This window comes from uncultured Oscillibacter sp. (assembly GCF_900544955.1).
In the GTDB taxonomy this organism is placed as follows: Bacteria; Bacillota; Clostridia; order Oscillospirales; family Oscillospiraceae; genus Oscillibacter.
Map to the genome: position 1 here is coordinate 1 of NZ_UQXD01000002.1, position 55,283 is coordinate 55,283.

Annotated in this window: 55 protein-coding genes and 1 tRNA gene (1 of these 56 running past the window's edge); 17 read left to right on the plus strand and 39 right to left on the minus strand. The window is 65.8% G+C overall.

All coding sequences use genetic code 11. The features are described 5' to 3' along the window. Positions 1-791 precede the first annotated feature (791 nt). From QZS21_RS00790 to QZS21_RS00810, 5 genes are all read right to left on the minus strand, one after another. Entirely contained in the window at positions 792-1,541 is a 750-nt protein-coding gene (locus tag QZS21_RS00790; protein WP_295579063.1) for a hypothetical protein, read from the minus strand. Between the two features lie 24 nt (positions 1,542-1,565). After that, positions 1,566-2,711: a non-hydrolyzing UDP-N-acetylglucosamine 2-epimerase gene (gene wecB, locus QZS21_RS00795; protein WP_295579065.1), complete on the minus strand. Its 1,146-nt coding sequence runs from the start codon at positions 2,709-2,711 to the stop codon at positions 1,566-1,568. Between the two features lies 1 nt (position 2,712). Continuing rightward, positions 2,713-3,849, minus strand: coding sequence for an MraY family glycosyltransferase (locus tag QZS21_RS00800; protein WP_295579068.1), 1,137 nt, complete (start codon positions 3,847-3,849; stop codon positions 2,713-2,715). A gap of 12 nt (positions 3,850-3,861) precedes the next feature. Then, entirely contained in the window at positions 3,862-4,869 is a 1,008-nt protein-coding gene (trpS, locus tag QZS21_RS00805; protein WP_295579070.1) for a tryptophan--tRNA ligase, read from the minus strand. Between the two features lie 190 nt (positions 4,870-5,059). Continuing rightward, positions 5,060-5,371 (minus strand): hypothetical protein, encoded by a 312-nt coding sequence (locus QZS21_RS00810; RefSeq protein WP_295579071.1) that lies wholly within the window; start codon positions 5,369-5,371, stop codon positions 5,060-5,062. A 144-nt stretch (positions 5,372-5,515) separates the two neighbouring features. Here QZS21_RS00810 and gltX point away from each other — a divergent pair, with 144 nt between their 5' ends. The 3 genes from gltX to asnA are packed head-to-tail and all read left to right on the plus strand — an operon-like array spanning position 5,516 to position 8,669. Next, entirely contained in the window at positions 5,516-7,000 is a 1,485-nt protein-coding gene (gene gltX, locus QZS21_RS00815) for a glutamate--tRNA ligase (RefSeq protein ID WP_295579073.1), read from the plus strand. Next, positions 6,997-7,623 carry a stage II sporulation protein M gene (locus tag QZS21_RS00820; protein WP_295579075.1) on the plus strand — a complete coding sequence of 209 codons (627 nt, stop codon included), beginning with the start codon at positions 6,997-6,999 and terminating at the stop codon, positions 7,621-7,623. The genes gltX and QZS21_RS00820 overlap by 4 nt, the downstream gene beginning before the upstream one ends. Before the next feature lie 38 nt (positions 7,624-7,661). Beyond that, positions 7,662-8,669, plus strand: coding sequence for an aspartate--ammonia ligase (gene asnA / locus QZS21_RS00825; RefSeq protein ID WP_295579078.1), 1,008 nt, complete (start codon positions 7,662-7,664; stop codon positions 8,667-8,669). A gap of 67 nt (positions 8,670-8,736) precedes the next feature. Here the strand turns inward: asnA and QZS21_RS00830 are convergent, their stop codons facing one another. Both QZS21_RS00830 and QZS21_RS00835 read right to left on the minus strand, forming a co-directional pair. After that, positions 8,737-9,942, minus strand: a complete 1,206-nt coding sequence (locus QZS21_RS00830) for an FprA family A-type flavoprotein (protein WP_295579080.1) — start codon at positions 9,940-9,942, stop codon at positions 8,737-8,739. A 120-nt stretch (positions 9,943-10,062) separates the two neighbouring features. Next, positions 10,063-10,554: a heme-degrading domain-containing protein gene (locus QZS21_RS00835; protein WP_295579082.1), complete on the minus strand. Its 492-nt coding sequence runs from the start codon at positions 10,552-10,554 to the stop codon at positions 10,063-10,065. A 235-nt stretch (positions 10,555-10,789) separates the two neighbouring features. Between QZS21_RS00835 and QZS21_RS00840 the strand changes: the two genes are divergently transcribed. Next, on the plus strand, positions 10,790-11,851 hold the full coding sequence (locus tag QZS21_RS00840) for an iron-containing alcohol dehydrogenase (RefSeq protein ID WP_295579084.1): 1,062 nt from the start codon (positions 10,790-10,792) through the stop codon (positions 11,849-11,851). Positions 11,852-12,286: 435 nt separating this feature from the next. Here QZS21_RS00840 and QZS21_RS00845 read toward each other — a convergent pair whose 3' ends face one another. The 10 genes from QZS21_RS00845 to QZS21_RS00890 form a co-directional block, all read right to left on the minus strand. Further along, positions 12,287-13,000, minus strand: coding sequence for a V-type ATP synthase subunit D (locus QZS21_RS00845; protein ID WP_295579086.1), 714 nt, complete (start codon positions 12,998-13,000; stop codon positions 12,287-12,289). 13 nt (positions 13,001-13,013) lie between these two features. Continuing rightward, positions 13,014-14,399: a V-type ATP synthase subunit B gene (locus QZS21_RS00850; RefSeq protein WP_295579088.1), complete on the minus strand. Its 1,386-nt coding sequence runs from the start codon at positions 14,397-14,399 to the stop codon at positions 13,014-13,016. After that, complete coding sequence (locus QZS21_RS00855; RefSeq protein ID WP_295579090.1) at positions 14,396-16,168, minus strand: V-type ATP synthase subunit A; 1,773 nt, start codon at positions 16,166-16,168, stop codon at positions 14,396-14,398. Before QZS21_RS00855 ends, QZS21_RS00850 begins: the two co-directional genes overlap by 4 nt. 68 nt (positions 16,169-16,236) lie before the next feature. After that, positions 16,237-16,557 carry a V-type ATP synthase subunit F gene (locus QZS21_RS00860; protein WP_295579092.1) on the minus strand — a complete coding sequence of 107 codons (321 nt, stop codon included), beginning with the start codon at positions 16,555-16,557 and terminating at the stop codon, positions 16,237-16,239. Between the two features lie 15 nt (positions 16,558-16,572). Next, positions 16,573-17,577, minus strand: a complete 1,005-nt coding sequence (locus QZS21_RS00865; protein ID WP_295579094.1) for a V-type ATPase subunit — start codon at positions 17,575-17,577, stop codon at positions 16,573-16,575. 15 nt (positions 17,578-17,592) lie between these two features. Beyond that, a complete protein-coding gene (locus tag QZS21_RS00870) occupies positions 17,593-18,186 on the minus strand; it encodes a V-type ATP synthase subunit E (RefSeq protein WP_295579096.1) in 594 nt (197 codons plus the stop codon). Positions 18,187-18,209: 23 nt separating this feature from the next. Then, complete coding sequence (locus QZS21_RS00875) at positions 18,210-18,692, minus strand: V-type ATP synthase subunit K (protein WP_295579098.1); 483 nt, start codon at positions 18,690-18,692, stop codon at positions 18,210-18,212. Between the two features lie 16 nt (positions 18,693-18,708). Beyond that, positions 18,709-20,619, minus strand: a complete 1,911-nt coding sequence (locus QZS21_RS00880) for a V-type ATP synthase subunit I (protein ID WP_295579099.1) — start codon at positions 20,617-20,619, stop codon at positions 18,709-18,711. A 16-nt stretch (positions 20,620-20,635) separates the two neighbouring features. Beyond that, a complete protein-coding gene (locus QZS21_RS00885; protein WP_295579101.1) occupies positions 20,636-20,935 on the minus strand; it encodes a hypothetical protein in 300 nt (99 codons plus the stop codon). A gap of 407 nt (positions 20,936-21,342) precedes the next feature. Then, on the minus strand, positions 21,343-21,963 hold the full coding sequence (locus tag QZS21_RS00890) for a hypothetical protein (RefSeq protein ID WP_295579103.1): 621 nt from the start codon (positions 21,961-21,963) through the stop codon (positions 21,343-21,345). Between the two features lie 149 nt (positions 21,964-22,112). Between QZS21_RS00890 and QZS21_RS00895 the strand changes: the two genes are divergently transcribed. The 4 genes from QZS21_RS00895 (at position 22,113) to QZS21_RS00910 (ending at position 26,200) form a co-directional block, all read left to right on the plus strand. Beyond that, positions 22,113-22,189 (plus strand) — tRNA-Arg (locus QZS21_RS00895). 210 nt (positions 22,190-22,399) lie between these two features. Next, complete coding sequence (locus QZS21_RS00900; protein WP_295579106.1) at positions 22,400-23,509, plus strand: 2-oxoacid:acceptor oxidoreductase family protein; 1,110 nt, start codon at positions 22,400-22,402, stop codon at positions 23,507-23,509. Next, complete coding sequence (locus tag QZS21_RS00905; RefSeq protein ID WP_295579109.1) at positions 23,509-25,743, plus strand: thiamine pyrophosphate-dependent enzyme; 2,235 nt, start codon at positions 23,509-23,511, stop codon at positions 25,741-25,743. Before QZS21_RS00900 ends, QZS21_RS00905 begins: the two co-directional genes overlap by 1 nt. Before the next feature lie 13 nt (positions 25,744-25,756). After that, complete coding sequence (locus tag QZS21_RS00910) at positions 25,757-26,200, plus strand: DUF2892 domain-containing protein (RefSeq protein WP_295579111.1); 444 nt, start codon at positions 25,757-25,759, stop codon at positions 26,198-26,200. Between the two features lie 317 nt (positions 26,201-26,517). Here the strand turns inward: QZS21_RS00910 and QZS21_RS00915 are convergent, their stop codons facing one another. Continuing rightward, positions 26,518-26,874 (minus strand): MmcQ/YjbR family DNA-binding protein, encoded by a 357-nt coding sequence (locus QZS21_RS00915; RefSeq protein WP_295579114.1) that lies wholly within the window; start codon positions 26,872-26,874, stop codon positions 26,518-26,520. A 736-nt stretch (positions 26,875-27,610) separates the two neighbouring features. Beyond that, positions 27,611-28,228, minus strand: a complete 618-nt coding sequence (locus QZS21_RS00920) for a superoxide dismutase (RefSeq protein WP_295579117.1) — start codon at positions 28,226-28,228, stop codon at positions 27,611-27,613. A 230-nt stretch (positions 28,229-28,458) separates the two neighbouring features. Here QZS21_RS00920 and QZS21_RS00925 point away from each other — a divergent pair, with 230 nt between their 5' ends. From QZS21_RS00925 to QZS21_RS00940, 4 genes are all read left to right on the plus strand, one after another. Next, positions 28,459-29,334 carry an AraC family transcriptional regulator gene (locus QZS21_RS00925; RefSeq protein WP_295579120.1) on the plus strand — a complete coding sequence of 292 codons (876 nt, stop codon included), beginning with the start codon at positions 28,459-28,461 and terminating at the stop codon, positions 29,332-29,334. 156 nt (positions 29,335-29,490) lie between these two features. Continuing rightward, positions 29,491-30,279, plus strand: a complete 789-nt coding sequence (locus tag QZS21_RS00930) for an SDR family NAD(P)-dependent oxidoreductase (protein WP_295579123.1) — start codon at positions 29,491-29,493, stop codon at positions 30,277-30,279. 130 nt (positions 30,280-30,409) lie between these two features. After that, positions 30,410-31,423 carry a DUF4397 domain-containing protein gene (locus tag QZS21_RS00935; protein WP_295579124.1) on the plus strand — a complete coding sequence of 338 codons (1,014 nt, stop codon included), beginning with the start codon at positions 30,410-30,412 and terminating at the stop codon, positions 31,421-31,423. Between the two features lie 52 nt (positions 31,424-31,475). Beyond that, complete coding sequence (locus QZS21_RS00940; protein WP_295579126.1) at positions 31,476-31,694, plus strand: heavy-metal-associated domain-containing protein; 219 nt, start codon at positions 31,476-31,478, stop codon at positions 31,692-31,694. A gap of 40 nt (positions 31,695-31,734) precedes the next feature. Here the strand turns inward: QZS21_RS00940 and QZS21_RS00945 are convergent, their stop codons facing one another. The 8 genes from QZS21_RS00945 to QZS21_RS00980 all read right to left on the minus strand — a co-directional run bounded on the left by QZS21_RS00945 (position 31,735) and on the right by QZS21_RS00980 (position 42,413). Continuing rightward, entirely contained in the window at positions 31,735-32,370 is a 636-nt protein-coding gene (locus QZS21_RS00945) for a YigZ family protein (RefSeq protein WP_295579128.1), read from the minus strand. Continuing rightward, positions 32,345-32,896 carry a GNAT family N-acetyltransferase gene (locus QZS21_RS00950; protein WP_295579130.1) on the minus strand — a complete coding sequence of 184 codons (552 nt, stop codon included), beginning with the start codon at positions 32,894-32,896 and terminating at the stop codon, positions 32,345-32,347. The genes QZS21_RS00945 and QZS21_RS00950 overlap by 26 nt, the downstream gene beginning before the upstream one ends. Before the next feature lie 49 nt (positions 32,897-32,945). Further along, the gene (gene hflX, locus QZS21_RS00955) at positions 32,946-34,214 is read right to left on the minus strand and encodes a GTPase HflX (protein WP_295579133.1); all 1,269 of its coding nucleotides are present in this window, start codon (positions 34,212-34,214) and stop codon (positions 32,946-32,948) included. A gap of 9 nt (positions 34,215-34,223) precedes the next feature. After that, complete coding sequence (locus QZS21_RS00960; RefSeq protein WP_295579135.1) at positions 34,224-34,730, minus strand: flavin reductase family protein; 507 nt, start codon at positions 34,728-34,730, stop codon at positions 34,224-34,226. 116 nt (positions 34,731-34,846) lie between these two features. Then, positions 34,847-35,050, minus strand: a complete 204-nt coding sequence (rpmE, locus tag QZS21_RS00965) for a 50S ribosomal protein L31 (RefSeq protein ID WP_295579137.1) — start codon at positions 35,048-35,050, stop codon at positions 34,847-34,849. Positions 35,051-35,161: 111 nt separating this feature from the next. After that, positions 35,162-35,572 (minus strand): SRPBCC family protein, encoded by a 411-nt coding sequence (locus QZS21_RS00970; RefSeq protein WP_295579139.1) that lies wholly within the window; start codon positions 35,570-35,572, stop codon positions 35,162-35,164. A 3-nt stretch (positions 35,573-35,575) separates the two neighbouring features. Further along, complete coding sequence (locus tag QZS21_RS00975; protein WP_295579141.1) at positions 35,576-39,100, minus strand: UvrD-helicase domain-containing protein; 3,525 nt, start codon at positions 39,098-39,100, stop codon at positions 35,576-35,578. A gap of 1 nt (position 39,101) precedes the next feature. Beyond that, a complete protein-coding gene (locus tag QZS21_RS00980; RefSeq protein ID WP_295579143.1) occupies positions 39,102-42,413 on the minus strand; it encodes a PD-(D/E)XK nuclease family protein in 3,312 nt (1,103 codons plus the stop codon). A gap of 142 nt (positions 42,414-42,555) precedes the next feature. On the opposite strand from QZS21_RS00980, the gene QZS21_RS00985 reads away from it, so the two are divergent. After that, on the plus strand, positions 42,556-43,023 hold the full coding sequence (locus tag QZS21_RS00985) for a GNAT family N-acetyltransferase (protein ID WP_295579146.1): 468 nt from the start codon (positions 42,556-42,558) through the stop codon (positions 43,021-43,023). 65 nt (positions 43,024-43,088) lie between these two features. On the opposite strand, the gene QZS21_RS00990 is transcribed toward QZS21_RS00985, so the two are convergent. Both QZS21_RS00990 and QZS21_RS00995 read right to left on the minus strand, forming a co-directional pair. Beyond that, a complete protein-coding gene (locus QZS21_RS00990; protein WP_295579148.1) occupies positions 43,089-43,832 on the minus strand; it encodes a GNAT family N-acetyltransferase in 744 nt (247 codons plus the stop codon). 40 nt (positions 43,833-43,872) lie between these two features. Beyond that, positions 43,873-44,061, minus strand: a complete 189-nt coding sequence (locus QZS21_RS00995; RefSeq protein ID WP_295579150.1) for a hypothetical protein — start codon at positions 44,059-44,061, stop codon at positions 43,873-43,875. A gap of 330 nt (positions 44,062-44,391) precedes the next feature. Between QZS21_RS00995 and QZS21_RS01000 the strand changes: the two genes are divergently transcribed. The 3 genes from QZS21_RS01000 to QZS21_RS01010 all read left to right on the plus strand — a co-directional run bounded on the left by QZS21_RS01000 (position 44,392) and on the right by QZS21_RS01010 (position 46,328). Beyond that, the gene (locus QZS21_RS01000; protein ID WP_295579152.1) at positions 44,392-44,805 is read left to right on the plus strand and encodes a DUF3788 domain-containing protein; all 414 of its coding nucleotides are present in this window, start codon (positions 44,392-44,394) and stop codon (positions 44,803-44,805) included. Positions 44,806-44,956: 151 nt separating this feature from the next. Next, positions 44,957-45,508, plus strand: a complete 552-nt coding sequence (locus tag QZS21_RS01005; protein WP_366557564.1) for a YdeI/OmpD-associated family protein — start codon at positions 44,957-44,959, stop codon at positions 45,506-45,508. Positions 45,509-45,713: 205 nt separating this feature from the next. Continuing rightward, positions 45,714-46,328: a DUF1643 domain-containing protein gene (locus QZS21_RS01010; RefSeq protein ID WP_295579154.1), complete on the plus strand. Its 615-nt coding sequence runs from the start codon at positions 45,714-45,716 to the stop codon at positions 46,326-46,328. A 251-nt stretch (positions 46,329-46,579) separates the two neighbouring features. On the opposite strand, the gene QZS21_RS01015 is transcribed toward QZS21_RS01010, so the two are convergent. The 6 genes from QZS21_RS01015 to thrH form a co-directional block, all read right to left on the minus strand. Beyond that, positions 46,580-47,047 carry a VOC family protein gene (locus QZS21_RS01015; protein ID WP_295579155.1) on the minus strand — a complete coding sequence of 156 codons (468 nt, stop codon included), beginning with the start codon at positions 47,045-47,047 and terminating at the stop codon, positions 46,580-46,582. A 15-nt stretch (positions 47,048-47,062) separates the two neighbouring features. Beyond that, positions 47,063-47,701: a stage II sporulation protein R gene (gene spoIIR / locus QZS21_RS01020; RefSeq protein ID WP_295579159.1), complete on the minus strand. Its 639-nt coding sequence runs from the start codon at positions 47,699-47,701 to the stop codon at positions 47,063-47,065. A gap of 83 nt (positions 47,702-47,784) precedes the next feature. Beyond that, positions 47,785-48,660 carry a 4-(cytidine 5'-diphospho)-2-C-methyl-D-erythritol kinase gene (gene ispE / locus QZS21_RS01025; protein ID WP_295579161.1) on the minus strand — a complete coding sequence of 292 codons (876 nt, stop codon included), beginning with the start codon at positions 48,658-48,660 and terminating at the stop codon, positions 47,785-47,787. A gap of 102 nt (positions 48,661-48,762) precedes the next feature. Continuing rightward, positions 48,763-48,918 carry a hypothetical protein gene (locus QZS21_RS01030; RefSeq protein ID WP_295579163.1) on the minus strand — a complete coding sequence of 52 codons (156 nt, stop codon included), beginning with the start codon at positions 48,916-48,918 and terminating at the stop codon, positions 48,763-48,765. Between the two features lie 140 nt (positions 48,919-49,058). Beyond that, on the minus strand, positions 49,059-50,336 hold the full coding sequence (locus QZS21_RS01035) for a DUF1015 domain-containing protein (RefSeq protein ID WP_295579166.1): 1,278 nt from the start codon (positions 50,334-50,336) through the stop codon (positions 49,059-49,061). 19 nt (positions 50,337-50,355) lie between these two features. Then, on the minus strand, positions 50,356-50,955 hold the full coding sequence (thrH, locus tag QZS21_RS01040; RefSeq protein WP_295579169.1) for a bifunctional phosphoserine phosphatase/homoserine phosphotransferase ThrH: 600 nt from the start codon (positions 50,953-50,955) through the stop codon (positions 50,356-50,358). A 162-nt stretch (positions 50,956-51,117) separates the two neighbouring features. Between thrH and QZS21_RS01045 the strand changes: the two genes are divergently transcribed. Then, entirely contained in the window at positions 51,118-51,339 is a 222-nt protein-coding gene (locus QZS21_RS01045; protein WP_295579171.1) for a DUF378 domain-containing protein, read from the plus strand. Positions 51,340-51,386: 47 nt separating this feature from the next. On the opposite strand, the gene QZS21_RS01050 is transcribed toward QZS21_RS01045, so the two are convergent. The 4 genes from QZS21_RS01050 to QZS21_RS01065 all read right to left on the minus strand — a co-directional run. Then, positions 51,387-52,682, minus strand: coding sequence for a cation:proton antiporter (locus QZS21_RS01050; RefSeq protein ID WP_295579174.1), 1,296 nt, complete (start codon positions 52,680-52,682; stop codon positions 51,387-51,389). Between the two features lie 167 nt (positions 52,683-52,849). Further along, positions 52,850-54,601, minus strand: coding sequence for an NFACT family protein (locus QZS21_RS01055; protein WP_295579177.1), 1,752 nt, complete (start codon positions 54,599-54,601; stop codon positions 52,850-52,852). A gap of 3 nt (positions 54,602-54,604) precedes the next feature. Beyond that, entirely contained in the window at positions 54,605-55,006 is a 402-nt protein-coding gene (locus QZS21_RS01060; RefSeq protein WP_295579179.1) for a Mini-ribonuclease 3, read from the minus strand. Between the two features lie 190 nt (positions 55,007-55,196). Further along, positions 55,197-55,283 carry the 3' end of a hypothetical protein gene (locus QZS21_RS01065; RefSeq protein WP_295579182.1) on the minus strand. Its footprint extends 87 nt past the window's final position, so 87 of the gene's 174 nt are visible here — the last part of the coding sequence; the start codon falls outside the window, past its right edge — the gene reads right to left on this strand; the stop codon is at positions 55,197-55,199.

Below are 55,283 nucleotides of genomic sequence, written 5' to 3' on the forward strand. Positions count from 1 at the left end.
TGCGGCCCTACCTGAAAAGCGAGCGGCAGGAGAAGATCGAACGGGCCCTTCAACTGGCCCGGCTCTTCCATCTGGGCCGGAAATTCCTGGCGGGATGGGAGGGGTGAGGGATGTATAACCGCTATATCCGCAACGACAACGGCTCCTACACCCGCATCCCCGAGGAGGAGCGGCCCCCCGGCGGAACCAGAGGACCGGGCAGTTCTGGCGGGCCGGGCGGCTCGGGCGGTTTCGGAGGCCCTGGCACTCCCCACAGCCCCGGCGGCCCCGGCGGTTCGAGCGCCCCCGGCAGCGCGGGAGGCTCGGGCGGTTTCGGAGGCCAAGGCGGCGCCCAGGGTCCCGGAGGTTCGGGAGGCCAGGGCAGCACCCATGGCTTCGGAGGCTCAGGCGGGCCGGGCAATCCGGGAGGCCCCGGAAATTTCGGCGGCGCCGGAGGGCCGCCGCCCTTCGGCGGTGGGGAAAGGCCACCGGGGCCGGAACCACCCCCCAAGTCCGGCGGCCCCTTTGCCGACGGCCTCACCGGCTTCCTCCGGCATTTCCTGGACCAGCTGCATTTGGACCACGTGGACACCGGGGACCTGCTGCTTTTGGGGCTGCTGTTCTTCCTCTTCCGGGAGGAGGCCGACGAGGAGCTGCTGGTGGCCCTGGGACTGCTGCTGATTCTGTAGGCCCCTGGGGCCTGTCCCCGCCGCAGGGGGCTTGTCCCGGCAGACGCCCCGGGTCCCTCCTCCCCGCTGCGCACATACAAAAAACGACCGCCTTCCGGCGGCCGTTTTCTTATTCTCCGGCGGTCACGCCACCGCCAGCACCCGACCGTCCGGCAGGGTGAAATCCGCCTCGGTGGGGGCCGTCTGCTCCAGGGTCAGCGCCGCCATGCGGTACACCGCCTCCCCGTCCACCAGCTTCTCCGCCGCCGTCAGCAGCCCCGTGTCCACGCTGACCCAATACCGCAGGGCGTAGCCCGCCTCGTCTGGCGCGGTCTCCACATAGATGCAGTTCACGCCGGAGATGGTCCGGTAGTCCGCGGCGGCAATGGCATCCGCCGGCAGCTCCAAAATCTCCTCGTAGGTGGGGATCGCCTGCTCATCGTCGGCGGAGATGTCCCCCGCCGGGACCTCATACACGGCGGTCTCGCTGTTGTACCAGATATAGGTGGTCTCCCCGTCGGTCACGGCGTGGCGGACCTGGCCGGAGACCTGGGTCCGGTCCGTCCGAGTCCAGCCGTTCAGCACCGCCACCGCCGTCTCCGTGGTACCGCTGCCGCCGCTCCAAATCTGCTCCACCGTCACCGTGCGGCGGTAGGCCGCCGGCCGCGCCAAGGTCTCAATGGCGGCCTGCACCGTCTCCGGCGCCACCGCCACCACCGTCAGCGCCCCGCCCTGCGGCAGGGTGTCCCCCGGGGTCTCCCCCTGGGCACCGCCGGCGGCGGGCAGCTGGATGCGGGCAGTGCGGTGCAGGGTGTTGCCCAGCATCAGCGCCACCACCACAACCGTGACGGCCACAAAGGCCATGGTAATCCAGTTCCGCTTTCGCTCGTCCAAGGCCGTCCTCCTCCCTTGTCCGCCTCAGGCCCGGTAATCCTCCGGCCGCGGCCCCCGGCCAAAGTGCCAGAGAATGGCGTCCGCAATGCGGCGGCAGGCCCGGCCGTCGCCGTAGGGGTTCACCGCGTGGGCCATGCTCTGGTAGGCCCCGGCGTCGCAGATCAGCCGGGAGGCCATGGTGAAGATGTCGTCCTGCACCACGCCCGCCAGACGCACCGTCCCGGCCTCCACGGCCTCGGGCCGCTCCGTCTCCCGCCGCAGCACCAGCACGGGCTTGCCCAGGGCGGGGGCCTCCTCCTGGAGTCCGCCGGAGTCCGTCATCACCATGTAGCACCGGGCCATGAGGTTATGCATCTCATCGGCGGGCAGCGGGTCGATGAGGTGGACCCGGGGCGCCCCCCGGAGATAGGTGTCCACCGCCTCCCGCACCACGGGGGAGAGGTGAACGGGATACACCAACTCCACCTGGGGATAGGTCTCGGCGATCTGCCGCAGGGCCAGCAGGATGTGCCGCATGGGCTCGCCGTAGTTCTCCCGCCGGTGGCAGGTCACCAGGATGATCTTCTTCTCCCCGTAGGGCAGGCGGTTCAGTTCCCCGTCCGCAAAGCGGTAGTCCGGGCGGACGGTGGTTTGCAGCGCGTCGATCACCGTGTTGCCGGTGACGAACAGCCCCTCCGTGATCCCCTCCCTCTGGAGGTTGCTCCGGTTGTTCTCTGTGGGGCAGAAATACAGATCTGCAATGGCGCTGACCAGCTTGCGGTTCATCTCCTCCGGAAAGGGGGAGTACTTGTCATAGGTCCGCAGCCCTGCCTCCACATGGCCCACCGGCACCTGGTGGTAAAAGGCGGACAGGGCCCCGGCAAAGGTGGTGGAGGTGTCCCCGTGGACCAGAATCATATCCGGTTTCAGGGCGTCGATGGCCCCGTCCATGCCGGTGAGGCACTTGCTGGTGATGGTGGAGAGGGTCTGCCGGGGGGTCATGATGTCCAAATCGTAGTCCGGCCGCACGCCGAAGACCTCCAGCACGCTGTCCAGCATCTGCCGGTGCTGGGCCGTGACGCAGCAGAGGCTCTCCACCTCCGGCCGGGCGGCCAGCTCCCGCACCAGCGGGCACATCTTGATGGCCTCCGGCCGGGTGCCGAAGACGCTCATGATCCGAAGCTTGTCCATGTTACGGTTCCTCGTCTTTCTTCTCGTCCGGATGGCGGTGGTCCTTCAACTCCTCCAGCTCCTCGTGGAGCTCTTCCCGCAGCTCCTCCTTGACCTCCTTGGGAAACACCACCCGGGCGGCCACCACCGCCACGATGCACAGCGCGGCGAACAGCAGCATGGCCTTCTGCTCCCCGCCGGTGGTGAGCACCACGGCGGAGAGGCCCAGGATGGCGGAGATGACATACAGCGTGGCCACCGCCTGCTTCTGGTTCAATCCCATGTCGATCAGCCGGTGGTGGATATGGCTCCGGTCGGCGTGCATGGGGCTCTGGCCGTGGGCGATGCGGCGGATGAAGGCGAAGGCCGTGTCGAAAATCGGCAGGCCCAGAATCAAGAAGGGCACCACGAAGGAGATCACCGCGTAGTACTTGAACAGGCCCTGGATGGACATGGTGGCCAGGATATAGCCCAGGAAGGTGGCGCCGGTGTCCCCCATGAACATCTTGGCGGGATTGGTGTTGTAGGGCATGAAGCCCACGCTGGCCCCCACCAGGGCCGCCAGCACCACCGCCACCGGCCACTGGTCGCTGGCCAGGGCGATAACCAGCATGGTGGTGGCGGAGATGGCGGAGACGCCGTTGGCCAGGCCGTCCAGCCCGTCGATGAGGTTCACGGCGTTGGTGATGGCCACGATCCAAAGCACGGTGACGGGGACGGAGAGCCCGCCCAGCACCCAGTAGAGGTTGTCCGAGAAGATGTTGGGGTTGGAAAAGGCCAGGATCGTCACACCGTTCAGGGCGGGGAACAGGGCCGCCCCGATCTGCACCACGAATTTGAGCATGGCGGGCAGGGCCATGATGTCGTCCACCACGCCCAGCACCACGATGATGACGGCGCCCAGCAGTATGCTCTGCATCTGGGCGTTGCCCCGGATATCGACGAACAGCAGGATGCTGACCATGAAGCCGATGAAGATGGCCAGGCCCCCCAGCCGGGGGATGGGCACCTTGTGCATCCGGCGGGCGTCCTTGGGCACGTCGATGGCGCCCACCTTGTAGGCAAAGGTCTTCACCACCGGCGTCATCAGAAAGCTGACCACCAGTGCCACCAGCAGCGCCAGCACCACATAGGCGATCAGTCGGTTTTGAAATGGCATGTCATTCCTCCGTCAGCGCGCCAAAAAGCCCACTTTTTTATAGACCTTCCCCACGGTGCGGTTGGCCACATACGCCGCCTTCTCCGCACCGGCGCGGTACACGCTCTCCAAATAGGCCTTGTCCGCCAGCAGCCGCTCCGACTCCTCCCGGATGGGGCGCAGCAGCTCCACCACGGCCTCGCCCACGTCCTTCTTGAAGTCGCCGTAGCCCCGGCCCGCAAACTCCCCCTCGATCTCCGAAAAGGTGCGGCCGGTGGCCACGGAGTAAATCTGCATCAGGTTGGACACGCCGGGCTTGTTCGCCGGGTCGAAGCGGACGCAGGCCTCGGAGTCCGTCACCGCCTTTTTGAACTTGCGCAGGATGTCCTCCGGCTTCTCCAGCATGTAGACGCAGCCGTTCTGGTCCTTGTCGGACTTGGACATCTTGCTCTCCGGGGTGGTCAGGCTCATCACCCGGGCCCCCACCTGGGGGATGTAGGGCTCCGGAATTTTGAAGACGTCGCCGTACAGTCCGTTGAAGCGGCTGGCGATGTCCCTGCAGATCTCCACGTGCTGCTTCTGGTCGCCGCCCACCGGCACCAGGTCCGCCTGGTAGAGCAGGATGTCGGCGGCCATCAGGGCGGGATAGGTGAACAGCCCCGCGTTGATGTTGTCCGCGTTCTTGGCGGACTTGTCCTTGAACTGGGTCATGCGGGACAGCTCGCCGAACATGGTGTAGCAGTTCAGCACCCAGGCCAGCTGGGCGTGGGCGGGGACGTGGGACTGGACAAACAGCACGTTTTTCTCCGGGTCCAGGCCGCTGGCGATATAGGCCGCCAACTGGGTCAGGGTATGGCGGCGCAGGTCCGCGGGCACCTGGCGCACGGTGATGGTGTGCATGTCCGCCAGCATATAGTAGCAGTCGTATTCATCGGCCAGAGCCGCCCAGTTCTTGATGGCGCCCAGGTAGGAGCCCAGGGTCAGGTCGCCGGAGGGCTGGATGCCGCTTAAAATCCGCTTTTTCTGTACTTCATTTTCCATGATTCGCACCTCAAACTTCCATGCCGTCCGGAGCGCGCGGCGCAAGACGGCAATTTAACTTTTTTATTGTAGCATGCCCCGCCGGAAAGTGCAATCCCGGCGGCGGAAAAGCGCCGTCTGCCCGGCGAAGGGGCCGCATCCCCATGTCTCCGCGCCGCCCCGGGGCCGGACCCCGGCCCCGGGATACGCCTCACCGGTCCTTCAAGAGCTCCATCACCAGGGAGATCAGGCAGGCCACGCTGGCGGCCCAGAACAGGCCGAACAGCCCCATCCCCGCGGAGGCGGAGACGGAGGGAATCACCGACTCCACCTCCATCCGGGTGGGAAACGCGCTGCGGAACAGGAAGAAAAACGCCACCAGCATGGTGGCGGCGTGGGCCATCAGCCGGGAAAAGGCCCGGGGCCGCTGGGCCAGCATCCGCTTGCCACACAGCACCTCCGCCACCGTTACCGCCACAACCCCCAGCAGCATCAGGGGGAACACCTCTGCCTCCATCGACATCCAATCGGCCTCCTCATAAGTGGTTTGGTCTCCAGCATACCACATCCCCGGGAGAAACCGCAAGTCCGGCCTTGACAATCCCCGGCGGAAAAGCGATAATGTAACCTGTTATATTGTGTAAAATTCCGGCATGGAGGTATCTGCATGGCACTCGATCAAACACTCTTCGCGGAAATGGAAGCCCGCATTCCCAAGGGGAAGGTCCGCACCCGGTTCGCCCCCTCCCCCACCGGCTACATGCACGTGGGGAACCTGCGCACCGCGCTGTACACCTGGCTCATTGCCCGCCACGCGGGGGGCACGTTCATCCTGCGCATCGAGGACACGGACCAGGGCCGCCTGGTGGAGGGCGCCACCGACGTCATCTACCGCACCCTGGCGGAGTGCGGACTGCACCACGACGAGGGCCCCGACGTGGGCGGTCCCGTGGGCCCCTATATCCAGTCCCAGCGCCGGGACCTCTACGGTAAATACGCCCAGCTTCTGGTGGAGAAGGGCGCCGCCTACTACTGCTTCTGCGAGAAAACGGAGGCGGAGGAGACCGGCTTTGACCGGGCCGCCGACCCCTGCCGCGACCTCTCGCCGGGGGAGGTCCAGGCCGCCCTGGCCGCTGGCAAGCCCTACGTCATCCGCCAGCGGATTCCCCAGGAGGGCACCACCACCTTCCACGACGCCACCTTCGGGGACATCACCGTGGAAAACAAAACCCTGGACGACCAGGTGCTGCTCAAGCGGGACGGCCTGCCCACCTACAACTTCGCCAACGTGGTGGACGACCACCTCATGGGCATCACCCACGTGGTCCGGGGCAGCGAGTACCTCTCCTCCGCCCCCAAGTACGACCTGCTGTACCGGGCCTTCGGCTGGGACATTCCCACCTACGTCCACTGCTCCCCCGTCATGCGGGACCAGCACAACAAGATGAGCAAGCGCCACGGCGACCCCTCCTACGAGGACCTGACCGCCCAGGGCTACCTGACCGACGCCGTGCTGAACTACGTGGCCCTGCTGGGCTGGGCCCCCAAGGGGGAGCGGAGCGAGCAGGAGATCTTCTCCCTGGCGGAGCTGGTGGAGGCCTTCGACATCGCGGGCATCTCCAAGTCCCCCGCCATCTTCGACCTGGCCAAGCTGGACTACTTCAACGCCACCTACCTGCGGGCGCTGCCGGCGGCGGAGTTCGCCCGGGTGGCGGAGCCCTATATCCGCCAGAGCGTGAAGAACCCCGCCATCGACACCGCCGCCGTGGCCGCCCTGCTCCAGGCCCGGTGCGAAAAGCTGGCGGAGATTCCGGAGAAGGTGGACTTTTTTGACCAGCTGCCGGAATATGATACAGCGTTCTTCACCAACAAAAAGTCCAAGACCGACGCCGCCATCTCCCTGCGGATGCTGGAGGCCGCCGTTCCCGCCCTGGAGGCCCTGCCGGAGTGGACGCTGGACGCCGTGCACGACGCCCTCATCGGCCTGGCCGCCGCCCTGGAGGTGAAGAACGCCACGCTGATGTGGCCCGTGCGCATCGCGGCGGCGGGCAAGCTGGTGACCCCCGGCGGCGCCGTGGAGCTGTGCCACATTCTGGGCCGGGAGGAAACCCTCCGCCGCCTGCGCCTGGGGCTGGAGAAGCTGCGGGCATGAGAGAGCTCCTCCGGCAGCGGTACGGCGGCCTCCTCTCCGCCTGGCGGGCGGGCCTGTCCGCGGAGACGGGGCGGGCCGCCGCTGCCTTTTCGCTGCTGGTGCTGGGATTCTTCGCCGCCTGCCTCCTCCTGCCGGACCTGCGGGAGACGCTGGTGGCGCTGATTCTGGGCACCCTGAGCGGCCTTCCCGCCGCCGGGGAGGACGGCACCCTCTCCGCCCTGGCCCTCTTCCTCAACAACCTCCAGGCCTGCGCCTTCATCCTGCTCTACGGCCTGGTGCCCTTCCTGCGCCTGCCCGCCATGACCCTGGGGCTCAACGCCATGATGCTGGGGGGCCTGGCGGCCTGGTACGCCGCCCAGGGCGTCTCCCCCCTGGTGTACCTGGCCCTGATCCTGCCCCACGGCGTCTTTGAGCTGCCGGCCCTGGTCATCGCCCTGGGCACGGGGCTGTACATCTGCCGCCAGACCACGGGCCTGTGCCGGGGGCGGGAGGGGGCCCTGCCCCTCCCCCTCTGCCTGCTGCTGATGAGCCGGGTGCTGCTGCTGGTGCTGGTGCCGCTGCTGACGGCCGCCGCCCTCATCGAGGCCTACGTGACGCCCATGGTGGCCTCCCTGTTTTTCTGACGCCCCAAATTCACTGATAAAGGACTGGATTCTTTCATATGAGCAAACTGACCATTCCCGCCGGATACCGGATGCCCCTGACCAACAACGAGCTCCAGCGGGCCATTGAGCTGATTCACGCGGACTTCCAGCACAACCTGACGGTGCGGCTGAACCTGCACCGGGTCTCCGCCCCGCTGTTCGTGGACGGGTCCACCGGCCTGAACGACGACCTCAACGGCGTGGAGCGCCCCGTCTCCTTCGACATTCCCGACGTGGGCACCAGCGGCCAGGTGGTCCACTCCCTGGCCAAGTGGAAGCGGCTGGCCCTGAAGCGGTACGAGTTCAAGCTGGGCACCGGCCTCTACACCGACATGAACGCCATCCGCCGGGACGAGGAGGTGGACAATCTCCACTCCATCTACGTGGACCAGTGGGATTGGGAGAAGCACATCGACGCCCAGAACCGGAACGTGGAATACCTCAAGGAGACCGTCCGGGACATCGTGGGCTGCATCTGCGACACCTCCACCGCCCTGCGCAACGCCTTCCCCGCCCTGACCTTCAAACCCGTGCGGAAAGTTCACTTCCTCACCACCCAGGAGCTGGAGGACCGCTACCCGGACCTGACCCCCAACCAGCGGGAGACCGCCGTGTGCCGGGAGTACCAGACCGTGTTCCTCATGCAGATCGGCAAGACCCTCCGCTCCGGCACCAAGCACGACGGCCGGGCCCCGGACTACGACGACTGGGAGCTCAACGGCGATATCCTCATGTGGAACCCGGTGCTGGAGGACCGGTTCGAGCTGTCCTCCATGGGCATCCGGGTGGACGCCTCCACCCTGGACCGCCAGCTGAAGCTGGCGGGCTGCGAGGACCGGCGGCGCCTGCCCTTCCACCAGATGCTCCTGCAGGGCCAGTTGCCCCAGTCCATCGGCGGCGGCATCGGCCAGTCCCGGCTGTGCATGCTGCTGCTGGGCCCCTGCCACATCGGCGAGGTCCAGGCCAGCCTCTGGGACCAGGAGACCCTGGATACCTGCGAAAAGGCCGGCATCACGCTGCTGTAACGTGCTTTTCCTATACAGAAAGAGAGGCCCCTCTCCCACGGGAGAGGGGCCTCTCTTTGTTCTCGTCTCAGCCCAGGATGTCCGCCGCCAGGGCGTCCGCCAGGGCCAGCAGCGCGGCGCGCTGGTCCTCCTTCACGGCGGAGCGGATGCTGACGGTGTCCTCCAGCACCGTCATGTTCTTCATGGCGCCCACCGCCTCCCCCATCAGCTTGCCGGCCTGGGGGCCCCAGGTGCCGTTTTCGATGAGGGCCACGGTGCGATTCTGGAAGTTGTGGGCCTTCAAATCCAGAAGGAAGGACTCCATGGGGGTGAAGATGCCGTTGTTGTAAGTGGCCGACGCCAGCACCAGGTGGCTGTAGCGGAAGGCCTCCCCCACCAGGTGGGAGACCGGGCAGTGGGACAGGTCGTACAGCGCGATCTTCTCCACGCCCCGCTCTGCCAGCCGGGCCGCCACGATCTCCGCGGCGTTTTCCGTGTTGCCGTAGACGGAGGCGCAGGCGATGAGGACGCCCTGCTCCTCCGGGGCATAGGTGCTCCAGGCCCGGTATTTCTCCACAAACCAGGGGATGTCCCGCCGCCAGATGGGGCCGTGGAGGGGGCAGAGCATCCGGATGTCCAGCCCCGCCGTCTTCTTCAGCAGGGACTGGACCTGCACGCCGTACTTGCCCACGATGTTGGCGTAGTACCGCCTGGCGTCCGCCAGCCACTCCCCCGGAAAGTCCAGCTTGTCCGCAAACAGGTGGCCGCTGAGGGCGCCGAAGGTGCCGAAGGCGTCGGCGGAGAAGAGCATTCCGCCCGCCGTGTCGTAGGTCACCATCACCTCCGGCCAGTGGACCATGGGGGCCATGAGGAAGGTAAAGCAGTGGCGGCCGGTGGAGAGGCTGTCCCCCTCCTTCACGGTGACGCTGCGCTCCGTCACGTCGGCGGCGAAAAACTGGCCGATCATAGCCATGGTCTTGGCGCTGCCCACCACCCGGGCCCCGGGATACCGGCGTAGCACCTCCCCTAGTGTGGCGGCGTGGTCCGGCTCCATGTGGTTCACCACCACATAGTCCAGCTCCCGGCCCGCCAGGCCCCAGGTCAGGTTCTCAAAAAACCGCTCGCCGATGGAGCTGTCCACCGTGTCCAGCAGCACGGTCTTTTCATCCAGCACCAGATAGGCATTATAGGATACCCCGCGGGGAATGGGAAAGACGTTTTCAAATAGAGCCTGCCGCCGGTCGGAGCCTCCCACATAGAGGACGTCCGGTGCAATGGACTGCACACAATGCATAGCCATGCTTCCCTTCGTGAAGAGTTTTTACAGGGTGAGTCTATACAAACCCGCCGGATTTGTCAAGAAAAAACCGGACTGTGGCAAAAAAAGGGCCCCCGGCGCTGCGGGGGCCCCGCTTTATTCCGCCTCGTCCAGGTTGACGCCCAGCATCTCGCTGATGGACTCCACCAGCAGCCGGTGGTCCTGCAGGTGGGGCAGGCCGGAGCAGGCCACCGCGCCCACCACGCCGGTGCCCGCCACGGTGATGGGGAAGCCGCCGCCCAGGATGGCGTAGTCCGCCTCCGGCAGCCGCCAGTCCCGCCACAGGTCCTTCCCCTCGCTCTCCAGGGTCTGCCCGGCCCGGAGGCTGCTCATCTGGGCCACCTGCACCGTGTTCTGCTTGCGCCGGATCCAAAGGGCATGGCGGGCGTTGCTGCCCTCCATGGCGTAGTGAAAGAGCTGGGTGCCGTTCCGGGTGATGTCCACCGCCACGGCCACTCCCCAGGCCTTGGCCTTTTCCACGATCCGCAGGCCCAGGGCCAGGGCGTCCTCGTTGGAAAATGCGGGAAAGCGCAGCAGCGCCTCCTCCCGCTCCCGGCGGGCCAGTTCCTTGCTCAGCTTTTCATCCATCGTTCTCCGCCTTTCTCCGCCGGCCCGCAGGCCGGGTCCTTGCCCTCTATTATACCAGCCCGGCCTCATATTGCAAGGGCGGGCCCGTCTCCCAACCTTGTATTTTCAAAAATATATGCTATACTGAAGACATTCCCAAATGCTTCGGGTCAAAATACAATTTATCAGGAGGTAGAGTCCAATGCCCGCAGGTAAAGCCAAAGAATGCCGCTGTTTCCAATCCCCGTCCCGTTATATGCAGGGACCGGGCCTCATCCGCCGCCTTCCCAAATTCGCCGCCAACTTCGGCAAGACGGCGCTGCTGATCATTGATCCCTATTTCTATGACGATTTCTCCGTCCGCGTGCCCAAGATGTTTGAAGAGGCGGGCATGAAGGCCTACTCCGTGAAGTTCCCCGGCTACGCCGGCCACAAGGAGCTGGACGAGCTGGTGGCCTACGTCAAGACCCTGCCCGAGGTGCCGGACACCTTCATCGGCATGGGCGGCGGCCAGGCCATGGACATCAACAAGGCGGTGGCCGCCACCTACCGCAAGAACTGGATCAGCTTCGCCACCGCCCTGACCACCGACGCCCCCACCTTCACCCATACCATCATCAACAACCCCGGCGCCCAGAATGAGCTGATGTTCCACTACAAGAACCCGGATTACGTGGTGGTGGACACGGAGATCACGATTCAGAGCCCCGCTTGGATGCTGACCTCCGGCATCGGCGACGCCCTGGCCACCTACATCGAGGCCCAGGCCTCCTTCGCCAACAACAACGTCTGCAACTCCGGCCTGGACGACTACCGCCCCAGCATGCTGGGCATGGCCGCCGCCAAGCTGTGCTACGACATCCTGCTCAAGGACGGCGTGGCCGCCATCCGGGCCGCCAAGGAGCACCTGCGGACCCCCGCCTATGAAAACGTGGTGGAGGCCGCCACCCTGCTCTCCGGCGTGGGCTGCGAGAACACCGGCGTCTCCATCGCCCACGGCCTCCAGGCCGGCTTTGCCGTGCTGCCCAAGCACTTCCCCCACGGCACCGGCGTGGGCTACTGCGTGCTGGTGCAGCTGATCGTGCAGAACGACGAGCGCTTCGAAGAGGTCTTCCAGTTCAACAAGGCCGTGGGCCTGCCCGTGTGCACCGGAGACCTGGAGATTCCCGCCGACCAGCGGGACGCCATCCTGGAGGAGCTGGTGGACGGCGTTTACGGCAAGCGCTGGAACGTCACCAACGAGCCCTTCTTCTTCGAGAAGAGCACGCTGCTGGACGCCATCAAGTATCTGGACGCCTACGCCGCGGAGCACAAATAACCACCGTTTGGCTTTCAAAGGGGGCATGTACTGCGTACATGCCCCCTTTGCTTGTTGAATAAGCCGGAATCATGCCTGGCGCGGCTGAGGAACGCCATGTGCCGGCAGCCCGCCCGGATGGGATCGGGTGCCGGCAAACAGCCTGCGGGGCAAGCGCCCGCTCCGCAAAGCCGCAAATACCAGGCCCGCCGGAGCGGGCCTGGTATTTGCGGCATGTTCAGGCTGCCTGGAAAATCCGAAGAATTTGATCGACAGCCTGGGGGTATGTACGCAGTACATGCCGCCCTTGTTTTTGCCGGACACCACGATGGCCGCTCCCACAGGTTCTGCAAGACGGGCGCCCCGCCCTCAGCCTGGCCAAAAAAGGAAAGCGGCACTGTCGGGATCTCTCCCGGACAGTGCCGTTTTTTCTGCTCACGCCGGTCCGAACCGCGGTCAGCTCTCCTGGGGTGCCTCGCCCGAACCGCCGAAGGTCCGCATCACCCGCTCGTCCGCCTCCCGCTTCTCTTCGATGGACTGCTTGAGGATCATGTCCTTCACCTTCATCAGGCGGGTGGTGGTGGCGCGGTCGTTTTCGTCCAGCTTCATGGTGATATACCGGATGGCCTCCTGGGTGTTGGGAATCATCACATACTCCAGGGCGTTGACCCGGCGGCGGGTCTTTTCGATCTCCTCCGCCATCAGCTGGGCGGACTTCTCAATCTCCGCCAGCTTCAGCATCTTCTGAAACACCCGGCCCAGGGCGTCCACCGCCGTGTCCAGCTCGCCGGAGGTGGCGGCGAAGCCGTAGGGATAGATGTCCGAGTCCGAGTGGGTGCGGGTCTGGAAATGGTACACCGGCACGTTGACGGACATGATGTTCTTGCTGCTCTGAGTCAGCTCCACGCTCTGCTTGGGGTACAGCAGCGCCTGCTCCAGCGCCTCGGAGCTCATGAGGGCGGAGGCCACGGTGAAGGCCTTATGGACCTTCATCAGCTCCTCCTCCACCTCCGCCCGGAGGGCCCGGACCTCCCGGACCGTGTCCAGGAACTGCTTCATCAGCTCATCCCGCTTGTCTTTGAGAAGCTTGTGGCCCCGCTGGGCGGTGCGGAGCTTCCCCTTGAGCCGGGTCAGCTCCATACGGGTGGGGTTCACCGTGATATTCGCCATGGCTCACCCCTCCTCATGCCTGGTCTTTTTTCGGCCAGTACTTCTCGATCAGCTCCGGCTTGATGCGCTTGAGCTCGCTCTTGGGCAGGATGCTCAAAAGCTCCCAGCCCAGATCCAGGGTCTCCTCGATGGAGCGGTTCTCCTCGTAGCCCTGGTTCACGTAGCGCTTTTCAAACTCGTCGGCAAATTTGGCATACAGCAGGTCCGTGGGGGTCAGGGCGGCCTCGCCCAGGATGCTCATCAGCTCCTTGTTGTCCTTGCCGGTGGCGTAGGCGGCAAAGAGCTGGTTCATGGTGCCGGCGTGGTCCTCCCGGGTTTTGCCCTCGCCGATGCCCTTGTCCTTCAGGCGGCTCAGAGAGGGCAGCACGTCCACGGGGGGATGGATGCCCTGGCGGTACAGCGCCCGGCTCAGGATGATCTGGCCCTCGGTGATATAGCCCGTCAAATCCGGGATGGGGTGGGTCTTGTCGTCCTCGGGCATGGTCAGAATGGGGATCAGCGTGATGGAGCCGGGGCAGCCCAGGCGGCGGCCCGCCCGCTCGTAGAGGGTGGCCAGGTCCGTGTAGAGATAGCCGGGGAAGCCGCGGCGGCCCGGGACCTCCTTCTTGGCGGCGGAGACCTCCCGCAGGGCCTCGGCATAGTTGGTGATGTCGGTCATGATGACCAGCACGTGCATCCCCTTTTCAAAGGCCAGATACTCCGCGGCGGTCAGGGCCATCCGGGGGGTGGAGATGCGCTCCACCGCCGGATCGTTGGCCAGGTTGGAAAAGAGCACCGTCCGGTCGATGGCGCCGGTGCGGCGGAACTCGCTGACGAAGAACTCCGACTCCTCGAAGGTGATGCCGATGGCGGCGAACACCACGGCGAAGTTGGAGGCCTCGTCTCCCCGGACCTTGGCCTGGCGGGCGATCTGGGCCGCCAAGTTGGCGTGGGGCAGGCCGGAGCCGGAGAAAATGGGCAGCTTCTGGCCCCGGACCAGGGTGTTCAGCCCGTCGATGGTGCTGACGCCGGTCTGGATGAACTCGTTGGGATAGTCCCGGGCGGCGGGGTTCATGGGCAGGCCGTTGATGTCCCGGTACTCCTCCGGCAGGATGTCGGGGCCGCCGTCGATGGGCTGGCCCATGCCGTTGAACACCCGGCCCAGCATGTCGCCGGAGACGCCCAGCTGCAGGGGATGGCCCAGGAAGCGGACCTTGGCCCCGGCCATGTTGATGCCGGCGGCGGACTCAAACAGCTGGACCACGGCGGTGTCGCCGTTGACCTCCAGCACCTTGCCCCGGCGGATGTCGCCGCTTTGCAGCTCCACCTCCACCAGCTCGTCGTAGGTGACGTTTTCCACCATGCGGACCATCATCAGCGGGCTGACGATCTCCTCCACGGTTCTGTATTCACGAATCATCTCTCCTCACCTCCCTGGGCGGCCGCGGCGGCGATCTCCTGCTCCATCTCCACCTGAATCTGGGCGTAAACCGCCGGATACTCCTCCACCGGCACGCTCTTGGCCCGGCCAATCTTCTCCCGGGCCGGGATTTCAAACAGCTTCGCGGCCTGTGCGCCCTGGGCGATGGCGTCCCGGCACAGCTCATCGTAGCGGATCACCAGCTCCAGCAGCTTCTCCTGCCGGTCGTAGGCGGAGAAGCCGTCGATATCGGTGAAGGCGTTCTGCTGGAGGAAGTCCTCCCGGACCATCCGGGCCACCTCCAGCGTCAGCTGGTCGGCGGGGGACAGGGCATCCTTGCCCACCAGCTGGACAATCTCGTTGAGGCTGGACTCGCTTTGCAGGATGCTCATGGCCTTGGTGCGGTTGCGCATGAAGGCCTCCCCCAGATTCTCGTCAAACCAGGGCTTCAGGGAGTCCAGGTAGAGGGAGTAGGAGTTCAGCCAGTTGATGGCGGGGAAGTGCCGCTTGTAGGCCAGGGACGCGTCCAGGGCCCAGAACACCTTCACGATGCGCATGGTGGCCTGGGAGACGGGCTCGGAGAGGTCGCCGCCGGGAGGCGACACGGCGCCCACGGCGGTGAGGCTGCCCCGGCGCTCGTCGGAGCCGATGCACTCCACGCTGCCGGCCCGCTCGTAGAACTGGGCCAGACGGGAGCTGAGGTAGGCGGGATAGCCCTCCTCGCCGGGCATCTCCTCCAGCCGGCCGGACATCTCCCGCAGCGCCTCGGCCCAGCGGGAGGTGGAGTCCGCGATGACGGCCACGTCGTAGCCCATGTCCCGGAAGTACTCGGCGATGGTGATGCCGGTGTAGACGCTGGCCTCCCGGGCGGCCACGGGCATGTCGGAGGTGTTGGCGATCAGCACCGTCCGCTTCATCAGCGACTCCCCGGTGCGGGGATCCTTCAGCTCCGGGAACTCCCGGAGCACGTCGGTCATCTCGTTGCCCCGCTCGCCGCAGCCGATGTAGACCACAATATCCACGTCGGACCACTTGGCCAGCTGGTGCTGCACCACGGTCTTGCCGGAGCCGAAGGGGCCGGGCACGGCGGCGGTGCCGCCCTTGGCGATGGGGAACATGGTGTCGATGACCCGCTGGCCGGAGCACAGGGGCCGCTTGGGCGGATACTTCTTCTCATAGGGGCGGCCCACCCGGACGGGCCACTTCTGGGCCATGGTCAGCGGCACCTCCGCGCCGTCGTCGGTTTGCAGGACGGCGATGGTCTCCGTCACGTTGAAGGAGCCGCTCTGGATCTCCCGGAGGGTGCCGCTCATCTTGGGGGGCACCATGATCTTGTGGAGCACGGAGGCCGTCTCCGGCACGGTGCCCAGAATGTCGCCGCCGGTGACGCGGTCCCCCGCCTTGGCCGTGGCGGTGAACTCCCATTTCTTCTCATGGTCCAGGGCGGAGACCTCCACGCCCCGGGTGATGCAGGCGCCCACCTTCTCCACGATCTTCTCCAGCGGGCGCTGAATGCCGTCGTAAATACCCTCGATCATGCCAGGGCCCAGCTCCACGCTCATGGGGGCGCCGGTGGTGACCACCTCTGCCCCGGGGCCTAGGCCCGAGGTCTCCTCGTAGACCTGGATGGAGGCGGAGTCGCCCTTCATGGTCAAAATCTCGCCGATCAGGCGCTGGGGGCCCACCCGGACCACGTCGGACATATTGGCGTCCGCCAGGCCCGTGGCCACCACCAGCGGCCCGGAAACTTTCACAACTTTACCGCTCAATACAAGTAACCTTCTTTCAGGATAAATTCGCCAGAAGGAATGGGGCCTTCCGCGCCGCTGCGGTCCTCTCAGAGGATATCCGCCCCCACCGCCCGCTCAATGGAGCGCTGGATGCTCTCCCGGCCGATGCCGAGGGACCCCTCCCGGCCGGGAATCAGGATGATGGCGGGCCGCAGCTCATCTTTGTAGCGGGCCAGCACGTCGGCCATGTCCTTGGCCAGCTGCTCCGTCAGGTAAATCACCGCGCAGCCGCCGTCCCTGGCCAGGTCCCGCACCCGCTCCCGGGCCTCCTCCGCGGAGGTGACGGGGTAGGTGTCCAGCCCCAGGGCCCGGAAACCCATGACGGATTCCCAATCGCCCACTGCGGCGATCCGATACGTTGTAGCCATGTCTCTCCTCCCGCCTTACAGATAGCCGGTCCGGAGCCGGGAGCGGATCACGTCCGGCTCCAGCCCCATCCTGCGCCCCAGAAGGAGGATGCGCAGATTGGTGTACTCCGTCTCCCGGGCAGCCAGATACCCCACCAGCGGGGCCTCGCCGAAGGACACGGTCCGGGCGGCGGAGAGATAGTCCCCCACCGCGTCGTCGCAGCGCTTTTCAAACTCCGTCAGCGCCCCGCCCTTCCAGGCCTCCGCGCCGGCCTCCGCCGCCGCCTGAAACCGGGTGGAGCCGTACAGCTCCGCCAGGGCGCCGGGACCGGCGGCGCCGGCCTTCGCCACGGCGTCCGGGGAGAGGTCTCCCCCCTCCAGCAAAACGCCCCGGAGGAAGTCCCCGCCCTTGCCCATCCGCACCGTCCGCACCAGCGTCCGCAGATTGGCCGCGTCGATCTGGGCGCGCACGTAGCCCTGCAAAAAGGCGCTGCCGGTCTCCTGGGCCACCGCAGTCATCTCCTGGTAATACCAGCGGTCCAGCACAATGTCCGAGAGCTGGGGGTCCCGGGTGGTGTCCAGCACCTCCCGGGCCTCCGCCGCCGCCTGGGCCAGCATGGGCGGCAGATCCTCCAGCCGCCCGGAGGCCAGGCTCTCCTTCAGCGCGTCCGCGCCCACCCGGCCCATGTCCATCAGCATCCGGTCCGGGCTCACACCCACGGCCTCCGCCTTCAGCACCGCCTTGACATTGTGATAGTCGTACTTCATCTTGAAGGCGTCAAGATACCTGGGGTCCGGGGCGCTGCCGCCCAGGTCCTCCAGCGTGGCCTCCCGCACGGCGGAGAGGGCCGCGTCCATCTCCTCGGGGTGGGCGGCGTCCAGGTAGGGATAGCCGCACTCCTGGAGGAGTTTGGCCGCCTCCTCGCTGTTTCGGGCGTCCAGCAGCTGCTCCATCCGCTCCCGGGTCAGCAGGCCGTTTTCCAGGGCCCGGACCCGGGCGGAGATCACCAGGTAATCGGTGTCTTTAATTGTGTTAGGCAAGACACTTCCTCCTTGTCACGACTCCGGGAACAGCTGCTTTGCCACCGCTCCCGCCGTCTCCGCCCGTTGCAGGCGCACCAGGGTCTCAAAGGTCCCGTTGACCTCCACATTGCCGCGCTTGAGGATGAAGCCCCCCCGGATGGGGCGGCTCTCCGCGGAGAGGGCCAACTGGCCCTTCCCCAGCCGCTGGTTCGCCAGAGCCACCGCGGCCTCGCCGATGCGGCCCCGCACCTCCGGCGCCAGGATCACCTCTCCCCGGCCGTCGGGGGCCGCCTGGACCAGCAGCTCCGCCACCGCCTCCGTGTACCTCTCGTCCGGCATGGCGCAGAGCTTCTCCAGCGCCAGTACGTATGCCTGCTCCACCATCTCCTGCTTGGCGGCAAGGCGCACCTTCCGGGCCTCCATCTGGGCCATGCTCACCAGGCGCTCCTCCCGCTCCGCGGCGGCCTTTTCGTTCCGGGCGGCCAGGTCTCTGTCCTCCGCTCCGGCCTGGGCCTGGAAGCGGGCGGTGACGCCGGCGGCCTCCTCCCGGGCGACGGCCAGGGTCTGGTCGATCTCCGCCTGGACCTCCGCCGTGATCTGGGCCGCGATTTTTTCGATTCCGTTCATATCGGTTCTCCCCTTCCGCAGGGTCAGATATAGATCAGCATGATCAAAGAGGCCAGCAGGGACAAGATGGCGTAGAACTCCACGATGATGCACAGCACCATGCCCTTGGGCCAGTCGTCCGGCTTTTTGGCCAGCAGGTTGATGGACCCCGCCGCCACGCGGCCCTGGGCCACCGCGGAGATACCGCCGCCGATGGCGATGGGCAGGCAGGCCGCGAAGTACCGCAGGCCCTCCACCAGGGTCAAATCCACGTAGGTGCCGTCCAGCAGGCCCATGCGCAGCAGGCACATGAAGCCCGCCACCAGGCCATACAGCCCCTGGGTGCCGGGGATGACCTGCAAGATCATGACCTTGCCGAACTTGCTGGGGTCCTGGCACAGCAGCCCCGTGCCCGCCTCGCCGGCGATGCCGGTGCCCCGCGCACTGCCCGCGCCGGCCAGGCAGACCGCCAGGCCCGCCCCCAGCATCGCGATGGCCGCGCCGCTAGAAATGTCCAAAATGCCCATAATTACGCTCCTTCTCTCATTGAATGTCTACATATTTTGTTTGGAATTCCAAAGGGCGGAAGGGCTTGCCGCCGTCCTCGTAGAACTTGTTGAAATACTCCAGACACTGCAGCCGCAGATCGTGGACGTAGCAGCCCAGCAGGTTCAGTCCGAAGTTCAGGGTGTTGCCCACCAGGGAGACCACCAGGAAGAAGACGATGTTCCCGGGAATCGTCCCCAGCATGTTGAAGACCTGGGCGATCACGCTGCCCGCCAGCATCAGGGCCATCAGGCGGGAGTAGGACAAAATGTCGCTGAAATAGCCGGTGACGTTGTTGTACAAAGAGCCGAACACGCCGGTGATCCTTCCAAATCCCCGGTTGTTCAGGACCGGTCCCACCACCGCCAGGGCGATGCCCGCGTACAGCACCCAGTTGGTGACGCCCAGGGCCATGCAGCCGATGCCGGCAAACACGATCCACCAAGTCACTTCATTCCAGAACGCGTCCAGAAGCCGGCCCTGCCGGACCTTGCGGACCACGCTGATGACCATGCCGGTGATGATCTGGACAAAGCCCAGGCACATGGAGCCGATCAGAATCATCAAGGTGTCGTCCAGCGGGGTGAACAGCGCCGGCAGCACAAAGTCGCCGCCGGTGGTGAGCTTCACCACCTGGGTCAAAAAGTCCCCAAAGAAGCCGCCGGTGAGGGCGCCCATCACGAAGGTGCTGACGCCGCACAGCCCCAGCAGGCCGAAGAGATGGCCCGTGGTGCCCTTGGGGCGGTACTTCCGGCCGATGATCACCGATGCCAGGATCATCAAAAGGCCGTAGCCCATGTCCGCCATCATGATGCCGTAAAACAAAATGAAAAACGGCGCCATGGCGGGGTTGGGGTCCACGCTGTTGTAGGCGGGCAGGGAGTACATCTCCGTCACCATGTTCAGCGGCTTGGTCAGCCAGTTGTTCTTCAGTTTCACCGGAACCTTGGGGTACTCCTCCTCCGCCGGTTCCTCCGCCTCCCAGGCGCAGCCCAGCTCCTCCAGCAGAGACCGCACCGCCTCCAGCTGCTCCGCCGGGACCCAGCCCTCGAAAAAGAGGACGGTGCCGTCGGTGAGAAGCCGCTCGGCGCTGGCCTCCCTGGCGGCCTCCGACGCCAGCCGGTCCGCGTACAGCCGCAGGGCGTCCCGGGAGGCCGAGCTCTCCGCGATGACGGCCGCTGCCGCCTCCTGGGCCTTCCGGTTTTCCAGCAGCTGCCGCTCCAGGCGGTCCAGATTCTCCGCCGCCGTCCCCGTCAGGCCCTGGAAGGCCACCGCGCTGAAATTATAGGGCCGCAGGAACTCCTGCACCCGCTCCTCCGCCGACCGGTGGCAGATCAGAAGGCAGTACCTCTGCTGTTTGTCGGCGCTGATCTCATAAAACTCCGCCGGCTCCTCCTCCGCCGCCAGAGCGGTGCGCAGCGCCCCGGTGTCCGCGGCGCCGGGCAGCACGCCCATGCGCACCACGGTGTGGGCGGTGCCCTCCGTCTCCAGCGGCAGCTCCAGGGACGCCCAGGGCCGCAGCGACGCCTGGCCGGCGCGCATCCGGTTCTCCTCGCTCTGGAGCCCGGACAGCTCCTGAAGGGCCCGGCTCACCCGGCCGCAGACCTCCCGGGCCTGTTCCGCGCTGCCGGCGCTGAGGAAATCCGCCTCGGAGATGGGGTGGCGCTGGACAAACAGGCCGTCCTTCAGCTGGCCGTACCGCTTGACGGCGGCCAGGGCGGCGTTCACGTCCGTGATCTCGGTGCGCCGCTCCGCCAGGCGGGAGCTCTCCCGCCGCAAAAGCCCCGCCCACACGGGATCGGCCAGCACGCCCTCCGGCTCGCTGATCTCCACGCAGCCCAGGCGCAAAAGCCCGCTCAGCAGCGCCTCCCGGCTGTCGGCCATGGCCATCACGCGGAGCCTCTTCATTTTTACAATGGCCATCTCAGTGCTTCACGACCCTTCCAACAATAAACTCCGCCGCCTGGTCCAGATGCTGCTGCGCCGTCTGGCGCAGCGCGCCGGCCTCGCGCTCCGCGGAAAGCCGGATCTCCTCCGTCCGCCGGGCGGCCCGATCCTCAGCCTGCCGCAGCAGCTGCTTTCCGCTCTCTGCGGCGGCGGCGCGGGTCTGCTGTAAGAGCGCAAGACCTTCCCGCTCCGCCTTGGCCACGATCTCTCGCGCCTCCGCTTCCGCAGCCGTCTTGCGCTCCCGGTTATCAGCCTCAACCTGCGTGATCTTCTCCATTGCCTCAAAGGACATTTCGTTTCTCACCTTCTCTCCTGCAACTCCGGTTCTTCTTATATCGTCTGTCTCTCGCCGGCAGACCCGGCCCCGCGGCTTTCTGTTAAAATCATCCAATCGGGCTCCCGGTCCTTCGGTTATGACTTAGTATAAGTCACCAAGTCGCGCTTTGCAAGGAAATTTTAGCGGGAATGGAATTCCTTTCCGCCATTTCTCCCTCCGGTTTGGTTTCCCAGCGGCACGCAATCGAATACGTGGGAACTACAAAGGAGGTATGACCTTCTCCGCTCCGCCCCGGGCGGAGCTCCCAAGTTATTCTTGGCACCGAATTGCCAAATCATACCCGTTTTCCCCGCTCCGGCGCCAAAAAACGCGAAAGGACCAGGAGTTCTCCCCCGGTCCTTCCCGTCTCAATCCGTTTCCCGCCGCTCCGCCAGCACCGCCGCCAGCTCGCCCAGCTCCACGCCGGCCTGGTCCATGGCCCGCGGCAGCTGGGCCAGGTTCACCTCCACCTTCCGCAGCTCGCCGGTCACGTGGGCGGCGGCGGATTCAAAGGTGTTCATCAGATCCTGGTACTGGGAGCGGAACAGCTCCACGGTCTTTTCCATCCGGACGGCGGCGGCGCTCTCCAAATCCGCCGCCCGCTTCCGGGCCTCGCACTCAATGGCGCCGATCCGCTCCCGGAACTGGGCGTAGGCCTCGGCGTCGGGCCGCAGGGCCTCCACCTGCGCCCGCAGGTGTTCCGCCTCCTCCCGGAGCGGCCGCAGCGGCTCCAGCTCCTGCCGGGCCTCCCGTTCCCGGGCCAGCTCCGCCTGGAGCGCCTCCTGCCGGGCGGACAACTCCCGCAGCCGTTCCTCCCGCTCCGCCGCCGCCTTCGTCAGCTCCGCCACCTGCCGGCGCAGCTCCTCGCTCTCCGCCCGGAGCGTCTGCTCCGCGGCGGCGGCCTCCTGGGCGGCCCGCTCAATATATTGGATGACATCCTGCTTGTCAAAGCCGCCGAATGTCACTGTCTTAATCGGATAGTTTTCCATAACCGCACCTCTCTCTGCTCTGTTGAGGCTACTCTACCACAGACGCCTGCGCTTTACAAGGGCTGCCAAAAAAAGTGTGGCAATTGCGAAAAAAAGGCTTGCATTTTGAAAAAACCCGTGCTATTATAACTAAGCTGTCTGTGAGACATGCGCCGTTAGCTCAGCTGGATAGAGCGTCTGGCTACGGACCAGAAGGCCGGGGGTTCGAATCCCTCACGGCGTACCAAAAAGAACCTTGAAGCTGCAATGCTTTTGGGTTCTTTTTGTTTTTCAAGTACACAGTCTGTAAAATCCCCCGGTAGGCATGACGTCTATCGGGGGATTTTATACCTTTTATATTTATAGTATTTCACAGCAAAACCCAATCTGTGCTTTGGTATAGCCCTGTGCTTTGCGGCAAATGCTATACCAAAAGTTGACAAGGAGGCTGATCAGAATGGGACGGGCAGGGAAATTCGGACAGGCAGACCTACCTCGCACCAGTGAAAACGGGTACTATGAAATGCGCCTAGAGAGCATCGGCGGGCTGGGGGCCAACCTCTGCGGCAAGCTGCTGGGGGAGCTGGGGGCGGCCTACTTAGGCCTCAACGCCGCGGCCTTCTCCAGCTACGGCTCGGAGAAGCGGGGCTCGCCGGTTAAGTCCTACGTGCGATACAGCGCGCCGGACCGGGAAATTCTGCACAACAGCCCCGTGGAGCAGCCGCATCTGCTGGCCCTCTTCCACGAGGCCCTGGCGGGCAAGCTGCCGGTGACGGCGGGGGTGGGGGAGGACTGCGATGTGGTGGTCAACACCGGCGCCTCCCCGGAGACGGTGCGGGACAGGCTGCGGCTCCACGCGGGCACCATCTGGTGCGTGGACGCCCTGGGCCTGGCCCTGGAGAGCAAGAGCCGGGTCAACATGGTCCTGCTGGGCGCCGTGGCCAGGGCCTCCGGCTTCCTCCCCCTGGAGGCCGTGCAGGCCATCGTGGCCGACACCCTGGGCAAAAAGTACCCCGCTCTGCGGGAGGCGAACCTGGCCGGGGTGGCGCAGGGCTATGAGGCCGTCCGGCGAAAGCACTTCGCCCCGGACGGGACCTATGCGCCAGTGCCCTACAAGGAGGCCCAGAGCAAGTGGGGCTATGCAAACGCCCCCCTGGGCGGGGCCAACCCCCACTTCGGAAGCATCGTCTCCAACGACCTCTCCGCCTCCCGGGAGGGGTATCTCCCCCTCTTTTTATCGGAAAAGTGCATCCACTGCGGCCTGTGCGACAGCACCTGCCCAGACATGGTGTTTCAGTTCAAGCCCGGGGAGTACCGGGGCAAATCCGCCATGCTCAACAGCGGCCTGGACTACCACCACTGCAAGGGCTGCCTGCGGTGCGTGGACGTGTGCCCCACGGGGGCGCTGGTGGCGGGCAAGGAGCGGGAGCACCCGGACAAAACCTGGTTTGTCCGCAACAAGGATTTGATCGTGGACCGGCTGGAGTACGAGGACGTAGGCGCCAACTCCTGGGTCACCAGCGAGAGCTATCTGGACGAACAGCGCGTGGATGGAGGACAGATGTGATGGACGCAAACAAGCAAAAACTGCTCTTCGAGAGCGGCAACGAGCTGGCGGCCTACGCCGCCAAGCAGATCGACTACCATGTGATGGGCTACTACCCCATCACCCCCTCCACCCAGATCGCCGAATACCTGGACCAGATGGGGGCCGACGGGGAACACCGGATCTCCCTCATGGCCGCCGAGGGGGAGCACAGCGCCGCGGGCATCTGCTACGGTGCCTCCGCCGGGGGCGGGCGGGTTTTCAACGCCACCTCGGCCAACGGCCTGCTGTACGCCCTGGAGCAGCTCCCCGTCCAATCGGGCACCCGAATGCCCATGGTGCTCAACGTGGCCTGCCGCACCGTGTCCGGTCCCCTGTCCATCAAGGGGGACCACAGCGACCTGATGTACACCCTCAACGCCGGGTGGGTGGTCCTCTTCGCCCCCTCCCCCCAGGCGGTGTACGACTTCAACATCTGCGGCCTGAAGCTGGCCGAGCGGCTGCGCCTGCCCGTCATCGTGGCCTTCGACGGCTTTTTCACCAGCCACCAAAAGCGCAACTGCCAGGTGTTCGAGCGCGACGAAGATGTGCGGGACTTCCTGGGCCCCTGCCGCCGGGAGGACACGGCCCTGGACCCGGAGCACCCCGTCACCATCGGCTCTTATATGAACGAGCCGGACACCCTCAACAACAAGTACCAGCTCCACCTGGCCATGGAGGAGGCCCGCCAGGCCATTCCGGAGGTCTTTTCGGCGTACGCGGCCCGGTCCGGGCGGCGCTACGGGCCGGTCACCGGCCACCGCACCGAGGACGCCGATGCCCTGCTCTTCGTCCTGGGCTCCAGCTACCTCACCGCCGTCGCCGCCGTGGACAAGCTGCGGGAGGCGGACAAAAAGGTGGGGGTGTTCACCCTCTCCGTCCTCCGGCCCTTCCCGGCGGCGGAGGCGGCGGCGCTGTGCCGCGGGGCCAAGACGGTCCTCATCGCCGACCGCCAGGACAGCTACGGCGCGGGGGGCGGAAACATGACCCTGGAGCTCCGGGCGGCCTTCCAGAAGCACGGCCTGACCTGCCGGACCCTGAGCCGGGTCTACGGCCTGGGAGGCCGGGATTTCTATGAGGCCGACGCCAAGGCCCTCCTGGAGACCTGTTTCGACGACGACGCCCCGGCGTTCGGCTACCTGGGGGTCTACCCCGGAGAGCAGGACTTCACCCCCACCCCCTATTTCAAGCCCGTGGCGGGAAAAGCGGCGGCCCCCGGCCTCACCCGCTGCGCGGTGGACGAAGCCACCGGCGGGCTCAGGGTGGATGGCGGCCGGATCAACGAGACCACGGCCATGCCCAAGCGCCTCTCGCCGGGACACGGCGCCTGCCCCGGCTGCGGCATCCCGGTGAACGTGAACCTGCTGCTGCGGGGCATCGAGGGCAACGTGGTGCTTCTGTTCCAGACCGGCTGCGGCATGGTGGTCACCACCCCCTACCCCAAGACCGCCTTTAAGGTCCCCTACGTCCACAACCTCTTCCAAAACGGCGCGGCCACCTTGGCGGGGCTGGCCGAGATGTACCACCAGCGCCAAAAGCGGGGCGAGCTGCCGGAGGGGGAGATCACCTTCATCATGGTCAGCGGCGACGGCGGCATGGACATCGGCATGGGTTCCGCCCTGGGCACCGCCCTGCGGGGGGACCACGTGATCCTCTTTGAGTACGACAACGGCGGCTATATGAACACCGGCTACCAACTGTCCTATTCCACCCCCATGGGGGCCAGGAGCGCCACCTCCCACCTGGGCGCCCATCAGTACGGCAAGCGGTTCTTTCACAAGGATATGCCCCAGATCATGGCCGCCACAGGCCTGCCCTACGCGGCCACCTGCGCCGAGTCCAGCCCGGCGGACTTCATCCGCAAGGCGGCCAAGGCCCAGTACTACGCCCGGGAAAGCGGCACCGCCTACGTCAAGTGCCTCTCGGCCTGCCCCCTCAACTGGGGGGACAAGCCCAGCACCGAACGCAAGGTCATCGCCGCGGCGGTGGACTGCTGCTACTTCCCCCTCTACGAGGTGGAGAACGGGATCACCGCCCTATCCTACAATCCAGAGGACCGGGGCAAGAAGCTCCCCGTGCTGGACTGGCTGGCCATGATGGGCCGCACCCGCCACCTGAAGGACGACGCCTACCGGGACGTGGTGGCGGACATGCAGCGGGAGGTGGACCGCCGCTGGGCCAGGCTCAAGGCCCGGGCAGAAAACCAGATTCTATAAGGAGGCCGGCAGGATGAGATTTCCGAGTACCGCCCACAAAGTTGCCTGGAACACCAGCGAAAAGGCCAACGAGAACATTCAGGAAAAAACGCTGCAGCATCTCCAGCAGGCCGTGGAGCACGAGGACCTGAGCGGCGCCCTGCGCCGTCTGGGCCGGGAGTGGGACACGGAGCGGGTCCTGGAGACCAACGCCGCCTGCCTGCTGCTTCTGAGCCTGGGCCTGGGCGTCGGCAGGGATCGGCGCTGGCTCTGGCTCACCGGGGGCGTGGCGGCCTTTCTGCTCCAGCACGCCCTACAGGGGTGGTGCCCGCCGCTGCCCGTGATCCGGACCCTGGGCGTGCGCACCGCCGGGGAGATCGGCGTGGAGCGGGCGGCCCTCAAGGCGCTGCGGGGGGACTTTGCCGGCGTGGGCCGGGATCCCGGGGCGGCCTTCTGCGCCGCGAAACGAGGGGGATGACCGCGGGTCCCGCTGAACCGGCGGCACAGGTCCCCGGCGCCGTCCCGGCGGGGAACCTCCGTGCCTTCAAGAGGGACGCGGTCGGGCGGAAGACGGCGCTGCGGCGGCAGGGCTGCCGGGACGGGACCGGCACCACACCGGCGGGCGCGCGGCCGTTCATGGTCGCCCCTCCTTACACGCGCAGTCCTTCCGGCGGCCCCCACACCGGCGCCGCCGGACCATCGGAACGTCAACGCGCCGCTCTTGTGATAACAGACATCCTCCGCCTGCGTGCAGGCGGAGGATGTCTGTCTGGTCGGTGGGTGATATGCCGGGCCTCATTTCCGGCGCCTCTTCTGGGCGGTTGCCTGATAGCTCAGATCCAGCAGCCACTTGATTGTCTCCTCCTCCACGCTGCCGTCCAGCGCAACGGTGATCCAGCTGCCCTTGTTCATGTGGTAGGCCGGGAAGATCCCCGCCTCCAGCCGGAGGGAGCCGATCAGGGCGGGGTCGCACTTGAGATCCAAAATGTCGATCTTCTCGTCGCCGTCCAGCCCCAGTTTGCATCTGGGGATGTCCATAATCAGCGCGAACCATTTGCGGTTGTTTTGGTGCCGGAACACCTTGTAGGACGGCGCGCTCGCCCACAGGTGCTCCTCGTCCGCGCCGTACTGCTCCGCGATGTAGCGCGCCAATTCCTCTGCATGCAATGCAAATCCCCCGCTTTCCCCAGCCCATTCCACAGGGCATCCGTCTTCCGTCCGGGAATCCTCCGGCGCGGCCAGACGGACCTTCTCGTGCCGCCCTCCGGGCACCGCTCTGCGGGAACTCCCTTGGCAACCAGAAACGGACCGTGGCCGCAGGCGCAGATTCTCTTCCATCGCCTGGCTTTCTTATTTTTAATTATAGCACAAAGCGGAATTTTTTCAACTTCCATTCCCTCTGAACAGGCACCCGCCGGGATGAAATGCCTGTCACCGTATCAGCGGGGCAACCTCCACCGGAACCGGCTTCCGCCGAGGAAGTCCACCATGGGCGCCGGGGCGGCCCTTCGCAGCGGCCAGCCCGTCTGCATAAATGTCTGGGGAGTTGCGTTCGGCACGGCGCTTGTCCCGAACACCGTCCCGAATGGGGAAATCACCGGGCAGGATGGTTCCCAAAGCATTTCCGCCGCCTTTTGTGCCGCGGCGGCTGCGGGGGCGCAGGGGTCCGCACCTGCGCCCCATGCCGGGAGGCGCCGCGGAGGGATCCAGGGCGAAGCCCGCCGAGCCGCCCGCCGGCATCCCGATTTCGATGGAAGTTCCCCCCCTGTGGGCGTCCCGCCCCCTGCGATGCGGGGCCCGCTTCTTTTGCACCCCGCGGACCGCCCGGCGCCTCTTCGGTCATCTCCGGAGGGGCGCCGACGGCATCCCCTCCGGAGATGGCCGCCCCTCAGACGGCGGATTGAAACCGGGCGTTGGCTCTGTCCCAGTCGATGAGGGAAAACCAGGTGTCCACATATCGCGGCAGATCAAACCAGTTATCCAAAAAGTAGGCGTGCTCCCACAGGTCCAGGACCAGAATGGGCTTGACCGCGTCCAACTGCACCGTCCCATTGTCCCGCGTAACCACCAGGTGCAGTCCGCCGTTCTGCTCGCCCACCAGCCAGACCCAGCCCACCCCGGGGAGGCTCTGGGCCGCCTCCAGCAGAAGCTGCCGGAACCGGGCCATGGAGCCGTAGGTGGCAATGAGGACCTCCACCAGGTGGTTCAGCGGCGGGGCCCCTGCCTCGGCCTTAAGGCCGTCGAAAAACAGCTCGTGGTTGAATACGGCGCCCGCCGCGTTTTTCAGCCGCTCCTCCTGGACCACCGGGAGATTGATCTTCTGGGTGAGAATCTCCTCCAGCGTCAGGTCCGTCAACCGGTGCTGGACCACCAGCCGGTTCAGCTCCCGGACGCGGCCCTGGTAGTGCTGGTAGTGCACATACAGGGTATCCGGGGCCAGATAGGGCGAGAGCGCCATCATGGAATAGGGAATCCGGATCGGTTTGAAGGGGTATTGATGACCCATCGCAGCTTCCTCCTGTCTTGCTTTTTTGTGCATCGCCCTCTGCGGTGCACACCCCATTCTATTCCCCCGCTTGTCAGCGCTCCACAGCGCCCATCCCGCCCAAAGAGCGGGGGAAGGGCGGCATTTGTGCATAAATCGGTTGTTTTCCGGCATAAATATCAAGTTTTCTTTGACTGCTCCCCAATTCCGTCGTATAATAAAACAATATGACACGTATGGGAGGGAAGACCATGCAGAGCCGGGCTTCCAAGCTGCTTTCCAAGCTCTCGCTGCTGATTCCGGAAAACGATTTCCACGCGCGGATGCATGCGCATGGGCCCAACACCAGCTATTTCTACCACTACCACGACTACTATGAGGTCACCTTCTACCTGGGGGAGCAGGACGCCTCCTATCTCACCGGAAACACCACCTATACCGTCAGCAAGGGCGACATCATCTTCTGCCGGATGTTCGACAGCCATATCATGGACTGCGCCGCCAACGAGGACCACCTGCGCTTTTGCATCGGGATCGAGCCCCGGATTCTGGGGAACTACTCCAAGAAAAGCGCCAATTTGTACCTGATGTTCTCCAGCCAGAACCCCAACTACCCCATCATGCACCTGGACATGCTGGAGCTGCAGAAGTACCTGCGCATGATTGAGGATTTTCAGCAGCTGGGCACCTCCCCGGGGGAGCAGGTCATCGCCAGCTCCATCGTCCACCGGATTCTGGGCTGCCTGTACTGCGACATGCAGCTGGACGTGGGGCCGGACACCACCAACCTCCAGCACATCCGGCTGGTGGGCTCCATCCTCCACTACATCGAGCAGAACCTGGCGGAGCCCCTCTCCCTCCAGCAGATCGCCCAGCAGTACAACTACAGCGTCACCTACGTCAGCAAGCTCTTCAAAAGCGTCACCGGCTCCTCTCTGGTCAGCTACATCATCGAAAAGCGGATCGGCCGGGCCAAGCAGTTGATGTACGAGAACATCGAGATCATGCAGATCGCCGAGCGGGTGGGGTACCACAACTACAGCAATTTCTACAAGGCCTTCAAAAAGGCCACCGGCATCAGCCCGGAGGAGTACCGCCGCCAGCTGCCGGGCACGGCGGGCCAGTGACCGGTTTTCCCTTTGGATTTTGTTTTTGATTTGAAATGCGCGCCGCCGGAAAGGGGATGTCTTTTCCCGCCGGAATGTGCTATCGTACAACGTGTTACGAACCGCTGCACAGGGCCAAAAACCCAGCCCAAGCGTTTGGAAAGGAAGTTTTGATTTATGGGTGTTGAACTCTCTCTGAAGGACAAAAACGCCGTCGTCACCGGCGGTGCAGGCGGCATGGGCCGCACCACCTCCCTGCTGCTGGCGGAGGCCGGCGCCAACGTGATGGTGGCCGACATGGACGCGGAGGCCGCCGCCAAAACCGCCGCGGACATCGCCGCCCAGTACGGCGTGAAAACCGCCTCCTGCAAGTGCGACGTCACCGTCAAGGCGGAGGTGGACGCCATGGTGGCCGCCTCTCTGGAGGCCTTCGGCCGCATCGACATTCTCAACAACATCGCCGGCGCCAGCACCAAGGTGGATTTCCTAGAGATGCCCGAGGAGATCTACAACTTTATGATGGACGTCAACGCCAAGGGCACCTTCCTGGTGAACCAGGCGGTACTGCGGGTGATGATCCCCAACAAGGCGGGCAAGATCGTCAACATGTCCTCCATGTCCGGCAAGGAGGGCTACCCCACCAACATCGCCTACACCGCCTCCAAGTTCGCCGTCACCGGCATGACCCAGGCCATCGCCAAGTACGCCGCCCCCTACAACATCAACGTCAACTGCGTCTGCCCCGGCATTGTCCACACCCGCATCTGGGACAAGCTGCTCTCCGACGTCAAGGAGGCCGGCGGCGACCCCGACGCCTATTGGAACGAGCGCATCTCCGGCATCCCCCTCAAGCGCCCCCAGACGGAGGAGGACATCGCCCGCATGTTCCTCTACCTCTCCTCCCCCTTTGCCGACAACATGACCGGTCAGGGCATCAACGTCACCGGCGGCCTGATTCTCCACTGAGCATCCACCCATTTACGGCAGAGCGCCGGACCGCTGGTCCGGCGCTTTTTCACCTTCTCCCGCCGCTTCGCATAGTCTGGGATACCAACATGTGAGAGGAGGCTCCCGGAGCTTCGACTCCGGTAATAATATGGAGACAAACTTTCGTAATTCCCCCGTGATCCCTCTGCCCAATCCCGGCGAGGGCGGCCCCGTGGCGGACAGCGGCACCAGCGGCTCCACCCCTGTGGTCCCCCTGCCCAACCCCGGCGAGGGCGGCCCCGTTGGGGGCGGCGGCTCCAGCAGCACCCCCGTCATCCCCCTGCCCAACCCCGGTGAGGGCGGCCCCGTGGGCGGCGGCGACTCCAGCAACATCCCCGTCATCCCCCTGCCCAACCCCGGCGAGGGCGGGCCCGTTGGCGGCGGTGGCTCCAACATCCCCGTGATTCCCCTGCCCAATCCCGGCGAGGGCGGCCCCGTGGCCGGCGGCGGCATCGGCGGCATTCTCCTGCCGGGCCTGGTCCGCACCGCCCAGGTCCGCTTCCTGAACGCCGCCTTCGGCTACCAGCCCTTCCGGGTCCTCATCAACAACACCCGCATGGTGGGCTGGCTGAGCTACGCGGCGATCTCCGCCTACGGGCGGGTGCCCGTGGGCTACCAGACCATTACCGTCACCGGCACCAACGGCTATATCTACATTCAAAAGACGCTTCCCTTCCAGTCCGGCAGCCCCACCACCATCGCCATCATCAACACCCCCAGCGGACTGGACCTGCTGGAGATCTCCGACCGGTGCTGCGCCCCCACCGGCAACTTCGCCAACTTCCGGGTGAGCAACCTGGCTCTCAACAGCCGCCCCCTGGACGTCCTACTGGCCGACGGCCGGGTGGTCTACTCCGACGTGCGCTACAAGGAGACCACCAGCTTCAAGCGAATGCGGCCCGGCGAGTACCAGTTCCTCTTCGCCGAGACGAATCTGACCCCCATGCCGGAGTGGCTGGACATCGAGACCCTGGACAGCGCCTTCCTGGGGATGATGCCCGCCATGGACACCGTGGCCTCCCTGTACCTCAACGCCCTCAGCGGCGTCAACTACACCGTCTTCCTCCTCAGCAGCGGCACCGCGATCAACGCCGTGCAGGCGCTGGTGGCCGGAGACCGCTGAGGGATAAACCCCCGCCCCGCCGGGGATACTGGCGGGGAAGGGAGGGAGGACATTGGCACATCTCAGCGCCTATTTTTCCCTGGAGCACCCGGCCGATCGGCACGACGTGAAGCGGCTGAAGCGGGAGCTGGACACCCTGCCGGGGGTCACCTCCGTCAGCATCAGCGACGGCGGCTGCCTGGCCGTGGACTACGACTCCACCGCCGTCCGGCAGGACGACATTCTCCAGAAGGTCCGGCAGCAGGGCTATTCCCTGCGCTCCGCGGAATAAACGAGGGCCCGCGCCAGGCGCGGGCCCTCGTTTATTCTTGTCATCGCGGCTCCCGGGGTCCGGGGAGGAACTCCTCCCCCGCCGCCGCCATCGCCAGCCCCCCGGCGGAGAGCTCCGTCAGGCGGGGGGCGAACCGCTCCGCCCCGCCGGCGGGAAAGGCGGCCCGGAGGGTGATGTCCGCGCCGTAGGCCGTCTCCCGGACCACGCCGCCGCAGGCGGCCACCTCCAGCTTCACCCGCTCGAACAGCGGATAGGTGCAGGGCACGTCCCACAGCGTCCACAGGGACATCCGGGTGACGCCCGCCGCGTCCAGGGCGTCCTTGGCCCCCCTGGCGTAGGCCCGGGTCAAGCCCCCGGCCCCCAGCAGAATGCCGCCGAAGTACCGGGTCACCACGCAGCAGACGTTCACCACCGCCTCCCGCTGCAACACGTTCAGCATAGGCTGGCCCGCCGTGCCCTGGGGCTCCCCGTCATCGGAGTAGCGCACCACGCCCCCCTCCCGCAGCAAGTAGCACCAGCAGTTGTGGCGGGCGTCGTAATACGTCTTTTTCATCTCCTCGATGCATCTCCGGGCCTCCGCCTCGCTTTCCACCCGCCAGAGATGGCTGATGAAGCGGGAGCGTTTTTCCACGAAGGCGCTCTCTCCGGCCTCAAAGGGCACCAGATACCCGTCCACGCCAGTCCTCCTCCGTCAGCAGATAGAAATAGCTCTGCCGGGTCTCCCCCAGCAGCGCCGCCCGCCCCACCCGGGCGAACTGGTAGCGGAAGCCGCACTTCCCCATGCACCGGGCGGAGCGCCAGTTGCCCGCGTAGTGCCCGCACCAGACGCGCCCCAGGCCCAAGTCCGTAAAGCCGTACGCCAGCACCGCCTCCACCGCCTCCGGCGCCAGGCCCCGGCCCCAGTAGGCGGGACTGAGGGCGTAGCCCACCTCGTCGTCAGGACAGTCCGCCTGCTCCCCGGCGGGGTGGTTTCCCACAAAGCCCACGGAGCCCACCACCCGGCCGCTCTCCCGCTCCTCCATGGCGAACACGCCGGGGGCGGAGAACACCGTGCGGATGATCTCCAGGCTCTCCTCCATGCTCCGGTGGGGCGGCCAGCCGGCAATGGGACCCACCCGCGGGTCCCGGGCATAGGCGTAGACGTCCGCCGCGTCCCCGTCCCGGAAGGGGCGCAGCCGCAGCCGCGGGGTCTCGATCTCCATGGCGCAGTCTCCTCTCTGTTCTCTCTCTTTCCTCCGGCGGGGCGGGGCCTCACTCCCCGATAAACGCCTCCACCCGGCCCAGCACCTTGGGGCTGCACACCGCGGTGACGTCGATGGTCTCACGGTAGTCCACCTGCTCCACCTTGGCCTCCCGGTACAGCATGTCCACCAGGGCGCCCCGGTCATAGGGCAGGTGCAGCGTCACCCGCCGGGTGCCCTTGTCCAGCCGCCGGTCGATCTGCTCCAGCAGCCGCTCCAGCCCCAGGCCGGTGCGGGCGGAGACGGCGCAGTCGTCCTCCCCGTGGGGAATGACCGCCTCCGGCGCCAGGTCCGTCTTGTTGTAGACGTTGATTCTGGGCAGGCCGCTGGCCCCCAGCTCCACGATCAGATCCTCCACCACCCGGGACTGCTGCTGCCACTCGGGGTTGGACACGTCGATGACGTGGAGCAGCAAATCCGCGTACTCCAGCTCCTCCAGCGTGGCCTTGAAGGCCTCCACCAGCTGGTGAGGCAGCTTGCGGATGAAGCCCACCGTGTCGCTGACCACCACATCCAGCGTGTCGCTGACCGTCAGCAGACGGCTGGTGGTGTCCAGGGTGTCGAAGAGGCGGTTGTTGGCGGGGATGCCCGCCCCGGTCAACTGGTTCAGCAGGGTGGACTTCCCCGCGTTGGTATAGCCCACGATGGCCACCACCGGCACCTCGTTCTTCTGCCGCTGCTGGCGCTGGGTGCCCCGCACCCGGCGCACGTCCTCCAAATCCTCCCGGAGCTTGTCAATCTTCCGGTGGATGTGGCGGCGGTCCGTCTCCAGCTGGGTCTCGCCGGGGCCCTTGGAGCCGATGGGCCCCTTGCCGCTGGTGCCCGCCTGCCGCTCCAGATGGGTCCACATGCCCGTCAGCCGGGGCAGCAGGTACTGGTACTGGGCCAGCTCCACCTGCAAGCGGCCCTCCCTGGTCTTGGCCCGCTGAGCGAAAATGTCCAGGATCAGGCCGCAGCGGTCCAGCACCTGGACCCCCAGCGCCTCCGTCAGCACCCGGAGCTGGGAGGGGGAGAGGTCGTTGTCGAAAATCACCATGGTGGCGTTTTCGTGCTGGCAGAATGTGCGGACCTCCTCCACCTTCCCCTCGCCGATGAAGCTGCGGGGGTCCGGGGAGGGCCGGTTTTGCAGCACGATGCCCACCGTCTCCCCCCCGGCGGTCTCCACCAGGGCGGAGAGCTCCTCCATGGTGGTCTCGTCGGCGTTCTCTTCCTTTTTTAGTACCGGGGAGTTCAGACCTACCAGCATCACTCTGTCCCGTACTTCTTCTGTTTCCCGCATAGATCCTCCTTATTTTTGATAGACCTCCAGCACCTGGCCGGTGTAGGCCCGGTGCCAGCCGCCCTTTTCGCCGTAGGAGGCGTGAATCCGCCCGTCCACCACGCAGGACGGCGCCAGGTCCTGAACATACAATTTTTTACACACCAGCACCACTTCCGCCTCCTGGAAAAAGGGGGCGTCCCCGGCGCCGTAATCCAGCGTCAGGCCGCAGGCCTGCACCTTATCCACCTCCCGGCCGCTCCGGGTGCCGCAAAAGCGGGTGATCTCCCCGCTCCCCTCCGGCAGCACGGACAGCGCGAAGTGGTCATGTTCCTCCATGAAGGCATAGGTGTGCCGCTCCGGCCGCACGTAAACGGTGCACACCGGCAGGTTCCACAGGGTGCCAAGCTGCCCCCAGCCGATGGTCATGGTGTTGCAGCGACTCCGGTCCCCGGCGCTCAGCAGGGGCTGGCGGTTCTGGAACAGCCGGAAGCTCTCCGGCGCGAATTCCTTCCAATCCACAGTGTGCAGATGCATGGCTGAAAACTCCTCTCCGATCCGTGAGAATAGTACCAGTATATGCGCCGCGCCGGGAAATGTAAACAAAAAAAGGGTCTGCCCCTATGGCAGACCCTTTTGTGATCGTGTCAGGCTTATTTCGCCAGGCCGAACTTCTTGTTGAACTTGGCAACGCGTCCGCCGGTATCCACCAGCTTCTGCTTACCTGTAAAGAAGGGGTGACACTTAGAGCAGACTTCCACCTTGATATCCTTCTTGGTAGAACCTGTCTCAATCACATTACCGCAGGCGCAAGTAATCGTAGTCTGCTGATAATTGGGATGGATTCCTTCCTTCATTGCTCTCGTTCACCTCTTTCTTAGCAAGGCTACCCTCTTACAAAGGCTCAATTAGGATAACACAGCTTTTCCGAAATTGCAAGCATTTTTCTGACTTTTTTCCGATTTTTTTCATTTCTCCCCGGCAAGGGCCTCCAGCCGCCGCCGAAGATCCGCCCAATACCGCCTCTGCTGACTCCGCAGGTACCACCCCACAAAGGGCCGCATCCAGACCCTTTTCGCCTGCACCTCCTCGGTGAAGGCCGCGGTGCAGCCCCCGGGGGCGTCGGCGAACCGCCCGGTCCAGCACCCCGCCATGTTCCCGTTTTCCATCTCAAAAGCCCACAGACCCGGCTCCTCCCGCCGCCGGACCGCAAAGCGCGTGGCGGTGCCGTCCGCCGCGTACTCCACAAAGGTGTCCGGCCCCGTCACCTCCAGACCCTTCAGGTCGCTGCGCCACCGCCAGTCGGACAGGTCCGTGACCGCCGCCCACACCCGCTCCCGGGGATAGGGGAAAAACCCCTCCATTTTCGCAGTTGCCATGGCTCACACCTCCGCCGTTTCACCGGCATGTAAAAAATACAGCACCCGCCGGACCACCGGCTTTTCCAGCACCTGGGACAGCGCCAGGCTGTACGCCTCCAGCTGGGGGCGGTAGTGCTCCGCCCGCCGGGCCACCTCCTCCGCCGTGTCTACCCGGTCCGACTTGAAATCCACCACCGTCAGCCCCTCCGCCGTCTCAAAGCAGCAGTCCACCACGCCCTGGAGGAGGATGGCGTCCTCCCCGGCGGCTTGGGGATCGTAGGCCCGGGCGTCCATCAGCAGCGCGAAGCGGTACTCCCGCAGAACGTTCCGTCCCCGCCGGATCTCCTCCGCCAGGGGCGAGTCCAAAAACCGCTCCAGGCAGGGGCGGTCCACCGCCCCCGCCTGCTGGGGCGTCAACAGCGCCCTCAGCCGCAGCCCCTCGATCTGGGCGGCCACGTCCCGCTCCCCAAAGTCCAGGTATTGCAGCACCAGGTGGGTAGCGGTGCCCCGCTCCGCCGGGGTCAGCCCCTGCCGCTCCCGGCGGAATTTGGGCTGGGTCAGGGGGCGGAGATAGGGGGTGTGGGCGGCGTGCTCCGCGATCTCCTCGTCCAGGGTCCGGCCCTTGAGCTGGGTGGCCGTCACCTTGGCGGGCAGCAGCGTCTCCCGCCGGTAGGGGTAGGTAAAGGACAGCAGCGCCGGGTCGAAGGGCGCCTCCCGCCGGGCCGATTCCGCCCCCTCCCCGCGCCGGAGGGGCCGGGCGCGGTAGTCTTCCCCGAAATGGACAAACACCTGCCAGGGGCTCTCGTCCCCGGCGCACAGCAGCTCCACCGGGAGGTCCGCCAGCTCCCGCAGCGGCGCCGCCTCCGGCCTGCACAGCAGCGCCAGCAGCAGCCACTCCCCAAAGGTCCTGCCCGCCGCCACCGTCTCCGGCAGCACGGGGCAGGCGGCCACCGCCGCCAGCCGCTGGAGGCGGGTCTCCGCGTGGTACATGGCGTCCACCAGAATCAGCTTCTCCTTGGGCCGGGTCATGGCCACATAGAGGATGCGCTGCTCTTCCGCCAGATTCTCCCGCCGCAGCCGCTCCTCCACGGCCCGGCGGGCCAGGGTGGGGTACTTGATCTTCCGTTCCAAATCCACCCGCCGGGGGCCCAGGCCCATCTGGGGATGGACCAGCACCGGCGTGTCGAAGTCCTGGCGGGAGAAGGCGTGGTCCAGGTCCGCCAGGATGACGATGGGGAATTCCAGGCCCTTGGACTTATGGATGCTCATGAGGCGGACGCCGTTCACCGCCGCCGCGGCCCGGGTGGCGGGGGCCTGGTCCGCCTCCAGCAGCCGCCGCAGCTGGGTGACGAAGGCGAACAGCCCCCGGTAGCCGCTGCTCTCAAACTTCTCCGCGTGGCGGCTGAAGGCGATCAGGTTCTCCCGCCGCTCCGCCCCGCCGTCCATAGCGCCGAAGACCCCCAGGACGTTCAGGGTGTTGTAGATGTGCCACACCAGCCGATGCACGCTCATGTCCCGGGCCGCCTGCCGCAGAGCCCCAAGCGTCTCCAGAAAGGCGGCGCAGTCCGCCCCGCCGTCGGCCGCCGCCCGGACCTGGGCCAGCCGGTCCGCCGAAAAGCCGAAGAGGGGCGAGCGGAGCACCGCAATCAGCGGCACGTCCTGCCGGGGGTTGTCCACCAGCTCCAGCAGCGAGCGCATGACAGAGACCTCCATGGTGTGGAAGAAATCCCCGCTCTCCTCGAAGGAGCAGGGGATGTCCCGCTCCGCCAGGGCCCCGGCGAAGGCGGCGGTGCGGCTGCCGGGGGAGCGCATCAAAATCACGATGTCCTCCGGCCGGCAGGGCCGCAGGCACCCGTCCCCGTCGGTGACGGGATAGCCCTCGTCCAGCAGCCGCCGGATGCGCTCCGCCACAAACCGGGCCTCCGCCGTCAACCGCTTCACCGGCTGGTCGTTCTCCGCCGACTTCTGCCGGGCGGCGATCAGGTGGAACTCCGTGGCGCAGTCCCCGCGCTCCGGGTAGTACGCCGCGCCGAAGTGGAGGGCCTCGTCCTCCCCGTAGGCCATCTCCCCCATCTCCGGGGAGAGGATGTTGGAGAAGATGAAGTTGGCCGCGTCCAGAATCTCCCGGCGGGAGCGGAAATTCTTCGAGAGCAGAATCCTCCGCTCCTCCCCCGGCGCCGCCTCCTCCCAGTTTTTGAAGCGGCCGTATTTTTCCAGGAAGATGGTGGGGTCCGCCAGGCGGAAGCGGTAGATGCTCTGCTTTACGTCCCCCACGGTGAAGAGGTTGTTCCCCCCCTTGGACACCGCCCGGAAAATGGCGTTTTGCACCTCGTTGGTGTCCTGGTACTCGTCCACCAGAATCTCCTGGTACCGGGCGGCCACCTGCTCCCCCAGCTCCGTGGGGGCGCCGTCCTCCGCCACCAGCAGCCGCAGCGCCAGATGCTCCTGGTCGGAGAAGTCCATGCTCCCCAGCCGCAGCTTCTCCACCCGGTAGGCCTCTCCGAAGTCCGCCGTCAGCGCCAGCAGGGCCTCCATGGCCGGGGCCACCGCCCGCAAATCCTCCATGGCCTCCCCGCCGCTGACGTCCAGCAGGGCGTCCAGCCCCTTCTTCTCCGCCTTGCAGCTCTCCCACACCTGCTTGAGCGCGGAGAGCTCCGGGTCGTCCTTCCGCCCCCGGGGGGTGGACAGCCGTGGGAACACCACTCCGGCGCAATTCTGCCGGGCGTCCTCCCAGGTCCGGCTTCCCCCCAGGAGGGCGAAGCCCCGGGCCGCGGCCCGGAACTTCTCTCCGTAGCCGGCGGAGAGGGCCTCGTCCCCCGCCGTCCGCTCCGCCGCCCGCTCCAGCAGCGCCGCCCAGTGATCCGCCTTCCGGCGGATGACGCCAAGCAGCTCCCCGGCGTAGGGCGTGCCGTCAAAGTCCCCCTCCAGCGCCCCCCAGGACCGGCGGCTCTCCGAAAGCCATCGCTCCGGGTAGGCGTGGCTTTGCAGCTTGTCGTACAGCTCCAGCACCAGCTCCTCCAGGGCGCTGTCGTCCCGCCCGGCGCCCAGGGTGTCCGCCAGCAGCTCCCGCCCCGGGTCCAGGGCGTCGTAAAAGGCCTCCAGCGTCCGCCCCAGCACCCGCCGGCGCACCAGGCGGGCCTCGCTCTCGTCCAGCACCTTGAAGTCCGGGGTCAGGGCATAGCGGTCCCCCTCCCGGGCCAGCAGGTGGGTGTTCTCCCGCAGCAGCCCGGTGCAGAAGGCGTCCACCGTCTTGATGTCCGCCTGATACACCCGCAGCAGCTGCCGCTTCAGGTGGGCGTCCCCCGGGGTCTCCCCCAGCCGCCGGGACAGCTCCCCGGCGATTTTGCTCCGCAGCTCCGCGGCGGCGGCCTTGGTGTAGGTGATGATGAGGAAGTCGTCCACGTTGCAGCGCTCCTCCGTCACGTAGCGGAACAGCCGCTCCACCAGCACCTTGGTCTTGCCGGAGCCGGCGGCGGCGGACACCAGCAGGCTTCCCCCCCGGTTCTCCACCACCGCCTGCTGCTGGGGGGTCAGTGTCAGTCCCATATCAGTCGTCCTCCCTTTCCAGCATGCTCCAGAACTCCTCCGCCTTCACCGGCAGAATGTAGTGCAGATGGTCCCCGTCCCGGCCGTCCTGGAAGTGGCAGGCCCCGGCCCAGGCGCAGTATTGGCAAAAGCTGTCCTCCTCGCTGTGGCAGCAGGGGTCCGCGTCGATGTTGCCCTGGCGGACCTCCCGGGAGATCTGGTGGAGCAGCTTCTCCACGTAGGCCCCCAGCTTTCCCAGCTGGGCCGCCGAGGCGATGCTGCCGGAGAGGTTTCCGTCCCGGCTCACCCGGACGGGGAGATACCGGGGCTGGCGCAGGGCCTCGTGCTCCATGGCCTCCAGCACCGCCGGCTCCGCCAGCAGCAGCCCGCTGCGCCGGAGCTGCTTTTCCCGCTCGCTCTGCAATTTCTCCGGCGGGATGTTCCGCTCCGCCGATAAAATCTCATCCCGGGCCGGGAGGTACAGCACCCCCGCCGGCTCGATGTCCCGTCCGAAGTAGGACTTGCCCTCCCGCTGCAGCGCAAAGAGGTACAGCAGCATCTGGATGTCCAGTCCCAGCTTCACCGCCGAGAGGTCGAAGGCCTTCCGGCCGGACTTGTAGTCCACCACCCGCAGATACAGCTTTCCCTCCCGCACCCAGCCGTCCACCCGGTCCACCTTGCCGCCGATCCGCAGCTCCCCGTCCGGCTCCGAGATCACCACCGCCGGCAGCGCCCCCCCGTCCCCGAAGGACAGCTCGAAGGCCAATGGAACGAAATCGGAGCTCTTCAGCTCCTCCGCCACCTGCTCCACCACGGCGTAGGCGGTGTTTCGCAGCCGGGCAAAGAGGTAGCGGAACCGGGCATTCCGCCCCTGGAAGTTGTGGAGCTCCTGCTCCACATACCGCTCCATATACCTGCGCACCAGGGCCCGCAGGTCCTCCCGCTCCACCGCCGCAAAGCCCCCCTGTTCCAGCACGTCCCGGGTGACGTTTTCCAAGAGGAAGTGGAGGAAGGTGCCGATCTGGGGCGCGTCGAAGGCGGCGGCCTCCCGGGGCCTGGCCCGGAGGCCGTACTCCATGAAATAGGAGAAGTGGCAGCTGCGCAGCCGCTCCAGCCGGGAGGCGGACAGGGTGATCCGCTCCCCGTACAGCGCCCGCACCGCCGCCGGCGACAGCGCGCCCCGCCGCAAGTGCCAGGCCCGCTCCATGGCGCAGAGGCGGGCGGAGAACCGCTCCTCCCCTTGGAAATAGCGCCACAGTGCCCCCTCCGGGTCCTGCCCGGCGGCCTCCAGGGCGGGGAGCTCCGCCGTCAGGCGGTAGGTCTTCTCTTGCCCCTCCCGCTCCGTCCGCAGCGCCGGAAACAGCGTCCGCAGCCGGTCCACCACAAAGGCGGGCCGCAGCTCCCCGCCGGAGACGTCCGTCACTGGGTAGCTGACCGTCAGCCCCCGGGTGGGCTGGGCCAGGGCGGCATAGAGGCTCTGCAGCTCGATGCCCATCCGGTCCATCCCGGTGGGGGCCAGCTCGATCCCCCGCCAGCGCAGTTCCTGCCGGTCGTCGTCGTTCAAAATGCCGCCGCTCTGGCCCGGGTCCGGCAGCACGTGGTCGTTGACCCCCAGCAGGAAGAGGTACTTGGCCGTGTGGCGGTCGTTCCGGGTGATCTCGCTGACGCTGACCTGGTCCAGCGACACGGGGATGGTGCCCACGCTGTACTGGGTCAGCACCTGGCGCAGCAGCCGGGTGAACTCGTCCAGGCCCATGGGCTCCCCGCCCAGAATCTCCACAAACTGGTCCAGCACGCCGCAGAGAATCTCCCACAGCTGGGCGGTCTCCTCCGCGTCCTGGAGCCGCTGCGCCGCCGCCTGGGCCCGCATCTGCTCCTCCAGGGCGTCCTGGAGGGACAGCGCCTCCAGAAAGCCGTACAGCGCGTCCACCTTCTCCCCCGCCGTCTCCCCGGCCCGCAGCCCGTTCACCAGGTCCAGCAGCGGTCCCCGCACCCGGCGGCGCAGGGCGTTGACCCGGTCCAGCCGGGCCTGCCGCTCCTCCGTCCAGGGGGCGCCGTAGCCGTCCGGGTTCTCCGTCCAGTCCACGTCCCGCAGCCACATGGCCCCGTGGACCTCCCACTTGAGCACATAGTTTTCCAGCAGGTCGCACTCCTCCGCCGTCAGCCCCGCCAGGCCGGTTTTCAGCCAGCGGAACATGTCGTCGTACTCGTACCCGCCGCCGATGGCGGAGAGGACGCCGGTCAGCAGGCTCAGCACCGGCTTTTCCAGAATGTCGCTGCGGCGGCTGAGGTAGGCGGGAATGCCGTACCGCTCGAACACCGTCTCGATGACGCCCTCGTACTCCCCCATGTTCCGGGCGGCCACGGTGATGTCCCGGCAGCGGCAGGCGCCCGACGCCAGCAGCCGCCGGATGTCCGCCGCCGTCTGCTCCACCTCGGAGAACACGGTGTCCGCCTCCCGGACCCGGATGCCCTCCGGCGCCCCCTCGCAGGGGACGTTGGCGCCGAAGAAATACCGCTCCAAATGGCCCAGGGCAGAGGGGTCCTCCCGGCGGAGGGTCAGCTCCTCCACCGCCACCCCCGCCTCCGCCGCCAGGCGGCGGAGCTGGCCCAGCGTCTTGAGGGTGGACTCGAAGATCTCCTCCCGGCTGTCCGGCTCCCCCAGCAGCGTCACGGTGACGGACCGGGCCTGGCGCAGCAAAATGCCCAGGGCCCGCCGTTCCTGGGCGTTGAAATAGGTGAAGCCGTCGAGGAAGACGTCCTTGCCCAGGGCGTAGCGGGAATCCTCCAGGCTGTCGCACAGCCGGGTCATCCGGTCCCGGGCGTCCAGCCCCGGCCGCTTCAGCCGGGCTTCATAGGCGCCGTAGAGCAGGCTCAAATCCCGGAGCTTGTCGCGGGTGGCGCCGGAGATGTCCGCGGCCTTCTCATAGAGGATCTCCGGCGTCACCTCGTAGCACCGCAGCTCGTCGAACAAATCCAGCAGCTGCTGCAAAAACGCGGACTTCTGGGAGGGGCGGCGGTACACCGTCAGCTCCGGCGCCACCTCCAGCAGCGCCTTTTGCAGCGTCAGCAGCTTGCCGCCGGCGTCCAGGGCCACCTGGGCGATGCCGCCGGTGAGGGTCAGCACCCGGTCCCCCAGGCGGCGGAAGCTCAGCACCTCCCCGTGGCGGCTGGCGGTGGGGCCGCAGGCCCGGCACAGGTCCACCTCCGCCTGGTGGCTGGCATGCTCGGGCACCAGCAGAATCTGCTCGCCCCCGTCCCCCAGCTCCGCGATGCGGCGCAGGACCCAATCCGATTTTCCCGTCTTGGCCCGGCCCATCAAAATCGTCAGCATACCGGCAGCTCCTCCCCTGGTTTTCTCCCGCCCATCATACCACATTCCCCCGCCCCGCGCACCCACTTTTTCCGCCCTGCCTTGCCAAGACCCCCCAAATATGGTATAAGGGAGGAAATTCCCACCCCCATGGAGGTGCCGTATGGACATCTGCTATCGAAGGGCGGCGCCGGAGGATCTGGAGCTGCTGACGGAAATCCGGGTGAAGGTCCTCCGGGCCGCCAACGGCCTGGACGACGGCGCGGACCTGTCCGCCGTGGCGGGGGCGTGCCGCCGCTACTACCGCCGCGCCCTGGCGGACGGAAGCCACATCGCCTACCTGGTCTTTTCCGGCGAAGACGTGGTGGGGGCCGGCGGGGTCAGCTTTTACTCCGTCCTGCCCACCTGCTGCAACCCCACCGGCGAAAAGGCCTACATCATGAACATGTACACCGATCCCGCCTGCCGCAGGCGGGGCATCGCCTCCCGGACGCTGCACCTGCTGGTCACCGCCGCCCGGGAGCGGGGGATCTCCCAAATCTCCCTGGAGGCCACCGACATGGGCCGTCCGCTGTACGAGGCCTACGGCTTCCGCCCCATGCCCTGCGAGATGGAGCTGCCGGCTCCCTGAATCTCCGTCCCTCAAGAACCGCAGACGGGCACCCCCGCACGAGGGTGCCCGTCTGTGGGAGATGGTCATGTCCGCAGGATACGCTCCAAACCGGCGGCATCCAATTGGTTCACGGTCTGGAACACCCCCTGGTAGCATACGGCCCAGTTGTTGAACACACAGGGCAGCGCCTTCGCCTTTTGCAGCGTATCCACCTGCAAAAACGACGCCGGAACACCCTTTGCTTGGCAATACTCCCGGAGGGTCTCCACGCGCTGCAAGACAAAGGGGCACTGCATGTCGTAATAGACCGTCAGCTCCCGGCGCTCCACCCGCTGCGCCTTTGCCTCCGGCGTAAACCGGGGCACCGTCCCGTCGAAGGAGCGCGCCAGCAGCTCATATCCGTCGGCGGTGGCGTCCACCGCCTCAAAGCCGAACTTCTTTGCAAATGCCTGGTCGGACAGCCACGCCTTCTGCTTCTTCGCCCCCAGCATGCACACGCCGGACCGGCCCTGCCGCCGGGCGTCCTCCAGGCAGAACATCAGCAGCGCCCGACCGTACCCGTGGCCCTTGTACGCGCTGTCCACCCACAGGCAGTAGAGGTACAGATACTTGTCGCCCGTAACGGGCACCCAGGCGGTCTCCAGCGGCGCGTATTCCACAAAAACCGGCGCCTTCACCGGGAGCTTCCGAAAGACATGCCCCTCCCGCAGCCGCTCCGCCAGCCACTGCCGCTTGGCCTCCACCCCCGGGTGGGGCTTTTTGCTGCGGATGATGCAGCCCAGATGCTCCCCGGCAAGGTTTTCCGGCGTCAGCTCTACAAATTCCATACGAAGTTCCCCTCTCCCCGTCTGCGGTCCCGGCGCCGCTTCAATCGCCGTCTCTCCCCTTTTTGACGGCCGCCCCGATGCCGAGCCCCGCCGCCATGCCGATCACAAGGCCAAAACACATGGATACGCCGACCATTCCCCGGGAAATGCCCACGGCGCAGCCTGCGGCAAGGCCCAGCAGCATCCCCGCCGCCATCCACAGGGCGGTCCAGTCATTGCCTCTCTTCATGTTTTATTCCTCCCCAAACCGCCGTTTTCGGGAGCACGCGTACTTCGCCCGGGCGAAGGCGCGCTCCCGCCTGTCCTTCATTCTACCACTTCCGCCCCCGGAAGACAATGCACAAAGCGGCTGCGGGGGAGGGGGTCTCTTGATCCCCTTCCCCGCCGGGGCCGGTGCGGCGTCCCCGTTGCGGATCGGTGCTGCCGGTAAAACCTCCGTCAGTTTTTGTTGACAGCATTGAGAAGAACCGTTTCGTCTGATAGAATATAAAAAGATGGCTGGCCGTATGAGGCGGAGACGTCGTACTCAACAAATTGGGGGCTGTCAGGAGGGATCACGATGTATGGCAGAATGCTTGACAGGCAGAACAGGCCGACATTTGACGACATGGCCGCGTACTGTGGCAAAGGGATGGCGTTATTTGTCCGAATAAATGAATGGTTGTCAACCGCATGCAGTACTACGCAGGAAATTTCCTTTCCCTATGGAAACAACTATGGATGGGCAGTTACTCATAGAAAAAAGAAGAAGCTGGTCTGCAACGTGTTTGCGGAGAAGGACGCCTTTGCCGTTATGCTTCGATTGTCAAATGAACAATTTCATCAAGTATACGATCAGACGGAAAAAGAAACGCAAGAATGTATCGACAACAAATACCCCTGTGGAAATGGCGGTTGGCTTCATTATCGAGTTACCAGTGAAGTTCATTTTTGCGACATACAAAAGATGCTGGAAATAAAGTGCACATCATAAAGGATGCCTTCCCCTTTGTCAGGCTGATTGATAAGCGCCTGATTGGATTCGGGCGGCTTCGGCGGAGAAGGCACGGAACGGCAAATCGGAGATTTGCACGCTTTGGGCGGGCAGGACAAACGATAAGGAGGGACATATCATCAGCGAAACAATGAAATTTGCCAACAGAGAGGATTTTCGTGAATGGCTCAGTAGGCATTGTATATCAAACGACGGTATTTGGCTTTTGTTCGGTAAGTCTGGCGGGCCTAAAACGATAAAAGCGGGAGAAGCTTTGGAAGAAGCCCTCTGTTTTGGCTGGATTGACGGACAAATGGAAAAGATCGATGATAAGACATATAAGAAATATTTTTCTCTGCGCAAAAAGAACAGCAAATGGTCAGAAAAGAATCAGGCATTGGTGAAAAAACTTGAGGAACAAGGGCTTATGACTGATTATGGCAGGAAGAAAATAGAGGAAGCCAAGAAGAACGGTCAGTGGGAAGCTACAAACCCCCTGGCAATCATTACAGAAGAACAAATTGCCCGCCTGTCCGCACTGCTGGAAGGGTATGAACCCGCTTACACAAATTTCCAAGCCATGTCTCTATCCGTAAAGAAAACTTATACACGGGCATATCTTGATGCAAAGACAGACGCTGGACGGGAAAAGCGAATTGCTTGGATGGTGGACAGGCTCAACAAAAACCTAAAACCGATGTAACCGTCATGTACGCCTTATTGAGCGAAGGCACCGCAACTCGGAAAATCCCTACACAGAAAATGTATGGAGGTCTTTTGCCATTCCGACGAAGCGCAGTTCCCCTATCGAAAAGCAACCCTTATCTGCAACAGAGGGAGGCGCCCCGCTTGCCTTTTGGACCGCCCTGTGGTATCCTGAAAAAAATGTCGAAACCAGGAGGTCCGCCATGCCCCACATTCCCAAGGGAACCACCGCCGCCCTCCCGCTGGAGCGCTTTGAACCGGCGCTGGAGGCCGCGCTCCAACCCGTTCCGGGCTACGACGTCCGGCGCTGGCTGTACGTCCCCAACACCTATTCGGAGTACCGCTACATTCTGGGCACCCGGGGCCGCCGGCCCCTGATCTGCGTGGGCATCAACCCCTCCACCGCCGCGCCGGACGCCCTGGACCCCACCCTGCAGTCCGCCCAGCGCATCGCCCTGGCCAACGGCTACGACAGCTTTTTGATGTTCAACGTCTACGCCCAGCGGGCCACCCGGCCCGACGACATGGAGCCCTCCTGCAACGCCGCCCTCCACGCCGAAAACCGGAAGGCCTTCCGCTACCTCCTCTCCCTGTCGGCGTCCCCCGCCGTCTGGGCCGCCTGGGGAAACATCATTGAAAAGCGGGGGTATCTCATGGACTGCATGCGGGACTTCGCCGCCGACGGCCAGGCCGCCGGGGCCCAGTGGTTCACCGCCGGACCGCCCCTGAAGTCCGGCCACCCCCACCATCCCCTGTACTTGAAGGGAAACACCCGGCTGCTGGACTTCGACATCCAGGCCTATCTGTCCTGCCGGTGAGAGAAGGGCCGCCCTGCCGGGCGGCCCTTCGGCTGCTGAAACGCGCCCGGGGCGCCTTTTCGAGGGGGCTGGGGCCTGCCGCATAGATGCGCGGCGCACCGCCCGCCCCCTGCGGGCCGAGCGGAATTTGGCCGCGGACACGCCGCAGCCAAGCGGCCTTCCGTTCCACCCGCCGCTCCGGCGGCAGACCGCCGCAAGACGCTTTCGACCCGCGAAAGGGCCGCCCTACCGGGCGGCCCTTTTTGATTCTCTCATCGCGCCTCTAGCTGCTGGCGGACGAATTCCACCGTCACCGCCATCCGCCGGGCCACGCCCTCCTCGCTGAGGCCGCTGTCCCGGAACCGGCGGCACACCTGGGCCAGGGGCTCCGCCACCTCCAAAAGGTGCCGGTCCGGGTCGTACAGGCGCACCGCCCGCTGGCCCCACCGGCGCTCCAGAGGCGGGTGCACCAGCTCCAGATCCGGGACGCTCTCCAGAGCCTTCAGCACGGCGTCGAAGTCCTCCGCCGTGAAGGACAGCTCCCCGGCGGCGCCCCCGAAAGCCACCTCCGCCGCCGGACGGCCCAGCAGGGCAGCCCAGCTCTCCAGGGTCTGGAGGGACAGTCCCCCGGTCAGCACCACGGCGTCGCCCAAGTCCTGCACCACCTCCAGCCCCAGCACCCGCCGGTAAAACGCCAGGGACCGGCCCAGGTCCCGCACCGCCAGACGCGGCGTGCCCATCTCCATCTCTCCACCTCAGCGATTCCAGTTCTCTTTCAGCTGTTCCCACAGCTCCACGGTTTTGAATTTCAGCACGTAGCCCCGGTCCTCCTCGGTGATGAGGCCCACCTCCTCCTCGGAAAAGCCCGCCGCCAGGGCGGAGGCGGGGACCTCCGCCGCCGCGGCGGTGCACAGCGGCGGGAACACCACGCACCACCAGTTCTGGCCGCCGCCCTCCCCGATGACGATGCGCAGGGCCAGGTACTCCCCGGCGGGCAGGGTGAAGCCGTCGTACTCCTTGGTGGGGAAGACGGTCTCCGTCAGCTCCGCCGTCACCGGGTACGCATAGCCGGCGGCGGCGATCTCCTCCGCCGCGATGCGCTCCAGCTCCAGCAGGTTGCCCCGGAGCAGGCCCTCCGCCTCTCGCCGGTCCGCCGACTGCTCCAGCAGCTCCGTGGCCCGCTCCAGCACTCTGTCCCGGACCCGCAGCTTCAGCGCCTGGTCCTCCTCCGAATCGGAGTTGGCCAAAACGTGGAGCCGCACCACCTTGTCCGCCAGCTGGTCCTGGGTCCGCAGGGCCAGCGCCCCGGAGGCCAGGAATACCGCCAGCCCCAGCAGCAGGGCGACCTCCACCGCTTTCCATTTATAATTTGCAGTTTTTGTAGCTGTTTTCATCTGTGTTCCGTCCCTTTCTATGTAGGTGTTGCACCCATCATGGACGGAACGCTCCGTTTTTATTCACTTTTTCGGAAAATTTTTCAATTCTCCTCCTCGTCCAGCCGCCCCACGGGCCGGGCCAGAAAGGTCTGGGCATAGGTCCGCCGCAGCGTCTCCGCCGCCCGGGCCGCCGCCGCCTCCTCCCGGAAGAGGCCGAACACCGTGGGACCGGAGCCGCTCATAGCGGCGTTCATGGCCCCCAGCTCCCGCAGGCGGTCCTTGATGGCAAACACCGCGCCGTATTCCGCCGGCAGCACCTCCTCGAATACATTGCCCAGCCGGGCCGCTACCCCCGCCAGGTCCCCCGCCGCCAGAGCCGCCGCCATGCCGCCGGTATCCGGGCGGCGGGACAGCTCCCCGCCGTCCACCCGGGCGAACAGCTCCGGCGTGGGAATGCCGAAGTCCGGCTTGCACAGCACCAGATGGCAGGGCGGCAGCGGCGCCAGGTCCGTCAGCACCTCGCCCCTGCCCTCCGCCAGGGCGGTCCCCCCCCGGACGCAGAAGGGCATGTCGCTGCCCACCGCAAAGCCGATGCGCTCCAAATCCGCCGTGGACAGCTCCGGGCAGTAGGCCCGGCGCAGCAGGCGCAGCAGCGCCGCCACATCGGCGCTGCCGCCGCCCAGGCCCGCGTAGGCCGGGACCCGCTTTTCCAGCGTCACCGCCAGCCCCGGCATGGGCCGCCCCAAAAAGGCGTAGAAGGCCTCCGCCGCCCGCTGCTCCAGGGATTTCCGCCCCGCCGGGAGGAAGGTCCCGCCGGTGTGGAGCGCGAAGCCCGTCCCCCGCTCTTCCACCGTCACGGTGTCGCAGAGGGACACCGTCTGCATCACCATCCGCAAGTCGTGGTATCCGTCCTCCCGCCGGCCCAGGATGTCCAGCGCCAGATTCACCTTGCACGGGGCCGTTCTCGTCTGTTTCACGCCGCGCCTCCTCTCGTCTCTTCACGGACACGATTCTACCACATCCCGGACGCAAAAAAAAGCCGGGGCCGTGGAATCTCCACAGCCCCGGCGTCCGTCTCCTCAAAAGAGGCCCCGTCTCCTGCGAAACCGCCAAATGACCTCCATCACCATATACAATACGCTGATGGACAGCAGGAACAGCGCAGGCAGGAGCAGCAGAATGAGGAAGATCAGTCCCCCGCCCAGGTACAGCGCACTTTGAAACAGTCCCATCATCACTTGCTCCTTTCCCGACGTTTGGTTGATTTCACTAAACTATTTTATGCCGCCTCTCTCTTCTTAGTTCAATAGTACCACACCCGTCGAAAAAAGAAAAGCCCCCGGCTGAAAAAATTTTCAGCCGGGGCTTGGTGAAATCAACGAATTTTCCGGGCCTCCACGTAGTACCGCTTGTCCTGGGCGTGGCCCATGGAGAAGGTCTTGCGGGGCAGCACGCCGTCGGCCATGACGGTTTTGAACAGCTGCTCCTTTTCCATGGCGGGCAGCAAAAAGCCCATGCAGCCGTCCCGGGACGCCAGCTCCCGCGTCACGTCTTCGCCGTGGATGTAGTCCACCTCCGCCTCCGGGTGCTGCTGCAAGTACCCGTCAATCACGCTCTGGAGGGTGCCCACCGCCAGCTGCACCGCCGGGTTCGGCACGGTGAGATACCTGTCGTGCCCCGCCCAGACGCACTCCAGCACGTGGCCCTCTCCCTGCCCCTCGCAGGCGTCGGGATAGGCGGCGCGGAACGCCGCCAGAAACGCCTCCGGGTCCACGTGGAAGAGGACGCGGTGGATGGGCTCGAAGCGGAGAGCGTCGTCGTGGTTGTTCACCACCTCCACCAGGGCGTACCGGGCGGGCAGGTCCGCCCACTGCTCCTCCGGCGTCACCTTTTTCAAATCCTCATAGCACTGCTTGGCGGTGGCCAGGGAGTGGTTTCCATCCCCCACGGCGAACAGCAGCGGCGCCGCGCCGCCCAGGCCGTACTTCCGCTCCATCTCCGCCGGAGTGCACAGACCCGCCAGAGCCGCCGCCACGGCGTCGGTCTGCTCCGCCGTCAGCCGCCAGCCCCGGAGGTGCCCACCCCCCTGCTGGAGAGCAAAGTCGTAGAGCGGCTCCATCCCGGCGGGGTCCAGCGGCTCGATCACGGTCCTGTCCGGGTCGTCGATCAGCAACATCACATGGGGCAGCTCCAGGGGGGCGTTGCGCCGGACCCGCACCCGGGGCGGGATGCGGGAGAGCACCGTGCCCTCGGTGGCCCGGATCAGGGCGCCGCTGCCGGGGGTGAAGTCGTACTGCTCCAGGTCCACCATGCCGATGAGGCCCCGGCGCACCCTTCCGTCGGACTGGGTGCGCTGGATGTAGAGCAGGCTCTCCGGCAGCGTCCGGAACAGGTCCCGGGCCAGATAGTCCTCCATGGCGCCGTTGATGGCGGCGATGTCCCGCTCCACCTCCGGGCCGCTGAGCCCGGCCTCCGGCAGAATCAGCCGCAGGGTGGAGGGAGCGTCCCCCACCGTGTCCGCCACCGCCTGCCAGTACTCCGGCTGGGAGGTGAACTGGTCGCAGGCCACCACGGCCCACTTGGTCATGTCGGCCTCCCGGGGCAGGAGAATGTCCGCGGGATAAAAGCCCAGGGACCGGAAACACTCCTTCATACCGTATCCTCCCCCACGCTCACAGCGCCGCTCGGATGGCGCGGAGCAGCTCGTCGAAGGTCTCGTAGGCGGGCAGCTCCGGGTGGTCCGCCTTAATCTTGTCCGTGCTCTTGAAGAGGAAGCCCGCCTTGCTGGCCTGGATCATGCCCAGGTCGTTGTAGCTGTCGCCGCTGGCGATGGTCTCGTAGCCGATGGATTGCAGCGCCTTGACGGTGGTCAGCTTGGACTGGGGACAGCGCATCCGGAAGCCGGTGATCTCGCCGCTCTCCGCCACCTCCAGCGCGTTGCAGAAGATGGTGGGCCAGCCCAGCTTCTCCATCAGGGGCTTGGCAAACTCCTCAAAGGTATCGCTGAGGACGATCACCTGGGTGAGGCTGCGGAGCTCATCCAAAAAGGCCTTGGCACCCGGCAGCGGGTCGATTTTGGCGATGGTGGCCTGGATTTCCCGCAGGCCCAGGCCGTGCTCCTTCAAAATCCCCAGCCGCCACTTCATCAGCTTGTCGTAGTCCGGCTCGTCCCGGGTGGTGCGCTTGAGCTCCGGGATGCCGCTGGCCTCCGCAAAGGCGATCCAGATTTCGGGCACCAGAACGCCCTCCATATCCAGGCAAACAATATTCATGGTCTCTCCCCTTTACAATTTTCAGGATTTGACCTGATTATACAATAGCCCGCCCGCCCATTTCAATCGCATTTCCAAAATTCCCGCTCCTCCGGCGGAAAAAGGCATACTTTTCGCCGGATGGGACAAACTACCCCCAAATCCTTGATGGGAGGTTTTTGCATGATTATCGACAAGATCGCGCTGCTCTTGGCCATCATCGGCGCCCTGAACTGGGGCGGTATCGGCCTGTTCGGCTTCGATACGGTGGCCTTTCTCTGCGGCGGCCAGATGGCGGTTCTGTCCCGGGTGATCTACGCCCTGGTGGGACTGGCGGGCCTGTGGTGCATCACGCTGCTGTTCCGCTCCGGCGAAGAGGCCGGCCAGGAGCCCCACGCCGCCTGAAAAAGCGAAGAGAAGCCGCGGCGCTGTGCGCCGCGGCTTCTCTTTGTTCATTGGGCGGCGTCCTTCTTCTCCCGCAGCGCCTGATCCCGGTTCAGCAGCTCCTGGGAGACGATGTCCAGCTGATCCACCTTTTCGTAGCGGTCCGTCAGCCCGCTGGACTCCATCCGGCTCTCCGGCTGGCCGCGGAAGGCCAGCTTCAGCAAAATGGGGGTGAGGATGGTGCCTCCCACCACCGTGATGATGACGGGCGTCATGAGGCTCTGGCTCAGCACGCCCATGGCCAGCCCCCGGTTGGCCACGATCAGCGCCACCTCGCCGCGGCACACCATGCCCACGCCCACTTGGAGGCTCTCCCGCCCGCTGAACTGGCAGAGCCGGGCCCCCAGGCCGCACCCCGCCATCTTGGAGATGACGGAGACCACCAGCAGCAGCACGGAGAACAGCACCAGCCCGCCGCTCATGGCGGTGAGCTGTACATTGATGCCGATGCCGGCGAAAAACACCGGCGTCAGCAGCAGATACCCCAGGGGATTAAATTTGGACTGGATATAGGTGCCCTTGGGCGTGCAGGCCACCACCAGCCCCGCCGCATAGGCGCCGGTGATGTCCGCCACGCCGAAGAACTCCTCGGCGCAGTAGGCCATCAGCAGGCACAGCACAAAGGCCAGGACGGAGTTGCGGTGGGATGCCCAGCCGTGCTGCTTTTCCAGCATCCAGCAGAACAGCCGGTTGGCGCCCCAGCCCATCGCCAGGGCGAACAGGAAGAACAGCACGATCTTCACCAGTACCAGGGCCAGGCTCTCCTGTCCCCCGGCCACGCTGCTGACGATGGTCAGGGCGATGAGGCCCAGCACGTCGTCGATGAGGGCCGCCGCCAGGATGGTGTTGCCCACCCGGGTGTCCAGCTTCCCCATCTCCTTCAGGGTCTCCACGGTGATGGAGACGGAGGTGGCCGTCAGGACGGTGCCCACGAACACGTCCTCCAAAAAGCTACCGCTGTCGATCATGCCCAGGCGGCCCGCGCCCCAGGCCAGGGCGGTGCCCATCACCAGGGGCACCAGAACGCCCAGCAGCGCCACCAAAAACCCGGCCCGGCCGCTGCGCTTGAGCTCCTGAATATCGGTGCCCATACCGGCGGAGAACATCAGTACAATGACTCCCAGCTCACTCAGCCGGGACAAAAAGTCGGTCTCCGTCAGGATATTAAACCCCGCCGGCCCCAGAATCAGGCCCGCCAGCAGCGCACCCACCACCTGGGGCATTTGAAATCTCTGTGTGATCAGGCCCAGCAGCTTGGTGCTCAACAGGATCAGCGCCAGGTCCAGCAAATAATGATAAGACATAGGACTTCCCTTCCTCCGAAAACGTTTTACTCCAGGGAGACCTTCATTGTAGTCCTTTCCCACCGGTTTGCAATGGTGAATTTGAACAAAACGGCGTTTGGATTTTGTTAAGTATCTCCGGACGGAAAGGGGGACCACCCCCATCTTCGGAAGTGGTCCCCGTCCCGCTATTTGGATTTGACGGCCAGAAGCTTCACCGTCTCCGCCTCCGGCGTCACGTTCACGGTCCGGCAGGTGGTGTAAATCACCATGCCGGGGCGGGCGCCGGCGGGCTTTTTCACGTTTTTCACCGGCGTGTAGTCCACCGGCACGTTGCCGCTCTCCCGGGCCTGGGAGTACCAGGCCGCCAGAAGCGCCGCCTCCACCAGGTCGGCGTCCTCCGGCTCCCGGCCGCCGGTGCACAAAATCACGTGAGAGCCGTGGATTTTCTGGGTGTGGAACCACAGGTCCCGGTGGTCCGCGTCCTTCATGGTGAGCTGGTCGTTCTGGCGGTTGTTGCGGCCCACCAGCACCCGGAAGCCGCCGCTGGTGCGGAACTCCCGGGGTCCCGCCGCCCGCCGGGGAGCCTTCTTCTCCTGCCCGCGCAGGAATCCGGCGGAGCGCAGCTCGCTGCGGATGTCCAGGAAGTCCTGCTCCGTCTCCGCCTCCGCGATCTCCTCCAGCACGCTCTCCAGATACGCCTCGTCCCGCCGGGCGATCTCCATCTGCTCCCGGAGGTAGCGCTCCGCCGTCTTGGCCTTGGTGTAGCGCTTATAGTATTTGGCGGCGTTCTGCTGGGGCGTCAGCAGCGGGTCCAGGGGGATGGTGATGTCCCCGCCGCCCTCGTCGTAGAAGTTCTCACAGGTCAGAGAGGCCGCCCCCCGCTCCATCCGGTAGAGGTTGGCGGTGATGAGGTCCCCGCAGATCCGCAGATGGTCCCGATTCTGGGTCTCGGCGTAGTCCCTCTCCTGGAGGGCCAGCTTCCGCCGTAGCCGGTCCCGGGCGGTGGTGGCGGTGCGGATCAGGTCCGCCCCCCGCTGCCGGGTCCGCTCCTGGCGCTCCCTGGCCTCGTAGAAGGCGTCCAGCAGCGCGGAGAAGCTCTCCCAGGTCTCGCTCTCCACCGCCCCGCCGTACTGGCCCACGGGCAGGCAGGCAAACTCCATCATGCGGCCCTCCCGCCGCAGGCACAGCGGCGTAAAGCGGCCCTCCCGGACGGCCTCCAAAAAGCCGGAGAGCTCCCGCCAGAAGCGCTCCGTCCCCGCCGGCCCCAGCTCAAAGAGGCGTCGGTCCGTCTCCCCCGCCGTCCGGAAGGCCAGCTCCCGGGCCATCAGGGGGGAGATGCCGAAATAGGTGTCCAGCAAAAAGGCATCCAGCTGCCGCTCCTGGTTGGCGGCGGCCAGCCTCTCCCGGAAGCCCGCCTCCGTCTCCTCCGTCGCCGGCAGGCGGCCGGTGGAGGCGGGGGGCTGGTAAAACAGCCCCGGCAGCACCTGGCGGCTGGCGGACATGTCCGCGTCCACCCGGCGCAGGCAGTCCACCACCCGGCCCTCCCCGTCCAGCAGGATCAGGTTGGACCGGCGGCCCATGGCCTCCAGCACCAGCGTCCGCCGGCCGGGGCAGCCGAAGTCGTCGGTGATGTCCAGCTCCAGCCGCACCAGCCGCTCCAGGGCGGGCTGGGTGAGATCCGCCACCCGGGCGCCCACCAGGTGCTTGCGCAGCAGCATGCAGAACATGGGCGGCTCCGCCGGGTTGTCCCGGGGGAGGGCCGTGAGCTGGATGCGGGGGGCGTTGGCCCCGGCGTTCAGCAGCAGCCGCCGGTTTCCCCGCAGCAGCAAAATCACCTGCTCCCGGGAGGGCTGCTGCACCTTGTCAATCCGCAGCCCCAGCAGCTGGGGCCGCAGCTCCGCGACGATTGCCTGTAAACAGATTGCGTCCAGGGGCATGGGTCATTCCTCCATCATTGCGCAGAACAATTCGTTGATCCGCTCTCTCCGGCCCTTCAGGTACAGCCAGCCCAGCAGCGCCTCCAGGGCGGTGGCCTCGGCGTACTGGGCCCGGCTGGCGTGGCTGGGGACGGAGCGGACCTGGGCGTTGCGGCCCCGGCGGAGCACCGCCGCCTCCTCCTCCGTCAGCAGCGGCAGGATGCGCCGGGCCCGCTGGGCCTGGCTCTCGGCGCACACCAGGCGGATGGTGGCCTGGTGCAGTCCCTTGCCGGTGGCCTTTCCGTGGGCGCACAGCCAGGTCCGCACCAGAATTTCAAACACCGCGTCCCCCATGTGGGCAAGCCCGATGGAGCTGATGGCACGCAGCTGATCGTCCGTCAGCTCGGTCTGCAAATAGTTTTCCATGGTTTTCTCCGTCTTTGCACCGTTTTCCGGAAAAACGGCTTTTTCAGGGCGGACAACCTTGGATTCGCCGCCCCGTACCCGGGCATTATACCACGCCCGGGCCCGTTTGTCATCCCCCCTCCCCCGCCGGAGCACGGCAAGGCGCCCCGGGTCCTTTCGGACCCGGGGCGCCGGTATCTCGGGAGGGGAATCAGCAGCAGGGAGCGGGATTGCAACCGCAGTTGTTGCCGCAGCCGCAGTTGTTGCCGCAGCCGCAGCTGTTGCCGCAGCCACCCCA

Bases quoted from the DNA above. Each gene is read 5' to 3' on its own strand.
- QZS21_RS00925 (WP_295579120.1), top strand. From the start codon at position 28,459: ATGCAGAGCCGGGCTTCCAAGCTGCTTTCCAAGCTCTCGCTGCTGATT.
- QZS21_RS00885 (WP_295579101.1), bottom strand. From the start codon at position 20,935: ATGGAGAAGATCACGCAGGTTGAGGCTGATAACCGGGAGCGCAAGACG.
- QZS21_RS00890 (WP_295579103.1), bottom strand. From the start codon at position 21,963: ATGGAAAACTATCCGATTAAGACAGTGACATTCGGCGGCTTTGACAAG.
- QZS21_RS00870 (WP_295579096.1), bottom strand. From the start codon at position 18,186: ATGAACGGAATCGAAAAAATCGCGGCCCAGATCACGGCGGAGGTCCAG.
- QZS21_RS00990 (WP_295579148.1), bottom strand. From the start codon at position 43,832: ATGGAATTTGTAGAGCTGACGCCGGAAAACCTTGCCGGGGAGCATCTG.
- QZS21_RS01005 (WP_366557564.1), top strand. From the start codon at position 44,957: ATGAAATTTGCCAACAGAGAGGATTTTCGTGAATGGCTCAGTAGGCAT.
- QZS21_RS00845 (WP_295579086.1), bottom strand. From the start codon at position 13,000: ATGGCGAATATCACGGTGAACCCCACCCGTATGGAGCTGACCCGGCTC.
- QZS21_RS01035 (WP_295579166.1), bottom strand. From the start codon at position 50,336: ATGAAGGAGTGTTTCCGGTCCCTGGGCTTTTATCCCGCGGACATTCTC.
- QZS21_RS00970 (WP_295579139.1), bottom strand. From the start codon at position 35,572: ATGGCAACTGCGAAAATGGAGGGGTTTTTCCCCTATCCCCGGGAGCGG.
- QZS21_RS00980 (WP_295579143.1), bottom strand. From the start codon at position 42,413: ATGCTGACGATTTTGATGGGCCGGGCCAAGACGGGAAAATCGGATTGG.
- QZS21_RS00830 (WP_295579080.1), bottom strand. From the start codon at position 9,942: ATGCATTGTGTGCAGTCCATTGCACCGGACGTCCTCTATGTGGGAGGC.
- gltX (WP_295579073.1), top strand. From the start codon at position 5,516: ATGGCACTCGATCAAACACTCTTCGCGGAAATGGAAGCCCGCATTCCC.
- QZS21_RS00910 (WP_295579111.1), top strand. From the start codon at position 25,757: ATGAGATTTCCGAGTACCGCCCACAAAGTTGCCTGGAACACCAGCGAA.
- QZS21_RS01010 (WP_295579154.1), top strand. From the start codon at position 45,714: ATGCCCCACATTCCCAAGGGAACCACCGCCGCCCTCCCGCTGGAGCGC.
- QZS21_RS00860 (WP_295579092.1), bottom strand. From the start codon at position 16,557: ATGGCTACAACGTATCGGATCGCCGCAGTGGGCGATTGGGAATCCGTC.
- QZS21_RS00995 (WP_295579150.1), bottom strand. From the start codon at position 44,061: ATGAAGAGAGGCAATGACTGGACCGCCCTGTGGATGGCGGCGGGGATG.
- QZS21_RS00905 (WP_295579109.1), top strand. From the start codon at position 23,509: ATGGACGCAAACAAGCAAAAACTGCTCTTCGAGAGCGGCAACGAGCTG.
- asnA (WP_295579078.1), top strand. From the start codon at position 7,662: ATGAGCAAACTGACCATTCCCGCCGGATACCGGATGCCCCTGACCAAC.
- QZS21_RS00840 (WP_295579084.1), top strand. From the start codon at position 10,790: ATGCAGGGACCGGGCCTCATCCGCCGCCTTCCCAAATTCGCCGCCAAC.
- spoIIR (WP_295579159.1), bottom strand. From the start codon at position 47,701: ATGAAAACAGCTACAAAAACTGCAAATTATAAATGGAAAGCGGTGGAG.
- QZS21_RS00930 (WP_295579123.1), top strand. From the start codon at position 29,491: ATGGGTGTTGAACTCTCTCTGAAGGACAAAAACGCCGTCGTCACCGGC.
- QZS21_RS00985 (WP_295579146.1), top strand. From the start codon at position 42,556: ATGGACATCTGCTATCGAAGGGCGGCGCCGGAGGATCTGGAGCTGCTG.
- QZS21_RS01050 (WP_295579174.1), bottom strand. From the start codon at position 52,682: ATGTCTTATCATTATTTGCTGGACCTGGCGCTGATCCTGTTGAGCACC.
- trpS (WP_295579070.1), bottom strand. From the start codon at position 4,869: ATGGAAAATGAAGTACAGAAAAAGCGGATTTTAAGCGGCATCCAGCCC.
- QZS21_RS01030 (WP_295579163.1), bottom strand. From the start codon at position 48,918: ATGATGGGACTGTTTCAAAGTGCGCTGTACCTGGGCGGGGGACTGATC.
- QZS21_RS01045 (WP_295579171.1), top strand. From the start codon at position 51,118: ATGATTATCGACAAGATCGCGCTGCTCTTGGCCATCATCGGCGCCCTG.
- wecB (WP_295579065.1), bottom strand. From the start codon at position 2,711: ATGGACAAGCTTCGGATCATGAGCGTCTTCGGCACCCGGCCGGAGGCC.
- QZS21_RS00810 (WP_295579071.1), bottom strand. From the start codon at position 5,371: ATGTCGATGGAGGCAGAGGTGTTCCCCCTGATGCTGCTGGGGGTTGTG.
- QZS21_RS00960 (WP_295579135.1), bottom strand. From the start codon at position 34,730: ATGCATCTGCACACTGTGGATTGGAAGGAATTCGCGCCGGAGAGCTTC.
- QZS21_RS01060 (WP_295579179.1), bottom strand. From the start codon at position 55,006: ATGGAAAACTATTTGCAGACCGAGCTGACGGACGATCAGCTGCGTGCC.
- thrH (WP_295579169.1), bottom strand. From the start codon at position 50,955: ATGAATATTGTTTGCCTGGATATGGAGGGCGTTCTGGTGCCCGAAATC.
- QZS21_RS00900 (WP_295579106.1), top strand. From the start codon at position 22,400: ATGGGACGGGCAGGGAAATTCGGACAGGCAGACCTACCTCGCACCAGT.
- hflX (WP_295579133.1), bottom strand. From the start codon at position 34,214: ATGCGGGAAACAGAAGAAGTACGGGACAGAGTGATGCTGGTAGGTCTG.
- QZS21_RS00950 (WP_295579130.1), bottom strand. From the start codon at position 32,896: ATGGAGATCGAGACCCCGCGGCTGCGGCTGCGCCCCTTCCGGGACGGG.
- rpmE (WP_295579137.1), bottom strand. From the start codon at position 35,050: ATGAAGGAAGGAATCCATCCCAATTATCAGCAGACTACGATTACTTGC.
- QZS21_RS00850 (WP_295579088.1), bottom strand. From the start codon at position 14,399: ATGATTCGTGAATACAGAACCGTGGAGGAGATCGTCAGCCCGCTGATG.
- QZS21_RS00920 (WP_295579117.1), bottom strand. From the start codon at position 28,228: ATGGGTCATCAATACCCCTTCAAACCGATCCGGATTCCCTATTCCATG.
- QZS21_RS01015 (WP_295579155.1), bottom strand. From the start codon at position 47,047: ATGGGCACGCCGCGTCTGGCGGTGCGGGACCTGGGCCGGTCCCTGGCG.
- QZS21_RS00880 (WP_295579099.1), bottom strand. From the start codon at position 20,619: ATGAAGAGGCTCCGCGTGATGGCCATGGCCGACAGCCGGGAGGCGCTG.
- QZS21_RS00835 (WP_295579082.1), bottom strand. From the start codon at position 10,554: ATGGATGAAAAGCTGAGCAAGGAACTGGCCCGCCGGGAGCGGGAGGAG.
- QZS21_RS00975 (WP_295579141.1), bottom strand. From the start codon at position 39,100: ATGGGACTGACACTGACCCCCCAGCAGCAGGCGGTGGTGGAGAACCGG.
- QZS21_RS00820 (WP_295579075.1), top strand. From the start codon at position 6,997: ATGAGAGAGCTCCTCCGGCAGCGGTACGGCGGCCTCCTCTCCGCCTGG.
- QZS21_RS01000 (WP_295579152.1), top strand. From the start codon at position 44,392: ATGTATGGCAGAATGCTTGACAGGCAGAACAGGCCGACATTTGACGAC.
- QZS21_RS01055 (WP_295579177.1), bottom strand. From the start codon at position 54,601: ATGCCCCTGGACGCAATCTGTTTACAGGCAATCGTCGCGGAGCTGCGG.
- QZS21_RS00875 (WP_295579098.1), bottom strand. From the start codon at position 18,692: ATGGGCATTTTGGACATTTCTAGCGGCGCGGCCATCGCGATGCTGGGG.
- QZS21_RS00935 (WP_295579124.1), top strand. From the start codon at position 30,410: ATGGAGACAAACTTTCGTAATTCCCCCGTGATCCCTCTGCCCAATCCC.
- QZS21_RS00800 (WP_295579068.1), bottom strand. From the start codon at position 3,849: ATGCCATTTCAAAACCGACTGATCGCCTATGTGGTGCTGGCGCTGCTG.